Annotated in this window: 51 protein-coding genes (1 of these 51 cut by a window edge); 25 read left to right on the forward strand and 26 right to left on the reverse strand. The window is 57.3% G+C overall.

Translation table 11 applies throughout. The features are described from left to right. The 7 genes from pabC to AB5Y67_RS10290 all read left to right on the forward strand — a co-directional run. A protein-coding gene (pabC, locus tag AB5Y67_RS10260; RefSeq protein ID WP_150389124.1) for an aminodeoxychorismate lyase crosses the window boundary here: on the forward strand, positions 1 to 784 show its 3' portion. Its footprint begins 23 nt before the window's first position; 784 of the gene's 807 nt are visible here — the last part of the coding sequence; the start codon falls outside the window, past its left edge; it ends in the stop codon at positions 782 to 784. Continuing rightward, positions 774 to 1,775 carry an endolytic transglycosylase MltG gene (gene mltG / locus AB5Y67_RS10265; RefSeq protein ID WP_005333156.1) on the forward strand — a complete coding sequence of 334 codons (1,002 nt, stop codon included), beginning with the start codon at positions 774 to 776 and terminating at the stop codon, positions 1,773 to 1,775. Before pabC ends, mltG begins: the two co-directional genes overlap by 11 nt. Further along, complete coding sequence (gene tmk, locus AB5Y67_RS10270) at positions 1,775 to 2,416, forward strand: dTMP kinase (protein ID WP_150389123.1); 642 nt, start codon at positions 1,775 to 1,777, stop codon at positions 2,414 to 2,416. The genes mltG and tmk overlap by 1 nt, the downstream gene beginning before the upstream one ends. Further along, positions 2,401 to 3,348 (forward strand): DNA polymerase III subunit delta', encoded by a 948-nt coding sequence (gene holB, locus AB5Y67_RS10275; protein WP_150389122.1) that lies wholly within the window; start codon positions 2,401 to 2,403, stop codon positions 3,346 to 3,348. The genes tmk and holB overlap by 16 nt, the downstream gene beginning before the upstream one ends. A gap of 25 nt (positions 3,349 to 3,373) precedes the next feature. Continuing rightward, the gene (locus tag AB5Y67_RS10280; protein ID WP_199428501.1) at positions 3,374 to 4,153 is read left to right on the forward strand and encodes a TatD family hydrolase; all 780 of its coding nucleotides are present in this window, start codon (positions 3,374 to 3,376) and stop codon (positions 4,151 to 4,153) included. Between the two features lie 373 nt (positions 4,154 to 4,526). Then, complete coding sequence (locus AB5Y67_RS10285; protein WP_223849302.1) at positions 4,527 to 5,468, forward strand: tyrosine-type recombinase/integrase; 942 nt, start codon at positions 4,527 to 4,529, stop codon at positions 5,466 to 5,468. Between the two features lie 173 nt (positions 5,469 to 5,641). Then, positions 5,642 to 5,914, forward strand: coding sequence for a RepB family protein (locus AB5Y67_RS10290; protein WP_325793772.1), 273 nt, complete (start codon positions 5,642 to 5,644; stop codon positions 5,912 to 5,914). A 226-nt stretch (positions 5,915 to 6,140) separates the two neighbouring features. On the opposite strand, the gene rsmF is transcribed toward AB5Y67_RS10290, so the two are convergent. The 4 genes from rsmF to AB5Y67_RS10310 all read right to left on the reverse strand — a co-directional run bounded on the left by rsmF (position 6,141) and on the right by AB5Y67_RS10310 (position 11,536). Beyond that, positions 6,141 to 7,571 carry a 16S rRNA (cytosine(1407)-C(5))-methyltransferase RsmF gene (gene rsmF, locus AB5Y67_RS10295; protein WP_199428516.1) on the reverse strand — a complete coding sequence of 477 codons (1,431 nt, stop codon included), beginning with the start codon at positions 7,569 to 7,571 and terminating at the stop codon, positions 6,141 to 6,143. A 144-nt stretch (positions 7,572 to 7,715) separates the two neighbouring features. Continuing rightward, positions 7,716 to 10,268 carry an MlaD family protein gene (locus AB5Y67_RS10300; protein ID WP_150389118.1) on the reverse strand — a complete coding sequence of 851 codons (2,553 nt, stop codon included), beginning with the start codon at positions 10,266 to 10,268 and terminating at the stop codon, positions 7,716 to 7,718. Positions 10,269 to 10,323: 55 nt separating this feature from the next. Further along, the gene (locus AB5Y67_RS10305) at positions 10,324 to 10,926 is read right to left on the reverse strand and encodes a paraquat-inducible protein A (protein ID WP_199428517.1); all 603 of its coding nucleotides are present in this window, start codon (positions 10,924 to 10,926) and stop codon (positions 10,324 to 10,326) included. Next, positions 10,910 to 11,536, reverse strand: coding sequence for a paraquat-inducible protein A (locus AB5Y67_RS10310; protein ID WP_199428518.1), 627 nt, complete (start codon positions 11,534 to 11,536; stop codon positions 10,910 to 10,912). Before AB5Y67_RS10310 ends, AB5Y67_RS10305 begins: the two co-directional genes overlap by 17 nt. A 147-nt stretch (positions 11,537 to 11,683) precedes the next feature. On the opposite strand from AB5Y67_RS10310, the gene prpB reads away from it, so the two are divergent. The 3 genes from prpB to AB5Y67_RS10325 are packed head-to-tail and all read left to right on the forward strand — an operon-like array spanning position 11,684 to position 15,165. Then, positions 11,684 to 12,571 carry a methylisocitrate lyase gene (gene prpB, locus AB5Y67_RS10315; protein WP_199428524.1) on the forward strand — a complete coding sequence of 296 codons (888 nt, stop codon included), beginning with the start codon at positions 11,684 to 11,686 and terminating at the stop codon, positions 12,569 to 12,571. A gap of 10 nt (positions 12,572 to 12,581) precedes the next feature. Next, entirely contained in the window at positions 12,582 to 13,709 is a 1,128-nt protein-coding gene (gene prpC / locus AB5Y67_RS10320) for a 2-methylcitrate synthase (protein ID WP_199428519.1), read from the forward strand. Positions 13,710 to 13,719: 10 nt separating this feature from the next. Continuing rightward, entirely contained in the window at positions 13,720 to 15,165 is a 1,446-nt protein-coding gene (locus AB5Y67_RS10325) for a bifunctional 2-methylcitrate dehydratase/aconitate hydratase (RefSeq protein ID WP_201943864.1), read from the forward strand. 99 nt (positions 15,166 to 15,264) lie between these two features. Here AB5Y67_RS10325 and AB5Y67_RS10330 read toward each other — a convergent pair whose 3' ends face one another. Then, entirely contained in the window at positions 15,265 to 15,993 is a 729-nt protein-coding gene (locus AB5Y67_RS10330) for a hypothetical protein (protein WP_368207698.1), read from the reverse strand. Between the two features lie 259 nt (positions 15,994 to 16,252). On the opposite strand from AB5Y67_RS10330, the gene AB5Y67_RS10335 reads away from it, so the two are divergent. Beyond that, positions 16,253 to 16,585 carry a polyhydroxyalkanoic acid system family protein gene (locus AB5Y67_RS10335; RefSeq protein WP_199428522.1) on the forward strand — a complete coding sequence of 111 codons (333 nt, stop codon included), beginning with the start codon at positions 16,253 to 16,255 and terminating at the stop codon, positions 16,583 to 16,585. Between the two features lie 255 nt (positions 16,586 to 16,840). Next, entirely contained in the window at positions 16,841 to 18,271 is a 1,431-nt protein-coding gene (locus tag AB5Y67_RS10340; protein WP_199428523.1) for a wax ester/triacylglycerol synthase family O-acyltransferase, read from the forward strand. Positions 18,272 to 18,386: 115 nt separating this feature from the next. Here the strand turns inward: AB5Y67_RS10340 and AB5Y67_RS10345 are convergent, their stop codons facing one another. The 4 genes from AB5Y67_RS10345 to AB5Y67_RS10360 all read right to left on the reverse strand — a co-directional run bounded on the left by AB5Y67_RS10345 (position 18,387) and on the right by AB5Y67_RS10360 (position 21,698). Continuing rightward, a complete protein-coding gene (locus AB5Y67_RS10345) occupies positions 18,387 to 19,175 on the reverse strand; it encodes a hypothetical protein (RefSeq protein ID WP_040065534.1) in 789 nt (262 codons plus the stop codon). Between the two features lie 25 nt (positions 19,176 to 19,200). Then, positions 19,201 to 19,842 carry a TetR/AcrR family transcriptional regulator gene (locus AB5Y67_RS10350; protein WP_040065536.1) on the reverse strand — a complete coding sequence of 214 codons (642 nt, stop codon included), beginning with the start codon at positions 19,840 to 19,842 and terminating at the stop codon, positions 19,201 to 19,203. A 1-nt stretch (position 19,843) separates the two neighbouring features. Continuing rightward, complete coding sequence (locus AB5Y67_RS10355) at positions 19,844 to 21,031, reverse strand: patatin-like phospholipase family protein (RefSeq protein ID WP_040065538.1); 1,188 nt, start codon at positions 21,029 to 21,031, stop codon at positions 19,844 to 19,846. 94 nt (positions 21,032 to 21,125) lie between these two features. Next, positions 21,126 to 21,698 (reverse strand): phasin family protein, encoded by a 573-nt coding sequence (locus tag AB5Y67_RS10360; RefSeq protein ID WP_005333118.1) that lies wholly within the window; start codon positions 21,696 to 21,698, stop codon positions 21,126 to 21,128. Positions 21,699 to 21,946: 248 nt separating this feature from the next. On the opposite strand from AB5Y67_RS10360, the gene AB5Y67_RS10365 reads away from it, so the two are divergent. Then, positions 21,947 to 23,920, forward strand: coding sequence for an SDR family oxidoreductase (locus tag AB5Y67_RS10365; protein WP_368207699.1), 1,974 nt, complete (start codon positions 21,947 to 21,949; stop codon positions 23,918 to 23,920). A gap of 90 nt (positions 23,921 to 24,010) precedes the next feature. Here AB5Y67_RS10365 and AB5Y67_RS10370 read toward each other — a convergent pair whose 3' ends face one another. Beyond that, complete coding sequence (locus AB5Y67_RS10370; RefSeq protein ID WP_199428699.1) at positions 24,011 to 24,886, reverse strand: triacylglycerol lipase; 876 nt, start codon at positions 24,884 to 24,886, stop codon at positions 24,011 to 24,013. Between the two features lie 170 nt (positions 24,887 to 25,056). Between AB5Y67_RS10370 and AB5Y67_RS10375 the strand changes: the two genes are divergently transcribed. From AB5Y67_RS10375 to AB5Y67_RS10385, 3 genes are all read left to right on the forward strand, one after another. Next, positions 25,057 to 25,359, forward strand: a complete 303-nt coding sequence (locus AB5Y67_RS10375) for a YebG family protein (RefSeq protein ID WP_005333111.1) — start codon at positions 25,057 to 25,059, stop codon at positions 25,357 to 25,359. A gap of 378 nt (positions 25,360 to 25,737) precedes the next feature. Further along, the gene (locus AB5Y67_RS10380) at positions 25,738 to 27,015 is read left to right on the forward strand and encodes a tyrosine-type recombinase/integrase (protein ID WP_199428708.1); all 1,278 of its coding nucleotides are present in this window, start codon (positions 25,738 to 25,740) and stop codon (positions 27,013 to 27,015) included. 372 nt (positions 27,016 to 27,387) lie between these two features. Continuing rightward, positions 27,388 to 27,726, forward strand: a complete 339-nt coding sequence (locus AB5Y67_RS10385; RefSeq protein ID WP_021230116.1) for a hypothetical protein — start codon at positions 27,388 to 27,390, stop codon at positions 27,724 to 27,726. A gap of 549 nt (positions 27,727 to 28,275) precedes the next feature. Here the strand turns inward: AB5Y67_RS10385 and AB5Y67_RS10390 are convergent. Further along, positions 28,276 to 28,398: a multidrug transporter gene (locus tag AB5Y67_RS10390; protein ID WP_108540654.1), complete on the reverse strand. Its 123-nt coding sequence runs from the start codon at positions 28,396 to 28,398 to the stop codon at positions 28,276 to 28,278. 497 nt (positions 28,399 to 28,895) lie between these two features. On the opposite strand from AB5Y67_RS10390, the gene AB5Y67_RS10395 reads away from it, so the two are divergent. Then, positions 28,896 to 30,872, forward strand: coding sequence for a Lon protease family protein (locus AB5Y67_RS10395; RefSeq protein WP_199428557.1), 1,977 nt, complete (start codon positions 28,896 to 28,898; stop codon positions 30,870 to 30,872). A gap of 98 nt (positions 30,873 to 30,970) precedes the next feature. Then, complete coding sequence (fabA, locus tag AB5Y67_RS10400) at positions 30,971 to 31,510, forward strand: 3-hydroxyacyl-[acyl-carrier-protein] dehydratase FabA (protein ID WP_196783564.1); 540 nt, start codon at positions 30,971 to 30,973, stop codon at positions 31,508 to 31,510. Between the two features lie 84 nt (positions 31,511 to 31,594). Here the strand turns inward: fabA and rmf are convergent, their stop codons facing one another. The 6 genes from rmf to AB5Y67_RS10430 all read right to left on the reverse strand — a co-directional run bounded on the left by rmf (position 31,595) and on the right by AB5Y67_RS10430 (position 36,874). Next, positions 31,595 to 31,771, reverse strand: a complete 177-nt coding sequence (gene rmf / locus AB5Y67_RS10405) for a ribosome modulation factor (RefSeq protein ID WP_010674759.1) — start codon at positions 31,769 to 31,771, stop codon at positions 31,595 to 31,597. Between the two features lie 161 nt (positions 31,772 to 31,932). Continuing rightward, positions 31,933 to 33,846: an ABC transporter ATP-binding protein gene (locus tag AB5Y67_RS10410; protein WP_199428556.1), complete on the reverse strand. Its 1,914-nt coding sequence runs from the start codon at positions 33,844 to 33,846 to the stop codon at positions 31,933 to 31,935. 73 nt (positions 33,847 to 33,919) lie between these two features. Next, positions 33,920 to 34,150 carry a glutaredoxin family protein gene (locus AB5Y67_RS10415; protein ID WP_199428555.1) on the reverse strand — a complete coding sequence of 77 codons (231 nt, stop codon included), beginning with the start codon at positions 34,148 to 34,150 and terminating at the stop codon, positions 33,920 to 33,922. Then, positions 34,150 to 36,345 (reverse strand): bifunctional 23S rRNA (guanine(2069)-N(7))-methyltransferase RlmK/23S rRNA (guanine(2445)-N(2))-methyltransferase RlmL, encoded by a 2,196-nt coding sequence (rlmKL, locus tag AB5Y67_RS10420; RefSeq protein WP_199428554.1) that lies wholly within the window; start codon positions 36,343 to 36,345, stop codon positions 34,150 to 34,152. Before rlmKL ends, AB5Y67_RS10415 begins: the two co-directional genes overlap by 1 nt. 139 nt (positions 36,346 to 36,484) lie before the next feature. Next, a complete protein-coding gene (ykgO, locus tag AB5Y67_RS10425; RefSeq protein ID WP_005336596.1) occupies positions 36,485 to 36,610 on the reverse strand; it encodes a type B 50S ribosomal protein L36 in 126 nt (41 codons plus the stop codon). Next, on the reverse strand, positions 36,611 to 36,874 hold the full coding sequence (locus tag AB5Y67_RS10430) for a type B 50S ribosomal protein L31 (protein WP_005336598.1): 264 nt from the start codon (positions 36,872 to 36,874) through the stop codon (positions 36,611 to 36,613). A gap of 156 nt (positions 36,875 to 37,030) precedes the next feature. Between AB5Y67_RS10430 and AB5Y67_RS10435 the strand changes: the two genes are divergently transcribed. Next, positions 37,031 to 37,267, forward strand: a complete 237-nt coding sequence (locus tag AB5Y67_RS10435) for a hypothetical protein (RefSeq protein WP_064337946.1) — start codon at positions 37,031 to 37,033, stop codon at positions 37,265 to 37,267. Here AB5Y67_RS10435 and AB5Y67_RS10440 read toward each other — a convergent pair. The 9 genes from AB5Y67_RS10440 to AB5Y67_RS10480 all read right to left on the reverse strand — a co-directional run bounded on the left by AB5Y67_RS10440 (position 37,255) and on the right by AB5Y67_RS10480 (position 50,925). Continuing rightward, positions 37,255 to 37,791: a cell division protein ZapC gene (locus tag AB5Y67_RS10440; RefSeq protein ID WP_199428552.1), complete on the reverse strand. Its 537-nt coding sequence runs from the start codon at positions 37,789 to 37,791 to the stop codon at positions 37,255 to 37,257. The two genes, AB5Y67_RS10435 and AB5Y67_RS10440, sit on opposite strands and share 13 nt — an antisense overlap. Positions 37,792 to 37,881: 90 nt before the next feature. Further along, positions 37,882 to 38,892, reverse strand: a complete 1,011-nt coding sequence (pyrD, locus tag AB5Y67_RS10445) for a quinone-dependent dihydroorotate dehydrogenase (protein ID WP_005336601.1) — start codon at positions 38,890 to 38,892, stop codon at positions 37,882 to 37,884. A 77-nt stretch (positions 38,893 to 38,969) separates the two neighbouring features. Further along, positions 38,970 to 43,808 (reverse strand): NAD-glutamate dehydrogenase, encoded by a 4,839-nt coding sequence (locus tag AB5Y67_RS10450; RefSeq protein WP_199416452.1) that lies wholly within the window; start codon positions 43,806 to 43,808, stop codon positions 38,970 to 38,972. A gap of 278 nt (positions 43,809 to 44,086) precedes the next feature. Continuing rightward, on the reverse strand, positions 44,087 to 44,308 hold the full coding sequence (locus tag AB5Y67_RS10455; protein WP_005351919.1) for a DUF2835 family protein: 222 nt from the start codon (positions 44,306 to 44,308) through the stop codon (positions 44,087 to 44,089). Between the two features lie 70 nt (positions 44,309 to 44,378). Then, positions 44,379 to 47,003 (reverse strand): aminopeptidase N, encoded by a 2,625-nt coding sequence (pepN, locus tag AB5Y67_RS10460; RefSeq protein WP_150389103.1) that lies wholly within the window; start codon positions 47,001 to 47,003, stop codon positions 44,379 to 44,381. Between the two features lie 143 nt (positions 47,004 to 47,146). Continuing rightward, positions 47,147 to 49,162 (reverse strand): carboxy terminal-processing peptidase, encoded by a 2,016-nt coding sequence (gene prc, locus AB5Y67_RS10465; protein ID WP_005351922.1) that lies wholly within the window; start codon positions 49,160 to 49,162, stop codon positions 47,147 to 47,149. 8 nt (positions 49,163 to 49,170) lie between these two features. Further along, the gene (gene proQ / locus AB5Y67_RS10470; protein WP_005351923.1) at positions 49,171 to 49,809 is read right to left on the reverse strand and encodes an RNA chaperone ProQ; all 639 of its coding nucleotides are present in this window, start codon (positions 49,807 to 49,809) and stop codon (positions 49,171 to 49,173) included. Between the two features lie 102 nt (positions 49,810 to 49,911). Further along, positions 49,912 to 50,370 (reverse strand): GAF domain-containing protein, encoded by a 459-nt coding sequence (locus tag AB5Y67_RS10475; protein ID WP_064337950.1) that lies wholly within the window; start codon positions 50,368 to 50,370, stop codon positions 49,912 to 49,914. A gap of 93 nt (positions 50,371 to 50,463) precedes the next feature. Further along, entirely contained in the window at positions 50,464 to 50,925 is a 462-nt protein-coding gene (locus tag AB5Y67_RS10480; protein WP_005351925.1) for a hypothetical protein, read from the reverse strand. A 281-nt stretch (positions 50,926 to 51,206) separates the two neighbouring features. Between AB5Y67_RS10480 and ccoN the strand changes: the two genes are divergently transcribed. The 6 genes from ccoN to AB5Y67_RS10510 all read left to right on the forward strand — a co-directional run bounded on the left by ccoN (position 51,207) and on the right by AB5Y67_RS10510 (position 57,547). Then, the gene (gene ccoN / locus AB5Y67_RS10485) at positions 51,207 to 52,631 is read left to right on the forward strand and encodes a cytochrome-c oxidase, cbb3-type subunit I (RefSeq protein WP_005336616.1); all 1,425 of its coding nucleotides are present in this window, start codon (positions 51,207 to 51,209) and stop codon (positions 52,629 to 52,631) included. Positions 52,632 to 52,647: 16 nt separating this feature from the next. Beyond that, on the forward strand, positions 52,648 to 53,262 hold the full coding sequence (gene ccoO, locus AB5Y67_RS10490) for a cytochrome-c oxidase, cbb3-type subunit II (RefSeq protein WP_021230095.1): 615 nt from the start codon (positions 52,648 to 52,650) through the stop codon (positions 53,260 to 53,262). Between the two features lie 10 nt (positions 53,263 to 53,272). Beyond that, positions 53,273 to 53,452 (forward strand): CcoQ/FixQ family Cbb3-type cytochrome c oxidase assembly chaperone, encoded by a 180-nt coding sequence (locus tag AB5Y67_RS10495; protein WP_005336620.1) that lies wholly within the window; start codon positions 53,273 to 53,275, stop codon positions 53,450 to 53,452. Beyond that, positions 53,452 to 54,435 (forward strand): cytochrome-c oxidase, cbb3-type subunit III, encoded by a 984-nt coding sequence (gene ccoP, locus AB5Y67_RS10500; RefSeq protein ID WP_005351929.1) that lies wholly within the window; start codon positions 53,452 to 53,454, stop codon positions 54,433 to 54,435. The genes AB5Y67_RS10495 and ccoP overlap by 1 nt, the downstream gene beginning before the upstream one ends. A gap of 140 nt (positions 54,436 to 54,575) precedes the next feature. Continuing rightward, positions 54,576 to 55,076, forward strand: coding sequence for a FixH family protein (locus tag AB5Y67_RS10505; RefSeq protein WP_005345427.1), 501 nt, complete (start codon positions 54,576 to 54,578; stop codon positions 55,074 to 55,076). 86 nt (positions 55,077 to 55,162) lie between these two features. Continuing rightward, complete coding sequence (locus AB5Y67_RS10510; protein ID WP_199416454.1) at positions 55,163 to 57,547, forward strand: heavy metal translocating P-type ATPase; 2,385 nt, start codon at positions 55,163 to 55,165, stop codon at positions 57,545 to 57,547. The last annotated feature ends 124 nt before the right edge of the window (positions 57,548 to 57,671 follow it).

Consider the following 57,671-nt stretch of genomic DNA (forward strand, 5'->3'; position numbering starts at 1 on the left):
TGATACCATCTCGGCCCATGATCGGGGGTTGGCTTATGGTGACGGTCATTTCACCACCATGGCGGTCAGGGAGGGGCGCGTGTTGCAGTGGCCTGCCCATCTGGCACGGTTGCAGCAGGCGAACAACCGGTTGGGATTGGTTGAACCGGACTGGGATCTCTTGACCCGGGAGGTTGAAGAGATGGTGGCCGAGCAGCCACAATGCGTGGCCAAGGTGATCCTGACCCGCGGCGAAGGGGGGCGGGGCTATGATGGCAGCGGATGTCAGCACACAACCCGGATTGTCACTCTGGCGCCATTTCCCACTCACTATGGCCAGTGGCAACAGGAGGGGATCGATATAGTGGTGTGCCGCCAGCGGATCGGCGATGCGCCCATGCTGGCCGGGCTTAAAACTTTGAATCGTCTGGAGCAGGTATTGCTGAAAAGCGAACTTGTCAGTCGAAATGCAGTCGAAGGGATAGTGCTTAACAGTCGCGGTTTTCTCATTGAAGGGGTCAGTGCCAATCTGTTTTGGCGTCGGGGCAAGACGGTGTTTACGCCCGATCTCGCCCGCGGTGGTGTCGATGGCATCATGCGCCGCCAGGTGATGGCGATGCTGAAACAGATGAGTATTGAGTTGCGTGTGGTAGAGGCTCCGCTGGAGTCACTATGGCAGGCTGAAGAGGTGTGGCTCACCAATACCCTGATGGGGATCGTGCCGGTCAATGGCATAGAGGATATTCACTATCCCCCAGCGGTATTGAGTCGCCGTTTACAGGAGCGTTTGGTCATTGAAGTTTAATCGGCTTTACACCCTGCTCGCGGGGGCGGCACTGACGGTAGCCGCTGCCGGGGGCTATGTACATTACAAATGGCAACAGGTAGAGACGCTCACCAACAAGGGGCCGACCCGGCTCTTTACGGTGGAGAAGGGCGCCCATGCGGCGCGCCTCATCGCCGAACTGGGTGAGGGGGAAACCAGCCCTTGGGCGGTGCGGCTTTGGCTGCGCAGCCACCCCGAACTGGTGGCCATCAAATCGGGCACCTACGAAATCAAGGAAGGGGCCCCTCTCAAGGAGACCCTTTCTCTGTTCGCATCGGGTAAGGAGTTTCACTTCAGCCTCACCTTCGTCGAAGGTTCCCGTTTCGAGGATTGGCAGAAGCAGCTCTCCAGCGCCCCATACCTTGAGCGATTGACCGTCGAGCAATCCGAAGCCGACCTGGCGCAGGAGCTCGGCATCGAGAATGGCAAGCTGGAGGGGTGGTTCCTGCCGGAAACCTACGCCTATACCACCCATGCCAGCGATCTCTCGATCCTGCGTCGTGCCCATCAGGATATGGAGACTTTCCTGCAGCAGAGCTGGGAGAAACGTCAGGCCAACCTGCCTTACAAGACCCCCTACGAGGCGTTGATCATGGCCTCCATCATCGAGAAAGAGACCGGCCAGCCGGACGAGCGGGCGCAGATCGCCTCCGTATTCGTCAACCGTCTGCGTCTGGGCATGAAGTTGCAGACTGATCCCACCGTCATTTACGGGGTGAAGGATCGCTACGACGGCAACATTCGCCGCAGTGATCTGACCGACAAGAATCCCTACAACACTTATGTGATCGACGGTCTGCCGCCCACGCCCATCGCCATGCCGGGCAAGGCCTCCATCGAAGCAGCGCTCAACCCCAAATCGACCGACTATCTCTACTTTGTCGCCAAGGGGGGCGGTGCCCACTATTTCTCCAAGACCCTCGATGAACACAATCGGGCGGTTCGCGAATACATATTGAAGAAACCCTAATGTCTAAATTTATTGTGATCGAAGGATTGGAAGGGGCAGGGAAGAGCTCGGCCGTGCGTTATGTGACCGACTATCTGCAGCGCCACGGCATCAACCGGATCGAGTGCACCCGCGAGCCAGGTGGTACGCCGCTGGCCGAGCGGATGCGGGCCATCGTCAAAGAGGTGCACGACGAGCGCCTCACCATCGAGGCGGAATTGCTGCTGATGTATGCCTCCCGGGTACAACTGGTGGAGACCCGCATCAAACCCGCACTGGCCGACGGTGTCTGGGTGGTGGGGGATCGCCACGATCTCTCCTCCCAGGCCTATCAGGGTGGCGGCCGTGGTATCGATGCACCGCTTATCGGAGCCATCAAGCAGGCAGTGCTCGGCAACTTCAAGCCGGATCTCACCCTCTATCTCGATATCGATCCTGCCCTTGGCTTGCAGCGCGCGCGCCATCGTGGCGAGCTGGATCGCATCGAACTGGAGCAACTGAGCTTCTTCGAGCGTACCCGAACTCGTTATCTCGAACTGGCCGCCAAGGATGATTCCATTGTGGTGATCGATGCGGCGCAAACGCCGGAACAGGTCAAAGCTGCCATCGAGCGTGCATTGGATCACTATCTGTCGAACGAGCACCTATGTATCCCTGGCTGATCCCCGACTGGCATGCCCTGAGCCAGACGGCCCAGTCCGGTCGTCTCGGCCACGCCTGGTTGTTGCTGGGCGATCCCGGTCTTGGCAAGGATCAACTGGCTGAGCGGCTGGCGCGTTTGCACCTTTGCCAACAACCGGATCGTGGAGAGCCGTGTGGTCAGTGCCACTCCTGCCAGCTGTTTGACAAGGGCAACCACCCGGATCTCGGCACCATAACGCGCGACAGCAAGACCATCGGGGTCGAGGCCATTCGAGAGATCTGCACCCGGCTGCAGGGCTCTGCCCAGCTCGGCCGTGGCAAGGTGGTGATCATTCCTGATGCGGAGCGGATGACCGAATCGGCAGCCAATGCCCTGTTGAAAACCCTGGAAGAGCCGGCCGGCGACAGCTTGCTGTTGCTGATTGCCTCCCAGGTTTCCCGGTTGCTTCCGACCATTCTCAGTCGCTGTCACAAACATGTCTGTCAGTTGCCTGCGGAAGGGGAAACAGTACGCTGGTTGGCCGAGCAGGGTCATCAGGCCACTCTGGCTCAGGTGCGGATCTGTCAGGGGGCCCCGCTGCGGGTACTCGACTATATCGAGCAGCAACAGGACGGTACTCGCCGCGAACTGCTGGAGCAGTTTGTCGCCCTGAGTCAAAGTCCGGTCAAGGCGACGGCATTGTGCAGCCAGCTTGGTCAGGAGACGCAGGTCAGGTTGCACTGGTTGCAGCTCTTCTTGTGCGATGCCCTGAAAACCCAGGCCGGATGTGGTCACCATCAGCTGGCAATGCCTGATCTGGCCATCTTGAGTCAACGGTTGGCGGAGCAGCACTCCAGCGAAAAACTGCTGGAGGCAGAACAAGATCTGGTTGCCCTGAAAGCGGCATGTCAGCCGGGTCAGCTCTCCAATCCCACCATCCATCTGATGAACTGGCTCAGTCGCTGGTTATAAGTACCGACAAGCAGAAAGGTTTTATATGTTACTCGTTGATTCCCACTGTCATCTCGATCGCCTCAGCTATGGCAGCAAGCAGACCAGCTTGGCTGATGTACTGGCAAAGGCCGCGAAACTGGACGTGGGATATTTTCTCTGTGTCAGTGTGACTCAGGCACAGTTCCCGACCATGCTCGAGGCGATCTCTCCCTATCCCCAGGTATTTGCCTCTTGCGGGGTACATCCGCTCAATCAGGAACCCGGGGTGGATGCAGCCTTGTTGCTGACACAGGCTGCTGACGCAAGAGTGATCGCCATCGGCGAAACTGGGCTCGACTACTTCTACTCCCCCGAGAACAAAGAGGTGCAGCAAGCCTCCTTTCGTGAACATATTCGGATCGCTCGTGCACTGAACAAGCCACTGATCATCCATACCCGCGATGCCCAGCAAGATACCTTGCAGATCATGCGTGAAGAGGGAGCTGATCAGGTTGGCGGTGTGCTGCACTGCTTCACCGAATCCCTCGAAATGGCAGAAGCAGCAATGGCGATGGGGTTCTATATATCCATCTCCGGGATCGCCACCTTCAAAAATGCGTCTGCATTGCAAGAGGTGGTCAAGGCACTTCCCCTTGACAGATTGCTGGTCGAAACCGACTCGCCCTATCTAGCACCCGTGCCGCATCGGGGGAGGGAGAACGAACCCGCCTTTGTGCGAGACGTTGCCCAGTTTATTGCCGATCTGCGTCAGATTCCGCTTAATGAATTGGCGGACGCCACCAGCCGGAATTTCTTTGAACTATTCAAACTGGCGAAAAAATAACACAGAAGCCCCGTTGCTCGGGGCTTTTTATATTTCAAATGCCAAGCTGATTACCCACCTGAATATCAACACCGAACCGTGTTATCTCTCACGTCTTCCCAGTCTATGTAACCTGTTCATCCATATAAACTGAGTCGAATCATATTCCGATGTTTCGTTTATCTAATGTGGCCAAAGGGTATAAAAACATCAGTCTTTAAGTATCGATAATATTCATTATCGATACTTGATGTATGGAGAGGATCCTGTAAGATCCTCCCAAACTTCATATGAATCATAGAGTTCCGTGGCATATCCATCCTCGTCCAATCCAGCTCATCAGTCACTGCAGACTGTTTTCGATGCACAGCTTAATAGTCGGGCACGCCGCTTTTTGCGCAGTGCAAAAGCGGTTTCCACACTCAATGCCTATCAGGCGGATACCCGTATTTTTGTCTTCTGGTGCCAATTGCACGGGCTGGATCCGCTGCAAGCGACCCATCACGTCATTATGAATTTTCTCGCTGATCAGGCCGACGGCGTATTGGCCGACTGGGTATGGCTGGATAAAGAGGAGGGGAAGGGGGAGCTGCGTAACGGTGAACCTCGTAAACCGGCAACCCTGGTAAGGCGTCTGGCGGGGATCCGTTATGCCTTCAAGCAGAAAGGCATCCATCCCATGCCCACCGAGCATCCTGAAATCAAGGAGATGATGCGCGGTATTGTCAGGTTGGGTGATAACCGTAAGCGCAAAACGGGGGCGTTGACTCTGCAACCCCTGACCCAGGTGCTGGATGGCATCGACACCCATGATCTGGCGGGCTTGCGTGATCACACCCTGCTACTGCTGATGTTCAGTGGCGCCTTGCGCCGTTCGGAAGCTGCCAGAATTGAGGTGAGCGATCTCGATTTTGTGGGGCAGGGGATCCGCCTTCGCCTCAAACCGAGCAAGCATCAGCTGCATGAAACCGAGATAGCCTTGATCCCGGGCAAGCACTATTGTCCTGTGTCGGCTCTGCAAAACTGGCTACACAAAAGCCGCATCAGCGAGGGGCCGCTATTTCGGCGTATGAACCGCTGGGGGCAACTGATGGCTGAACCACTCGGCCCCCAGGGCATCAATCTGATGATCAAGCGGCGAACAGGTCAAACCATCGACGATCTCTACGTCAGTGGCCATAGCCTGCGGCGCGGATTTATCACCTCGGCGGTGACTGCCGGCAAACCGATGAACAAGATCATTGAAGTCACTCGCCACAAGGATATGCGAACCCTGCAGGAGTATTTCGATGACGCCCACAAATTCTCCGATCATGCCCTTGATGGCTTGCTCTGATATAACTGCGTCACTTCGTTTTTTATGTTAAATGATATCTTGTTGATCTGATGATATATTTGCCGTGCAGCCAGCAGCCCAAAGGGGAAGGGCCATCTTCCTATGGATAATGGCATGTGATGAGAGATAACAAATCCGGAAATGGAACATCGCAAGGACATATGAGCCAAGAAATGACAGTGCGTGAAGAGCAAGAGGCGGTGCCCCAAAACAATGCCGAGCGGCAGCGCCAACATGTAAAACGCAAGCAGGAGACCCATACCCGGCTGCAATGCTGGATCAGCAATCGCCACGCCGAACGATTGACCGCACTGGGTCTTCATCTCGAAGACAGTCAGGCATCACTCATCGAGCAGGCGATCGATCTGCTCTACCAACATGAGCTGGGTAGAGAACCTCCGTTTGAAAACAGAGTCGCCACACAGGTCGAAGAGACCGTTGAATAGACACAAGAGTGAAGTAACAGCGATACGTGAAGAGATAAAAAAAGCCAGGTACGAATTCCTTGTACCTGGCATAGGGGAATTGGCTCCTTGCAGAGCCGTGCGCTAACTGGTGTTCGGATTGCCTTAAGCTTAGACAAGGCTCAAGGCTTTTCAAGATCCGAAGAAAAGTTCAACCAGAGTGTGGGTATTTCAGACTCGTTCAAGTGCTTATGCACCGAACGGCCCACTACGCATTGAACAGATTGTTGTCACGCACCAGCTCGCGGGGGAGGGCATTTTTGACCCGACTACCCACCCATTTCCCCATCCCCAGGGTATGTCCCTGATAGCGGACGATCACCTCGCCAGTGCCAGCATCCTGTTCTGGCCAGACATCCCGCCCCATCATGAATTCCCGCGCATTGGCGCTATCCAGCTCGACCACGCCCTTGCTCGCTTTATCGCCATAGGCCAGTGCCCACTCATGAGTGAGGCGATAACCTTTCTTGAAGGTTTCGGCCAACTTGATGCCGATGCGATCGAAACGCAACTTGCCCTGCACCTGATCAAACCGCTGGGGGAAGAGCCAGATCTCGTCATTGCGGCCAAACAGCTGACCCTGCGGTGCCACCCCAAAGTTGGCTTCGATCTCGCGCAATATGGGTTCCGCCTCTTTGGCAGGAAGCGGCGCAAAGGGGAATTTACCCAGCTTGCCCGGCTTGAACATGGTGTTGGGCACCGAGTGATGCTTGCGCAATCTGGCGACGAAAAAGCCCTCACTGTCGAAGATCTGGGGCCAAACGTGCAGGTATCCTTCGGATGTACAGGCCTGCTCTGCATAGGGGAACAGGTCAGCCAGCGAGTCAAAACTCAAGGCATCGCCAAACTTGTCCAGCAAGGATTGGCAAACCGCTTGGTTCTCCTGCTCACTCAAGGTGCAGGTGGAGTAGACCAGTACGCCACCCGGTTTCAAGGCATGGAAGGCGCTCTCCAGCAACCCTTGTTGCACCGCCGCAATCTCGTCGATGCTCTCGATACTCCAGTTGCGAAGCGCATCTTCATCCTTGCGCACCGTACCTTCACCGGAGCAGGGGGCATCGAGCAGGATGGCATCGAAGGTCTCCGGCAACCACTGGCCAAATACCTTGGCATCAAAATGGGTCATACCTACATTGGTCACGCCGCAGCGCTGGATATTGGCGCTAAGCACTTTCAACCGGCTGCTGGAAAACTCGTTGGCAACCAACATCCCCTGATTGTTCATCAGGGCGGCTATCTGGGTGGTCTTGGAGCCGGGGGCCGCCGCTGCATCCAGCAACATACCATCCGCTTTGATCTTGTCGCTGGCAAAGAGCGCCGTCACCGGCAGCATGGAGCTCGCTTCCTGAATGTAGAAGAGCCCGCTCAAGTGCTCGGCGGTGTTGCCAAGTGGGACGGTTTCATCGCTGCGGGTCAGCCAGAAGCCGGTATCACACCAGGGCACAGGGTCAAGCTGCCAACCCAGTGGCTTCATCAGGGCGACGAAATCCGAGACGGCGACCTTCAAGGTATTGACCCGAATGCTGCGGCGCAGCGGACGTCGACAACTGGCCACAAACTCATCCATCGAGAGATGGGCCGGCATGATGGCCGCAATGTGACGTAAAAAGTAATCGGGAAGGAAGGTGTTGTCGTGCACTGTGCCGTCTCGTTGACCGAAAAAGAGGGGCGATATCCTACCACAAGGCTAAGAATATTCTGAATCTGAACCCTATCAACAGGCACCGGAATATAAAAAAGCCCGGCACTGTGCCGGGCTTGGATGAGATACAAAGGGAAGAGATCAGGGCTGGATACGCGGACTCCACTCCAGCCACTCTTTCTCGGCCTTGCCATAGAGCGGATAGCTGTGGCCAGCCTTGACTGTTGGACCCATCTCTCTCTCCGGCGTATTGAAAGCAATGCCGCCGGCCAGCAGGCTCTGCACCGTCTCAACTTCGATAGTGCCGCCGGTCAGCCCGATATCCGCCTTGACCCCGGAGACATTCCAGAAACGGGAGTTGGCCCGCACCAGATGGGCATACTCCTGATCTACGTTAACGTCGATCACCACCTCGCTGCCATCCCGAGCCAGCGCCACCTTGGTGACACTGCCCACCACCATCTTGCGAAACAGTAGCGGACTGCCAATGCTCAGGCCATTGACTGAGGGGCTCTTGAGGGTCAGGGCCAGACCCACCGGGCCGACCTGACTCAAGGGGAAGCGATCTTTGCCTGCGCCTTTACCGGGTTGTGCTTCTACAAACGCCCCCTTGATCAGGGTATCGAGGTGAGCGACACCGCCCAGCCCCAGCTTGGCCTGCACCAGAGTAAAGCGGGCGCCGGACTGCAGGAAACGCTCGGCATAGTGGCCATCGAGTTCCGCCTTAAAGATCACCTGACCCAGAGACGGCTCCAGCTCGATCTCTTCAATTTTGCCGATATCGACCCCACGATAGCGGATCGGGCTGCCAATCCCGAGCCCCGGATTGCTCTCTGCTACCAGTGACAGTTGGCGCACCTTGGCCTTGGCTTGCTCCCTGGAATCGAACAGTTGATGGCTGCTGCGGCCATTGGCCAACCGATCAAACTCGATGGCACCCCGTAGCAGGGTACCGAGGTTGCCCACCTTGACCTGCACCCCATCGACCCGCACCTTGGTGTCGATGGCCGGTTTTTTCCAGAACTGGGGTTGCTGGGCGAGGAGGGGAGCATAGACCCCATCAATCTCGAGTTCGATCTCGACCCCCTCTTTGGCGGCGCGCAGCTGTTTGACCCTGCCCGCTTCCAGCCCCAGATAGAGCACAGGCGAGCCAATGCCAATGCCATCGGCCTGATCTGCCTTGAGCAACCAGCGCTGCGGCTTGGCATCACGGGTACCGAGCAGTGCCAGCTCCTGACTCGGGTAGAGACGGTTAATCCGCTCGCCACTTCTGGCTTGTATCAGCTTGATCCCGCCTCCCAACCAGGCACTGGCCGGACTGGTTTCTACCTTGATGCCGCTCAGATCGGCATCGATCTGCAGCGGGGAAGCGCGATAGAAGCGGGCACGGTTGAGCAGATGACCATAGTTCGGCGCCATCACCAGCTCGACGCTGGCATTGCCGCGTGCATCCAGGGTGAGCTGGCTGATACGGCCCACCTGCAATCCCTTGTACCAGACAGGAGCATCCTGATTGAGCCCCGCCAGATCGTCAGCCTGCAGCGTCACCTTGGTGCCGCTCTGGGGGGCGCGATCGGTCAGGGTCATCTTCTCTACCGGTTTGCCCGCCACATAGTCGAGGCGAATGGCCGGGCCGGAGAGCAGGCGATCTGCATGCTGCACGCCGGTCGCGGAGAGAGAGACGCTCTCCCACACCAGTTGACTCTTGTCGGTAATGCGATAAGCCTGCTCCGGGTTGATCAGCGCTGTGACCATCCGGCCTTTGTCGGTGAGGCGAATGGGGTCGATACGACCGATCTCGATCCCCTCATAGAGGATGGGCATCCCCTCCTTGACCGGAAGATCGCCAGCCGCAATGTCGATACGCGCACCGCGCGCTGCTTCCGCCAGCCCTTTGTAGAGGACGAAAGTCTGTCCCTTCTCCGGTGCCGGTGAATCTTTGGGCGAGTCAAAGGCAATGCCGCCGCTCAGAATGGAGGTGAGGCTGCCGGCCTCCACGCTGACGCCAGCCAGACTGAAGGAGCCCTTGATGCCACTGATGTTCCAGAAGCGGGTATCAGCTTTGACCAGATGTTCGAAACGCGGCTCGATCACCAGATCCAGAATGACGTTCTGGTTGTCTTGACCCAGGCGCGTATTGATGACGCTGCCAACCTCGATACCGCGGAAATAGAGCTTGGCGCCAATCCCCACCGAACCCAGCGAATCGGCGGTCAGGTGCAGCATGCGCCCCTGAGCCTGATAGCCGGGGGGAGGGCCCTCCAGTGCATCAAAGGTCTCCTCCAGCGGATTGCTTTCACGCCCCGGTTGCAGGTTGATGTAGTTGCCGGAGACCAGGGTATCGAGGCCGGAGATCTCGGTGAGCGACGCCTTGGGGCTCACCAGCCAGAAGTCGGATCCCTTGCGGATCAGCGGTCTGGCACGGCTGTCAATCTTGGCCATCACCGCAATCTTGCGGCCATCTTCAGCTAGCTCCAGCTCTTGCACCACGCCGATGGCCACCCCCTGATAACGAACCTGGGTTTTACCCGGCAAGATGCCGTTGCCCTGGGCGAAGTTGATCTGGATAAGCTGGCCACGGCTCAATACCTGCTGATAGAGAAAGCCACCTGCCAGCAGCAGGGCTATCAGGGGTAACAGCCAGACCGGCGATAACCAGCGACGCTTTTCGATGACGGGTTCAGCCCCGATCATAGTGACTCCTTATTGGCTGGATTAAACAGCACATCAGACAAAAACAGAGAAATCATCAACGGGCCGCCTTGTCCCATAGTAAACGGGTATCAAGCATGCGAGCCGACATCATGGTCAGCACCACCACACCGGCAAAGGCGGTGGCCCCCGGGCCTGCGCGGACACTCAGCAGCACACCCCGATCGACCAGTGCCACCATCAGCGAAATCACGAACAAGTCCAGCATTGACCAGCGACCAATAAAATCGATCACCCGATACATCACCAGCTGGCGCTTGCGCCGCACCGGTTTGGTCCGCTGCAACTGCCAGCAGATCCAGCCCAGACCCAATATTTTGCCCACCGGCACCAGTATGCTGGCGGTGAGGACTATGGTGGCAATCCCGCTCATTTTGCTGCGATAGAGCATCATGATACCGCTGAAGATGGTATCTGACTGCAGTAACCCCTTGTTGTAGAAATGGGTAATGGGCAACAGATTGGCAGGCAGCAACATGAAGGTGGCGAGCGCCAGCAAGCCCCACGACCAGGCGAGGGAGCGGGGAATGCGCACCTGCAATTTGCTGCTGCAACGGGGGCAGACTGCCCCGGCTTGATAACGCACCAGCAAACCACAGGTATGGCAGCGGCAGAGCCCCATCTCACGGGCGCTGGTCATGTTCCACCTCCTTTAACGGGATCCGCGCCCAGTAGGGGGCGGGGTCAAACAGGATCAGCAGGGTCATGTTGAGCAGCATCAGAATACCGAGGCTGAGCAAGCCGCCACCGAGGCGCACATCGGCGATGTCGATCAGTTTGAACAGGGCAACCAGCAGGCTGACGATATAGACCTCCAGCATGGCCCAGTGGCGAAACACCTCGACCAGCTTCAAGGTGACGGGAAGAATGTGCCAACGTTTGGCCAGACCCGAAGCCAGCACAAAGATCCCCGCCAATAATCCCACCGGCGCCAACACGGCGCACCAGAGCACCAGGCTGGCCACCCACCATTCGCCCTCGCCAAACAGCACCAGAATACCGCGCAGCAGGTCGGCGTCGGTGTTGACCCCAGCCAGCCGCAGATAGATCAGCGGCTCAAAAAATGCGGAGGGCAGCAGCAGAAATCCGGTGATGGTCAGGGCCATCAACTGGGAGGGACGAAAGGCATAACGGCCATAGAGATGTTGGTGACAACGCGGGCAGTGGGCATGGCGACGCAGCGGCAGTGCTTTGCGCTGGATCAGCAAGTCGCACGCCGGACAGACAATCACGGAACTGGGCTCCATCATACAATTCAACCTGTTGAAGGAATTGGTGAAATTTACCCTAAAACCGGTTTCCTGTCTTGCCTGCGGCCGGAATGTTACGAAAGTATAATTGACGTTAACGTAAACGTGATATTAGATAGCCAGACTAGACAGGTGAAAGGAGTCATGATGTCCAGTTTGTCCCCCTCGGCAGGCCTGCGCTTTCGCACCGCCCTTGCCAATGAACATCCCCTGCAGATCGTCGGCACCATCAATGCCTATATGGCGCTGATGGCCGAACGCAGCGGCTTTCAAGCTCTTTATCTCTCCGGCGCCGGAGTGGCCAATGCCTCCTATGGCTTGCCGGATCTCGGCATGACCTCCCTCAACGACGTGCTGATCGATGCCGAGCGGATCACCGCCGCAACCCGTGTGCCGCTTCTGGTCGATATCGATACCGGCTGGGGCGGGGCATTCAATATCGCCCGCACCATCCGCGCGTTCGAGCGGGCCGGAGTTGCCGCCGTCCATATGGAAGATCAGGTGGCCCAAAAGCGCTGCGGCCACCGTCCCAACAAGGCGGTGGTGTCGCTGGAGGAGATGTGCGATCGCATCAAGGCGGCAGTAGATGCTCGCGAGAATAGCGAGTTCGTCATCATGGCCCGCACCGATGCGTTGGCGGTGGAGGGGATGGAGTCGGCTCTTGAACGCACCGCTGCCTATGTGGCCGCCGGTGCCGACATGATCTTCGCCGAGGCGGTGACCGAGCTTGCCCAGTACGACCAGTTCAAGCAGGCGGCCAAAGTGCCGATCCTCGCCAACATGACCGAGTTCGGCAAAACCGAGCTGTTTGACAAAGAGCAACTGGCCGCCCACGGGGTCGACATGGTGCTCTATCCCTTGAGTGCCAACCGCGCCGCCAATCAGGCCGCCCTCAACGTCTATCACCATATTCGCCAGGATGGCCATCAAAGGGCTGTCGTGGAGACCATGCAGACCCGGGAGTCACTCTACGACTTCCTCGGATATCACCACTACGAGCAGACACTGGATCGTCTGTTTACAGCCAAGGAATAGGAGGCAGCTTATGGGACAGCAAAAACCGTTGGGCGGGGCAGGTCTGCGCGGCCAAAGCGCAGGGGAGACCAGCATCTGCACCGTGGGCAAGAGTGGCACCGGTCTTACCTATCGCGGCTATGACATCAAGGAGCTGGCCGATAGCGCCCAGTTCGAGGAGGTCGCCTATCTGCTGCTCAAGGGGGAATTGCCAGATGAGCAGCAGCTTGACGCCTACAAGCGCGAACTGCGTCGCCTGCGCACCTTGCCCCAGCCGCTGTTGGAGGTGCTGGAGCGCATTCCCGCCGATGCCCATCCCATGGATGTGTTGCGCACCGGCTGCTCCATGCTCGGCGATCTGGAGCCGGAAGATGGTTTCGAGCATGAACACGAAGTGGCTGATCGTCTGCTGGCCGCCTTCCCGGGCATTCTGATCTACTGGTACAAGTTCAGCCACGAGGGCACACGCATCGCCCTCGATACCGACGAGGAGTGTATCGGTGGCCACTTTCTGGCGCTGCTGCACCAGAAAGCGCCGAGCGAGCTGGAGCGCCGGGTGATGCATGTCTCCCTCATCCTCTACGCCGAGCATGAGTTCAACGCCTCTACCTTTGCGGCGCGAGTTTGCGCCTCAACCCTTTCCGATATGTTCTCCTGTATCACTGCCGCCATCGGTACCCTGCGCGGCCCACTCCACGGCGGAGCCAACGAGGCAGCCATGGCGATGATCGAACACTGGCAGGATGAAACGCAGGCAAGGCGCGAACTGCTGGCTAAGCTGGCGGCCAAGGAGAAGATCATGGGCTTTGGCCACGCCATCTACCGCACCTCGGATCCGCGCAACGTCATCATCAAGGAGTGGTCGGCCAAGCTCGCCGAGGCGGTGGGGGATGATCGCCTCTATCGCGTCTCCTGCGAGGCGGAGAAGGTGATGTGGGAAGAGAAAGAGCTCTTTCCCAACGCCGACTTCTTCCATGCCAGCGCCTATCACTACATGGGGATCCCGACCAAGCTGTTCACGCCTATCTTCGTCTGCTCGCGGGTCACCGGCTGGTGCGCCCACGTGATGGAGCAGCGCGAGCACAACCGGATCATCCGCCCGAGCGCCGATTATGTCGGCCCGGCCCCCCGTCACTTTGTCTCTCTACAACAACGATAAGGAAATCACGATGTCCGCCAACGTCGACGTCAACCACAGACCCGAGCCCGATCAGGTACTGGTCGATATTGCCGATTATGTCTGCAACCACCCCGTAACCAGCGAGGCGGCTCTCGACACCGCCCGTTACTGCCTGATGGATACGCTCGGCTGTGGCCTCTTAGCCCTGCGCTTCCCCGAGTGTACCAAGCACCTTGGCCCCATCGTACCCGGTACTGTCGTGCCCCACGGTGCCCGGGTGCCCGGTACTCAGCTCTGCCTCGACCCCGTCAAGGCAGCCTGGGATATCGGTGCCATCATCCGCTGGCTTGATTACAACGACACCTGGCTGGCCGCCGAGTGGGGTCACCCCTCCGACAATCTGGGGGGGATCCTGGCCACTGCCGACTGGCTCTCCCGTACTCGCGTGGCCGAGGGCAAGGCACCGCTCACCATGAGCGATGTGCTGGTGGCCATGGTCAAAGCCCACGAAATTCAGGGGGTGCTGGCGCTGGAGAACTCCTTCAACCGGGTCGGTCTCGATCACGTGGTGCTGGTCAAGGTCGCCAGCACCGCCGTGGTGACTCATATGCTGGGTGGCACCCGCGATCAGGTAATCGATGCGGTATCCCAGGCCTGGGTCGATGGCCAGAGCCTGCGTACCTACCGCCATGCCCCCAATGCGGGGTCGCGCAAAAGCTGGGCGGCGGGGGATGCCACCTCCCGCGCAGTGCGCCTAGCCCTTATCACCATGAGCGGCGAGATGGGCTATCCCGGCGTACTAAGCGCGCCCAAGTGGGGTTTCTACGACGTGCTGTTCAAGGGCAATCAGTTCGCCCTGCATCAGGGGTACGGCAGCTATGTGATGGAGAACGTGCTTTTCAAGATCTCCTATCCCGCCGAGTTCCACGCCCAGACCGCGGTGGAGTGCGCCATGAAGCTGCACGCTCAGGTGAAGGGGCGGCTCGACGAGATCGATCGCATCGAACTCACCACCCATGAGTCGGCCATTCGCATCATCAGCAAGGTCGGCGCCCTCAATAACCCGGCCGATCGGGATCACTGCCTGCAGTACATGGTGGCGGTGCCGCTCATCTTCGGTCGCCTGATCGCCGAAGATTACGAGGACGATGTCGCCGCCGATCCCCGCATCGACGGGCTGCGCAGCAAGATGGTGGTGCAGGAGGATAAACGCTACAGCCGCGAATATCTGGAGGCGGACAAGCGCTCCATTGCCAACGCCATCCAGATCTTCTTCAAAGACGGCACTCACACCGCCAAGGTGGAGGTGGAGTATCCAGTCGGCCATCGCCGTCGCCGGGAGGAGGGGATCCCGCTGCTGGTGGAGAAATTCCAGCACAATCTGGCCACCCGCTTCCCGGCCAAACGGGTCAACGACATTTTGGCCCTCTGTCAGGACGGGCCGCGCCTTGCCGCCACCCCGGTGCACGCCTTTATGGATCTGCTGGTGATCTGACCGGTCTTGCATTGGCCAACATATCGGCAAACAGTGATAAACGAAAAGCGGGCTCATCGGCCCGCTTTGTTATTCTGGCGGCTTATCCCTCGATACGCCTTACCCCAGCGCACTGCTGTCGCCGTTAAAGAGCGCCGTCATGATGGCCGTCTCGCGACTGGCGATGGTCTCGAGAAACTCGTTGGCACGCCCCATCTTATGACACACCTGATAACCACGCTCGACAAAGGAGAAGAGCTCGCCAAGCCCCGCCAGATGGGCGGGCCCTGACACCAGCTTGAGGGTTGCCCCCAGCAGCGGTTTTCTCGCTAGCCTGTCCAGCGTCATGCCAAGCTCGCTCACCAGCGCAATCTGATGTTCCCGGCGCGCCTGTTCACCTACGGCACGATAGGCGATGGTGTAATGGTCCGGCGTGATGGGATCAATGCCATCAATGCGCCGCAGCGCCACCACCATCAGGTAATCCAGCTCTTCGGAGAGGGCATCAAGCTCGATCGCCTGCGCCAGCACCTTGAGACCGGACTCCGGCAACAGCCGCTCGGCGGTCGGCATCACCCGCATCACATCTGCATCGCGGCGGGCGCAATCCCCGGAGCCATAGAGATCGGTCAGGAAAAACTCGGCGGCGGGGCCGTAGCGGTCACTCTCCAGCAGATCACGATGGGATCGCCCCAACCGGTCGGCCTGCCACTGGCGTAGCCGATCCCGATCCTGCTGATCTTCCGGGTGGGCACGCATCTGCTCGCGCAAGGCTGCAACCCGCTTGAGCTGGCGGTAGAGCCGACCCAGGGTGCTATCGTCGTCGTGGGCATGTTCTTGATGCGTCATCTACAGCTCTCTGGCCTTGGGCCCATTGATGGGGATTCGGTGATACGAAGATACAAGTGAATGAAAAACAAGCAGCTTTTGCTGACCGTTCCGTGACAAGTGTAGCGCGCACGGGGGAGGGAATAAATGCCATGTCCCGCTGATGGCCTGCATCCCTCTCGACTCTGTTAAGTGAGTCCCATTTATGTGAACCATCCTTTCATTTGTTGTGAACATGTGTTTAATATCAATAACTAACTTATGACCCAGAGTAACGACCATGTTCTTCAACTCGCTCGCTGGCAGCAGCGCACTCTCTACCATCCAGATCAGCCGTCAGCATCCGCTGGGATTAGCCGCCGCCCGGATCGCGGCCGAAGCCATCGCTGCGGACATGGGCGAGAGCTATCAACTCGATTGCGAATGGGCAGATGAAGAGGAGACCGAGCTTCGTTTTCGCGGCTCAGGGGTACATGGCACTCTCACCCTGGACGAAGATACCCTGGAACTGGAAGTGCATCTTGGTTTGATGCTGTTGCCGGTACGCAGCGTACTGGAGCAAGAGATCCTCGATTATGTCGACAATCGCTTACCTTACCCCAAACGTGTTTGAAACTTTTCGTCGGACTGGCTTTAAATAAACCAGCTGTAAACGATGGCTGTTTTAAATAAGTTGGCAAGCCATATGGTTTGTCAGATTTATTATTCGGCGAGGTCTAGATTCTATTTTGTAAGTAATCTTTCATCTTTATTTCATATTTCGAGTCGGCACTCTTTAATGTCATTCTGATTGCATCAAGTCTTCATCCGGATATGAGGGCAGGAGCAATTTGCCGTCTCGGTAAATTCATTTTGTAGGGAAACAACCATGCCACTGAGTGAATTTATCTCCTGCGTCGATACCGCCTGGTTACGCATGGACAGACCCAACAACCTGATGCAGATCATCGGTGTCCTGATGTTTGAAGGAGAGCTTGATGAAGCGCGTCTGCGGGCCGGATTAAGCCATACCATTTCGGTGCAACCCCGCTTCCACCAGCGGGCCGTGCTGGAGGGGGGCTCCTACTACTGGCGTCATGATCCCGATTTCGATCTCGATCAGCACCTCAAGCGAGTGATCCTGCCGGGTGAAGCGGGCAAGCTGGAGCTGGAGAAGCTGGTGGCCGATCTCGCCTCGACGCCGCTCAACCACCAGCGCCCCCTGTGGGATATGCACCTCACCGACACTTCGCTGGGTGGGCAAGCGCTGGTGGTGCGCATTCACCACGCCATGGGCGACGGCTTCTCGCTGGTGCGGGCCATGCTGACCATGATGGATAACACCCCGGAAGGGGCGCCGCGACCACCGTCACCGGAGCCACTGGATGACAGCGATGACGAGGATGAGGAGGATTGCCACCAGGGCAGCCGTCTGGTGCGGGCCGGTCTCAAGCTGACCGGTAGCCTCTGGTCCAAATATGTCGAAGTGGTCACCCATCCCACCAAGGCGGTGGATTACCTCAAGACTGGGCGCGATCTGGCGAGCGAGCTGTGCAATATCGCCACCCTCGGTGATGATTCACCCTGCCGCCTGCGGGGCAAGACCACCAGCACCAAGCGGGTGGCCTGGTCGGAGCAAATTGATCTGCCGGATATCAAGGCAGTGGGCAAGGTTCTGGGCTGCTCGGTCAACGATCTGCTGATCGCCGCCACCGCAGGGGCGTTTCGCCACTACCTGCAGGAGAAGGGGGATGATGCCAACAAGGTCAAGATCCGCGCCCTGGTGCCAGTCAATATGCGAGCACCGGATGATGAGGGGGCACTTGGCAACCGCTTCGGGCTGGTGGCCCTGGACTTGCCACTGGATGTTGAACACCCGTTGCAGCGGCTCTATACCGTGCGTGACCGGATGCAGGCGCTGCGCACCTCGCTGCAACCCGTGGTGGTGCTCAACCTGTTACATGCCCTTGGCATGGCCCCCAATGCGGTGCAGCAGCAGGCCGTCGAGCTGCTCACGGCCAAGGCCAGTGCGGTGATCACCAATGTGCCCGGCCCGCAGCAGACCCTCTATCTGGCCGGTGCAAAATTGCGTCAGCCGCTGTTCTGGGTGCCGCAATCGGGGGATATCGGCGTCGGCGTCTCCATCCTCTCTTACGATCACAAGGTGCAACTGGGCCTAATCACCGACAAGAAGCTGGTACCGGATCCGGATCGGGTGGTCGAGCGGTTTGCGGTGGAGTTCGAACAACTGCTGTTGCTGGTGCTGATGGAGCCGGAGCTGCTGTTTGACCCCAACGGGCTGGATGCGCTGCTCGGTTGAGCGAGCATTTGAGCGACCGGTGACGGCGTAGCCAACCGGACTGCACCCATCATAAAAGAGGCCAACCCGTGGGTTGGCCTCTTGTTTTGTTATCTATCCGTGGCAAGAGTGGCGGTTAATCCTCCAGCTCTTCCCGCGCAGCCTCCACATCGAGGCGCTCCATGGCATCCATGGGTTCGCACTCGGCCGCTTCGGCATAGAGGGCTTCGGCGGCTTTCAGGCGGCTCTTGCCGTGCAGCATCACCTGAGCGTTGGCGTACTCCATGCGGGCGATAGCCGAGTCGGGGATCAGCGCCAGCGCCTCCTTGAAGTGACGCTCGGACTCCTCCTTCTTGGCGCCATAGGTGAGGCCGCCGATCATGGCCCCCAACTTGTCGACGATCTCCGCATGCCAGGCGCCAAAGGCGATATGGGCCTCGGCGTGATCTGGCGCCAGCTCCAGCGCCTTCTCAAGGCTTGCCTTGATCTTGTCGCCAATTCCTTGCGAGAGGGCCTTGGAGATGGAGATGACCTGACTGTAGCGACCGAGGGCCAGTGCGTGGAAATACCAGGCGTTGGCGTTCTTGGGCTGACGCTTTTGCAGCTTCTCGGCATGGCTGGCCGCCCGCTCGAAGGCGGCGCGCTTGGCATACTTGTCCTCCAGCAGGTAGCTGGCGTGGATCACCAGTGCCTTGTTTGCCACATTGAGGCCCGCCTCACCGGCCGCTTCGCCAAGGGCGACGGCCCGGGCAAAATCCCCGGCATGATAGGCCCGCCAGGCATCCTGTACCTGTTCATCTTCGGGCCAGGGTTCGGCATCCCCCTGATGGAGACGATCCCAGTTGTCCGCCAGCTTCTGGCCAGCATAGTCATAGGCCGCATCCGCGTAGGGGAAGGGGACAAATTCGAGTTGTGAAGTGGTCATGCTTGTTCTCCCTGTAGCATGTGAATCAAACCTTGTCGGTGTAGTGGTGGGCGAGGGCGCCCAGATGAGCGCGGGCATCGGCCCGCAAATAGGGTGCGACCAGCTGCATCACCTGAAAGACGCCGAGGGCGATATCGGCGTCCGCCTTGGGATGCAGTGCCCGCTGATAAGAGATCCAGAATGTGCCCACCAGCGCTACATTGGCCGCCAGCGTGCGCATCTGTTGCGCCGTGCCCTCCATCAGCCCAGCCGTTTGCAGATGGTTGCAAATGGCGATGGCGGTCTGCTCCTTGCGGCGCAGCAGGGCGGAAAAGCGCTGCTCCACCTGATGATAACCACTCATCAGGGTCGCGATATCGTAGTAGAGGAAACGGTACTGCCAGATGGCTTCAAACATCAGGTGGAGAAAGAGCCAGATATCTTCTGGCTCATCGGACGGGGTGCTTACCGCCTCCAGCAGGCGATCCATCTGCTGTTCAAATTCGCAGAACAGGGCGTTGACGATCTCCTCCTTGTTGTGGAAGTGGTAGTAGAGATTGCCCTGGCTGATCTCCATCTCGGCCGCAATGGCCGAGGTGGTGACGCTGGGTTCCCCTTGTCGATTGAAGCAGGCGAGGGCAGTGGTCAGGATCCGCTCCCGGGTACGACGTTTGGGTTTGCGATCCATGCTACTCCTTTGGTGATGAACGGCGCACGCCGTGGCGATAGCGTTTGGCAAGCCAGTGCTGCAACTGCTCCAGCGACTTGTCGAGGGCGGCGACCGAGCCAATGCCGGGGGCCAGCAGGGTGCGATCTTCATCGGCCAGCGCGGCCAGATTGAGCTCAAGGCCATGCTTGGCCAGCACCGGCGCCAGCTCGTCACGACGCTGCCAGAGATCGCGGCGGGTATGCTGGTAAGCGTGCTCGCAGAGACGGCGGCGATCCCGGTAACTGAACACATTGGTGAAGAACATCTCGCCATCGGCAGAAGAGGGCTCAAACAGCAGGGCGTCGGCGTCGGGATATTGGTGTTTGTAGCGATCCATCCCCACATGCATACGGGAGTGGATGATGGCGCGAAAAGTCTGGGCCAGTACCACCGGCAGACCGCTGTCCACCAGATTGGTCGGCGCGCCAGCGGCCATGTCCGCATCATAGGGCACCAGCGGATTGATGCAGAACACCAGATCCGCCCCCTCTTCCAGCGCTACCGAAGCGTGCAGAGTCTTGATCAGCGCCCCGTCCACATAGTAACGACCGTTGATCAAGGAGGGCGGAAAGAGACCGGGCAGGGCGGCTGACGCCTGTACCGCCGCAGAGATGGGCACGTCATCGAGCCCCGGGCTGCCGAAGGCGACCGGATGACCGGTGTCGAGTTCGGTGGCTACCACAAACAGTCGACTGCGCAACTGGCGGAAATCGTTGCTGCGGCCGGGACGAGAGAAAAACTGGGTCAGGGTGCGATCCACCCCGCGGTTGTCGAACAGTCCGGTCGGAATGGCCTTGGAGAGCCCCTGCAGCGATTCAAACAGGCTGCGCTTCCAGGGCGCCGCGAGATAGTAGGTCAGGCTCTGCCACGCCAGCGGCGGGATCGAGGTCAGGCGGTCGGCATATTCACGAAAGGCGGGTCGCAGCAAGGTAGCCGGGTCAAACATCTCCCCCGAATCATCGCTGAGCAGGATCCGCACCAGCTTCGCCGGCGAGATGCCGTTGGCCAGCGCCGACGCCACCACGGCCCCCGAGCTGACGCCAACATAGATATCGGCATGGTCAAGGCGCAAGCCGTTGATGCTGTCAGAGAGGGCTGCGCAGGCACCGATCTCGTAGATGCCGCCGAGCGGCCCGCCGCCAGCAAGGGCAATTGCGATGGTACTCATAGCGTTGCCTCCCTATCCATGACATTCATCATGACAAGACCGGCCCAGCGCAGGGCATGGGCCGGTATCAATCACCTTCCGTCACCGCGAGGGATCAGGGCAGGACGCTCTCTGCTTTTGCTTTCACCTCTTTCACCGCATCTTCAGCGGCGGAGAGGAGATCGGCGGCCTGCTCAACCACTGCCTCTTTAGCCTTGGCTACCGGCGCCTTCTTTACCGGAGGCTTGCGGGCAGCGGGCTTTTTGGCGGCAGCCGGTTTGGCTTCTGCGGCCGGGGCTTCTTCTTCCTGTGCATCCAGCAGTTGCTGGACCACATCGGTCAGCTCGGCCATGCGCTTGGAGAGCTTGTCGATATCCTTGCGGGTCGGAATGCCGAGGCTGGCCACAGCGCGGGCCACGCGATCTTCAAACACCTGCTCCAGACGACCCCAGGTATTGGCGGTCTTGTCGGTCACAGCGGCAATCTTCTCATCTGCGCTCTGACGGGTTTTTGCCTGCAGCGCTTCACCTTCCTGCACCAGGGCTTCAAAGATCTTGCCACCCTCTTCCTGCGCCTTGGCATAGGCACCCAGACCCGCCAACCAGATCTGCTGGGTGGACTCCTTGATGGTGGAGGTGAGTTGGTTGTCGGTCACTGACCCTGCCAGCGCTTTCAATTTCTTAGCCATGATCTTCTCCTTGAATAACGACAGTTAAATGTAATGGCGACAACGAAACTGCAATCGGGTTGTGGCATTACTGATCTTTCAACTTCAGTCTAGGGAGAAAAAATAGAGGGTTCTACCTAATAACGGAACAGGCACACCACCGAAATTAGGGTTTGCTCACGAACCGACAATCAAATTGCGGATTCCCATATGAATCGTGATATATCTAACAACCTAGTAACACCCTAATCAGTAGCAGGATTCTCTTTATGAACTATTTCATTACTGGCGGTAGTGGTTTTATCGGGCGTCGATTGATCAAAAAGTTATTCCAACAGCATCCCGACTGTACCGTCTATTTTCTGATGCGCTCTTCTCATCAGGAAAAATTGCCAGAGCTGTTCTCATTCTGGCATGTGGATGAATCGCGCGCGGTCCCGGTTTTTGGCGACATGACGCAACCGCTGCTGGGGGTATCGGTCGAGATGCAGGAGCAGTTGATCGGCAAGGTCGACCACTTCTTCCATCTGGCTGCCATCTATGATCTCAACGCCAAGGCGGGGATCCAGCAGCAGGTCAACACCGAAGGAACCCGTCAGTCCGTGCAGCTGGCCGAACGACTCGCGGCCCGCCAGTTCCACCATTGCAGCTCTATTGCTGCCGCCGGTCTCTTTGATGGTCTGTTTCGCGAGGATATGTTCGATGAAGCCGAACACCTCGACATGCCTTATTTCCAGACCAAGCACGAAGCGGAAGGGATTGTGCGCAATGAGTGCACAGTACCGTGGCGAGTCTATCGACCGGGGATCGTTGTCGGTGACTCCAATACCGGCGAGATGGACAAGATCGACGGCCCTTACTACTTCTTCAAGACCATCCAGAAGCTGCGCCGTCTGCTGCCGCCCTGGATGCCCGCCATCGGAGTTGAGGGCGGGCGCATCAACATAGTGCCGGTCAACTTTGTGGTCGATGCCATGGTGCATATCGCCCATCAAGAGGGCGAGGAGAACAAGACCTTCCACCTGACCGACCCCAACCCGATGCGGGTCGGCGACATGCTGAGCACCTTCTCCCGCGCCGCCCATGCGCCGGAGCCTGCGATCCGCATCAACGCCTTTCTCTTTAATTTCATTCCCCGCCACCTGACCGCCATGCTGATGACCATGGCGCCGGTGCGCCGCATCCGCGATGCCGCCATCGCCGATCTGGGTCTACCCAAGGATGTGTTCCGCCTTATCAGCTATCCCACCCGTTTCGACAGTCGCGAAACCCAGCGGGTACTGAAAGGGACCGGTATCGAAGTGCCGCCGCTGCACAGCTACGCCTGGCGGCTGTGGGATTACTGGGAGCGTCACCTCGACCCGGAGCTCTTCATCGATCGCTCCCTGCGTGGTCGGGTAGAGGGCAAGGTGGTGTTGGTGACCGGGGCCACCTCAGGCATTGGCCGTGCAACCGCGCGCAAGCTGGCGGGGGCGGGGGCCAACGTCGTTACCATCGCCCGCGACGAGCAGAAGATTGCCGAGACTAAAGCCGAGTTTGCCGAGCTGGGGCTGACCATCGAGATCTATCAGGGGGATCTCTCCAATCTGGCGCAGGCCGAGGAGATCACCGCTCGCATCGTGGCCGATCACGGCGGCGTCGATATTCTGGTCAACAATGCCGGCCGCTCCATCCGCCGCTCCATCGAGGACTCCTTCGATCGCTTCCACGATCTGGAGCGTACCATGCAACTCAACTACTTTGGTGCGCTCAAGGTGATCATGGGGGTACTGCCCACCATGATCGAGAAGAAAAAAGGCCACATCATCAACATCTCCTCCATCGGGGTGTTGACCAATGCACCGCGCTTCTCCGCCTATGTTGCCTCCAAGTCGGCCCTTGATGCTTGGGTGCGTACCGCCGCCTCCGAGTTTGCCGATAAAGGGGTGAGTTTCTCCATCATCAATATGCCGCTGGTGAAAACGCCAATGGTCGCACCGACCAAGGTCTATGAGCAGATACCTATGATGACGCCGGAAGAGGCGGCCGATCTGGTGTGCGATACCATCATCAACAAGCATGTGCGACTGGCCACTCGCCTCGGGGTGTTTGGTCAGGTGGTGCATGCCCTGGCACCACGTGTCGCCCAGGTGATCATGAATACCAGCTTCCGCACCTTTGCCGATCCCAAGGATGGCGACAAATCCAAAGCCACCGCCGATCAGGTTGCCGTCTCGACCCTGATCAAGGGGATCCACTTCTAACCGGATGATGGGATAAAGAGATCAACAGGGGCCTGAGCAATCAGGCCCCTGTTTTATTTGGAATAACAGTTGAAGGACGAATAAGGAGGATCAGACTCGGGACAGCAGATCAAGCACCAGATCAGTCGTGCGACGGGAGTAGAGCAAAGAGAGATGGCCAATGGCAGGCAACTCAATATCTTCCATTCCCGCCAATCGTTGCCGCTCCTGCGGCATCACCACATTGTCGTGACTGGTGCGCACCGAGATGCCGGGCACGCAAAGCGGCACAGAGGCAAAACGCTGCAACCAGCCGGAACCGGGCTCCATCTCACGGGCATTGGCCCCAAGCCCAAGGGCGGCAAGCTGACTGCCCTGATGGGGGGTGGCCAGGGTGATCAGGCACTCTACCTTGTCACCACCATGGATAGCCAGATAGTCGCGGCAGACCAGCCCGCCCATACTGTGACCGACCAGCACCAGCTTGTCAGCCCCGGTTTGCGCCAGCACATCGTCAATTCGCTTGGCCAATAGCGGCACCATCTCATCGATATGACCAAATGGTGGCATCAAGGTAATGGTGGCGACCACATGGCCTGCGGTCTCCAGTCGGGTGCGCTGGGTACGCCAGATCCCGCGACTGCAACCGTAACCATGCACCAACAATACAGGGCGCTGGCATGAACGCAGCCGATCGGGTGCCATCAGCAAAGGCTCGAACGGTAGCAACAAGGTGAAGGTATAGAGGTAGGCCAGCATCTCCTGCGCCATCATCTTCACCCTGCGCCAAGGGCCGATAGCCGGGGAGGGGTAGAAGCGGGTAAACAGCCAGCTGCCGAGCACCACCAGACAACGCAACCCAAGCAGGGCAAACACGACAAACAGCAGGGTCAGCAACCAGGGGAGTCCCACGACCAAATGGGCGATACTCCCGAGGAGCAGCACCTCTACCATCAGCAGAATAAACAGGTGTCGTACGATCGTCATAAGGCCATGATCCGACCAGTCAGGCGTGGAAGTCAAATGGCACTTTGAGACAGCTTGATCCAGCGCGGCTTTTGTCGCTACACCCCAGCGAACTCTTTTCCGGTGAGGTTATTTGCAATGCTGTATATCCATACATATACTCTATCCGTCATCACCAAGAGGAGGCCATCATGGCTGTCGAGATCAAATATGTGGTTGTTCGTGGGGGAGTGGAAAAAATGACCTTTGCCAGCAAAAAAGAGGCCGATGCCTATGACAAGCTGCTGGATACGGCCGATGAGTTGATGACCCTGTTGGCTGGCGCCCCGATCGAGCTGGCACCAGAGCAGCAAGAGAGTCTGGCATTCTACCTGGCAGAGCAGCGTGATGTGCTGCAAACCCTGCTGCGCGGCGGCAAGGTTCAGGCAGGCACGAAAGAGGAAGAGGCTCCAGCAGCCAAGCGCAAGGAGAAGCCACTCAAACAGGTGGCCTGATGGCACAGACCTTATTTCTCGGGATAAATGGTTCAACGCATTCACTTTATTTGCATTTAAAACCATTTTCACGGCTATTTACCCCGAGAATTTTTTAACCATGCTGCATATCCTATGCATAACTGAATAGCGTGCACCACTGAGCGACATCAGCCAGATCTATGAGGAAATAATGAGCAAACAGTGGAGAGAACGTTATCCAGATCGCTCCCGGTTACCTTAATCAGCAACAACAAGAGGCAGTACCAATCCCAATAGAAGCCGCATTCATCTATCACGAGCCCTTTTCTATCGTCTCGGCTCACAGGCTCATATCGATTCATCTCATCATCAACAAGCAACACCATGACTCAACAACCATTATCCTTGCCGCCAGCCATGCCGCTGTTTGACAGCCTTATCTATCTGGAGGCCGGTAACCCACAGGTCAATCAGTACCTTGCCAACCTCAGCCTCAACGATGTACCCGATGCCGGTCTGGTTTACGAACTGGCGGTCGATTGGCTGCTGGAGCAGCGCAACAGCGAAAACAACTACAAAACCTATCGCAGCGAACTGACCACTTTTTTGCACTGGTGCTTTCGCGAGGCGGCCATCAGCCCGAAAGATCTCACTCGCCGCATCATGATCCGCTATCTCGACTACTGTCAGTCCCCCCCTGACGAGTTGATCGCCTATCGCAACGTGGCGCAGTTTGTCCTCGACAAGGAGTGGGGAGAGCGGTTGCCCAATCCGCAATGGCGACCGTTTCTCGGCAAGCGGGAGCTGGGCCGCACCTTGCCCTATCGCCTGAGCGAGCAGGCGATGAAGACCAAACTCGCCATCTTGTCGGCCTTCTTCCAGTTTCTGATCCAGGAGGAGTACATGGACAGGAATCCCGCTCTGCTACTGCAGCGGGTCAAACGGCCGCAACAGCTGGAGGCCGATGATCAGGTGCAGGCCTTCAGCGAGTTGCAGTGGTCATACGTGATGCAGGCTGCCGATACCCTTGCCAGCGACCATCCGGAGCAACACGAGCGCAGCCGTTTTCTCACCATTCTGATGTACGCCTGCTATCTGCGGATCTCTGAGGTTGCAGCCCGGCCGGGCTTTACCCCAGTGATGGGGCAGTTCAGGCGGGATCGCAAAACCGGCGTCTGGGGCTACTTTATTCCGCAAAGCAAAGGGGGTAAACGGCGTACCGTAGCGGTATCCCAAGCGCTGCTGGCGGCACTCGAACGCTACCGCCGCTTCCTCGGTCTCTCTCCCTTGCCGACACCGGATGAACAGACACCACTGTTCGTTCGCCATAAAGCGGCAGCACATGGTCGCGATCAGGGGGAACTCAACGCCAACCTTGGAATTCGCCAGCTACGGGATTTGATCATGGTGATCATCGGTAAAGGGGCAGAATTGGCAGAGCAGGATGGATTTGTCCAGGATGCGGCCGAAATGCTGCAACTCTCTCCCCATGCGATCCGCCACACCGGGATCACCCATGACATCAACCTGCATGGGCGGCCGCTCTCCCACGTACAGGCCGATGCAGGACATGACAGCATCGACACCACTTCGAAATACCTGCACACCAGCAACAGTGAACGACATGAGAGCGCCCAGCAAAAGCCGCTGGACCGACTGAATCAACAGGTGAGAGATAACGTTCACAAAAGCTAACGAACAATGTGACGTGACCCTGATTTGTATTGACTGCTCTTAGAACACATAATGGCTTGTTTGGGGTGTCATAGAAGTTGGCGCGGCAATGTTGTACGTCTCTGGATGGCAATCGGTTCAGGGAATATTTTTGGCTCACATGGATGATTCCGAACAGGCTCCTTGCCATCTGCGGCATACATATTTATCCCGTAGCAGAGAAGCAAAAAACAGAATTGCTTGCTGAAACAACGAGAACACCCGATGCCGAAAGCTAAGTAACATGCCGGAAGCAGTCATATTCGGTTGAACAGCGCCTTGTTATCACACTTGCATATCCAGTCATCATTGGTGATATTGATATCAATATTAACGAAATACCAAGGAGCGGGTATGCAAGTGGCAGTGGTGGAAAAGACCTTCAGGATCGTTGGCAAAGGGTCTCTCATAGCCCAGTTCACCTTTATATCTTCTGGCACGCTGCATATCTGGTTTCCGGATGTGGGCCTGCAGATGGAGGCCCACTGCAAAGAGTTGCGTATCGAAGATTGCACCATTATCTATACCAATGGCCTCCATCACGGCCAGCCCAGAGCACTCTGGTCCTTAACCCTCCATCCCGATGATATGAACGAGCTCAAACGTATATTGCAGCAGTTCAACAGCAACCTCTACTTGACCTGCCAGCCACCCACATTGGCCATCGCCAAACGTGCCTTGAATATGAATTGACCCGACTTCCAAAAAGTCGCAATCATGCCAGCCACAACAATAAGCCGTGAGGATTAAGGGGAGGGGAATCTATCGCGATAGTCGACATTTTTTTATGGCTGTTTTACAAGAAGGAGTATCAATATTTCCAGAGAGGGACCTCTCAAGTAGGGGACAGAGATTTCCAAGAATATTCACGGTAATGACGATAGTTATAACGGTGAAAATCAAACATAACGCTCAATAAGTGAGGGGGATTCCGCACAACGTATTGATTTAATAGTGAACTCTTGTCTCAAAATGGGACATTTGTGATTTCAGAATATCGACTAAGGGGAGGGGGTATATCTGATCATTAGGATGACTACTTCAACCAGGAAAAGGCACCGCCTGACTTCCTGGTTGAGCGAGTAGATGTTGTGGGCGAGGGGGCTTTGGCGGATCAGTTGGCCAAGTTGGCCGACCTCTACATTGCAAAACAGCAGGGGAACCGGCTGAATAAAGACTTATTATCTCTCACGATGATGCCGATAAATGGGATTATCGGCATTAATTACAAGTAGCTCTCATTTACTTTTTCTTCGGTTTATCAGTTTCTTTCACCGTTGTACTGGGGTGCTTATCTGCATATTTCTTTGGAACATACTGTCCTGTTTCTGCGTCACGGTACTTAGGTGCAGGCTTCTTTGCCATTCAAGGATCCTCTATAGTTGATTAGCGCAGCCTCATGAGAGGCCTCATTTTTATCGCACAATACATTCCCATGGACAAGTTGAACGGCATACGAGAATAAAAGATCAAATCTCTGACCCTGAATTCAACATCCTATCAAGCTCATCAAATGTACCAGCATTGGGATCACACTGAGCCAACAGTTCTTCCAGCGTGTAGCGCGGCTGGCCACGCAGATTGGCGCGAGCGCGCTCCACATCATCAAACGCCGCAGTCAGCAGCGCCGGATCGCCATCTTCAAGAGCTGCTTACAGATAGGCAACCATATCGGCCTTGGTGGCCAAGCAGTCAACCGCATCAAAGCGGCTCCATTGTTCAGTTCTCTTCATTCCGTCCTCCTGCACCCGTCATTGCGCATAATGTATATTATGTTAAATTAAGTATCTTGTTTCCTGTCACCACTTATTGAACTGTGTATAATGGCAACAATTGATCCTATCTTCGACCGGATGTCTTAAGTGGCTGAATTAACATCAGAACAATTAAAACCCGCTTTTGCGATTGAACAGTTCCCCAAGCTCAGCGAGCTTGAACCTATCCCCTTTGCTGCGCTGCAACCCAGAGCCATTTCCGGCATCAAACGTCTTGCCAGTTTTGATGGTGACTGTCCGGTCATGCTGCTCAACGGGTTCCCCGGCGCAGATTACGAAGGCGTTTGCCAGACGCTGATTGCCGACTCCAATGGCAAGGATGGTGACCTGTTTGATCTCTGCTACACCGAGAATCTGAACAACCCCTACAAGCCTATCTGGCTGCGCCTGCAACCGGGCACCGGCGTCGAGTTTTGCGAAATGGTTGGCGAGCTGCTCAAGCTGTTGAGCCACCATCTCGATGCCGAACGCATCGTGACCCGCATCATGCGCAAGCAGAACAATGATCCGAAAATCGATGATTTCCTCTCCGATCTGGCGGCTCACGTGGCATTAGGTCTGGAGTTCCAGCACCCCATTCTGATCAACCTGCTGATCCACCACGAAGCGCAGGAAGCGCCGGTGATTTATGGCCGTGATCTCAACTGGGATACCCTGTTTGGCTCCATCAATTACCAGACAGAGCAAGGCTCTGTCTATGCCAACCAGCACCTGTTGGAGCCTGGCTTGCTGCGCGAAGCCAACGGCGGTTACCTCATTTTGCAACTGGATGAGCTGCTGGATCAGCCGCACCTCTGGTTCAAACTGAAAAATGCAATACAAAAAGGCGAGCTGGACTGGAACGCCTATCAGGAAGGGAAAACTCTGACTCCCTTCTTCGCGCCTGAAGCAACTCCTATCAAGCTCAAGCTGATCCTGGTCGGTGACCGACTGGACGTGGCCGAGTTCCAGATGCTGGATCGGGATATGTCCGAACGCATCTTCCTGCGCGCGGATCTGGTGTCAGAGGTGAATATTGAAGAGGATCTGCAGGAATTTCTGCAGTACCTGGCCTGGCTGCGCCAGCGCTGGAGCCTGCTGGACTTCACGCCAGCCGCCCTCGCCGCCCTTTGTCGTCATGCCAGCCGCCTCTGTGACCATCAGGAGTGGCTGTCGCTCTCCGAAGTGCAACTCTCCGCCATCATGCGGATGGCTGACAGTCTGGCCCGGGAGCTGGAATCTGATGTGGTCACCGACGAGCATATCCGTGGCGCACTGGAGGAGCAGGATTACCGCCTCAACTATCTGGTTGAGCAGTCCGATCAGGGGGTTATCGACGGCCAGATCCTGCTGCAAACCGATGGCGAAGAGATTGGCCAGATCAACGGCCTGTCTGTCATTCAGGTCTCCGGTCACCCTTATGACTTCGGCGAGCCGGTGCGCCTCACCGCTACCGTACACCTTGGTGATGGCGATGTGGCGGATATCGAGCGCAAAGCGGAGCTGGCCGGTCATATCCACGCCAAGGCGATGATGATTATCCACGGCTATCTCTCCAACAAATTTGGTGCAGAGAACCCCTCCCCCCTGTCGGCCAATCTGGTGTTCGAGCAGTCTTACCACGAAATTGATGGCGACAGCGCCTCCCTGACCGGCTTGTGTGCCCTGCTCTCTGCCCTCGCCCGCCAGCCTATCTATCAGCACTTCGCTGTGACCGGTGCGGTCGATCAGTTTGGCAATGTGCAGGCCGTTGGTGGCGTGAACGAGAAGATTGAAGGCTTCTTCCGGGTGTGCAAAATCCACGGCATCACCGGCAAGCAAGGTATCATTTTGCCGGGCACCAACATCCAGCAGCTGAACCTCTCTGACGAGGTGATTGCAGCGGTTGAAGCAGGCCAGTTCCACATCCACCCGGTGGATCATGTGGAAGAGGCCATCGAGTTGCTGACTGGCTGTGTCGCCGGTGAGCCTGATATGCCCGATACCCTGTTTGGCCGTATTCAGGAGCGGTTGGACGAGTTGAACGGCTCCACTGCCAAAGTCGGACTGCTGCAATCCCTGCTGGGGCGCCTGTTTGGCCGCTGATGAAGTGATCGGAGTTGTTTAGCGAACAACTGTAAGCTAAATTGGCCCGGCTTTGACCCATTTGAAGGAAATACCGCGTGACCGTAGACAATACCACCATGGAAGCCCGCCTTTCCCTGTGCGAACAGGGCAAGAACTCTTTTACCCGTGAAGAGCTGCTGGCTTGCAGCCGTGGCGAACTGTTTGGTGAGGGTAACAGTCAGCTGCCTGCCCCCAACATGTTGATGATGGATCGCATCGTCAAGATCAATGACAACGGCGGCGAACACGGCAAGGGCGAGATCCTGGCTGAGCTCGACATTACTCCGGATCTCTGGTTCTTCGATTGCCACTTCCCGGGTGATCCTGTGATGCCTGGCTGTCTCGGTCTGGACGCCATGTGGCAGCTGGTTGGCTTCTTCCTTGGCTGGAAAGGCGGTCCTGGCAAGGGTCGTGCTCTGGGCGTAGGTGAAGTAAAATTCACCGGCCAGATCCTGCCGACTGCCAAGAAAGTGACCTACAAGATCACCTTCAAGCGCGTTATCAACCGCAAGCTGGTGATGGGGATTGCTGATGGTGTGGTCGAAGTTGACGGCCGTCCGATCTACAGCGCCACCGACCTGAAAGTGGGCCTGTTCAAAGATACCACCGCATTCTGATCTCTCTGATTGGTGGTAAAACAGCATTAACGCAAAGGGGCCACAACGGCCCCTTTCCTTTTGTAATGAGTGATGAAGTAGCTGCTACTTCATGAAGAGGCCTGAGCCCCGCCCTTCCATGGCGTCACGCCAACCACCAAGCCAATGCCCTCGGGCATCCAGGCATTGATACGGACACGCTTCTTTCTGTTTGCCGACCACGCCAGCCTGATAACCACGAGCACGAGCTCTTTCCAGACGGTCCCGCTTCTGTCTCTTCATCATCTACGACCCTCTTCGTGGAACAAAAAAAGCGACCAATTCTGCATCGGTCGCTTTCATCTTTACTCCTGCGAGCGCACTCGGTCAAACAAAAACTTCCACCCTAACCGGGCTATGTGACACAAGGCACTGAACTGGATTAAGTTTTAATTACAGGGAACTTACTCCTGATTTTTGAGTCCTTCCAGCTCTTCCCAGCGAGCAAATGCCTGCTCCAGCGCGGCTTCAGCGGCATTGAGCGCATCGAGTTTCGGCTGGGTTTTATCTGCCGGTAGCGAGAAGAACCCAGGCTGGTTGATCTCGCTTTGCAGCGCATCCAGCTCGGTTTCCAGCTGCTCAAGACGAGCGGGCAACCCTTCCAGTTCAAGCTGCAGCTTGTAGGAGAGCTTCTTGCTCTTCTTCGGCGCTTCTGGTGCGGCGGCAACGACCGGCTCGGGCGCCTTGACCGGTGCACTCCTGGCCTGTTGCTGGGCATTCTGCTGTTCGCGGGTCGCCATCATGTCGGCGTAACCGCCCACGTAATCGCTGATGCGGCCATCCCCTTCAAACAGCCAGCAGCCGGTCACTGTGTTGTCGATGAAGCGACGATCGTGACTGACCAGCAGCAGGGTGCCGGGGTAGTCGGAAAGCAGCTCTTCGAGCAGCTCCAGGGTTTCCACATCCAGATCGTTGGTCGGTTCATCGAGGATCAGCAGGTTGCTGGGTTTAAGGAACAGCTTGGCCAGCAGCAGACGGTTTTTCTCACCGCCAGAGAGCGCCTTGACCGGCGTACGAGCCCGCTTGGGCTCGAACAGGAAGTCCTGCAGGTAACCGAGGATATGACGGGAGCGGCCACGCACCATCACCTCTTGTTTGCCATCCCCCACGTTGTCCACCACCGTCTGCTCGGGATCGAGCTGCTCGCGGTACTGATCGAAGTAGGCCACCTCCAGATTGGTGCCCCCCTTGACGGTGCCACGGGTCGGCTCAAGCTGCCCCAGCAACAGCTTGATCAGGGTCGATTTGCCGCAGCCATTGGGGCCGACCAGCGCAATCTTGTCGCCACGCAGCACTTGCAGATCGAGCCCCTTGAACAGGGTGCGATCGCCAAAGTCCAGCCCCAGCCCTTCTGTCTCAAACACCAGCTTGCCGGAGCGATTGACCTCGTCCAGTTGCAACTTGGCCTTGCCCTGCAGCTCGCGGCGCTGGCTGCGCTCCATGCGCATTGCCTCAAGGGCGCGCACCCGACCTTCGTTACGGGTACGGCGAGCCTTGATACCCTGACGCACCCACACCTCTTCCTGCGCCAACTTGCGGTCGAACTCGGCATTTTTCAGCTCTTCGACCCGCAGCCACTCCTCTTTCCCCTGCAGATACTCGTCGTAGTTACCCGGCCAGGAGGTGATGGCGCCGCGATCGAGATCGATGATCCGGGTTGCCAGCTTGTGGATGAACTCCCGATCGTGAGAGATAAAGACGATGGCGCCGCGAAAATCCTTGAGGAAATCTTCCAGCCAATTGATGGCTTCGATATCCAGGTGGTTGGTCGGCTCATCGAGCAGCAACAAGTCGGGATCGCAGGCCAGCGCACGGGCCAGCGCCACTTTGCGCAGCCAGCCACCAGAGAGGCTATCGAGGGTCACATCGGGATCCAGCCCCAGCAGGGTCAACACCTGACTGATGCGGGTCTCGAATTGCCAGCCGTTCTGATAGTCGAGCTGTTCTTGCAACTCGCTCATCCTGCGAATGTTGGCGTCTGACGGATCGCTAGCCAGCTCCATGGAGATGTGGTGGTACTGCTTGAGCAGTTCCCCCACCCCCGCCAGCCCTTCGGCGGCATAGTCAAACACCGTCAGCTCGCTGGAGGCCGGAGGATCCTGCTCAAGGCGGGTCACTTTCAAATCTTGTTGCAGCACCAGACGCCCGTCGTCCAGCGGCAATTCGCTGGCAATGACCTTCATCAGGGTGGACTTGCCCGCCCCGTTGCGGCCAACCAGACAGAGGCGCTCGCCCCGCTCGATGGTCAATTCGGCATTGTCGAGCAGCGGGAAATCACTGAACGACAGACATGCGCCGTGCAATGTTAAAAGAGCCATGTGTGTTCCTTATTTCATATGAAAAAAACGGGCAGCAGACTGGGTCTGCCCCCGTTTTATCGTCAAATCACTCTCACCCCTGACGGGCGGCCCAGCTTTTGAGCTCGGCCAGCGTGAAGGGCCAGCCGAGCTCGCGGCCTGCTTCGTCACGCAGCACCGGAATGCGCACCCGATAGGCTGCCAACCACTGCTCATCGTCCATGATGTCGCACTGGCGGGTGGCGGCGGCAAGGCCTGCCTCCTCCACCAGCGCCCAGGCCTGCTCGCACAGGTGGCAACCGTCGGTATGAAACAGGGTCAGCATCACGCCTCGCCTTGCTCCGGCGCATGGGTGATGATCCAGCAGTTGTGGATGTGCTGGTTACGTTCGAAATCCTTCGGTCGCGTCTTCTGGGTGATGTTCTGGGCCTTGAGACCAGTGGCCTCTAGACCGGCCAAATCCATCTTGAAGTGACGCTTGTTGTTGGAGAAGACCAGAGTGCCGTCCGCCGCCAGCAGGCGCTTCAGGTGCTGCATCAGCAGCAGGTGATCGCGCTGTACGTCGAAGCTCTCGTCCATCCGCTTGGAGTTGGAGAAGGTGGGCGGATCGATGAAGATGAGGTCGTACTTATCATCGGCTTCAGACAACCACTTCAGGCAATCTGCCTGGACAAACTTGTGCTGACGGCCCACCAGCGAGTTGAGACGCATGTTGTCCTGCGCCCAGTTCAGGTAGGTGTGGGACATGTCCACTGTGGTGGTCTCGCTGGCACCGCCAAGACCTGCGTGCACGGTGGCACTGCCGGTATAGGCAAACAGGTTCAGGAAGCGCTTGCCCTTGGCCATCTGGCCCAGCATGCGGCGAGTCTGACGGTGGTCGAGGAACAGGCCGGTATCCAGATAGTCGTAGAGGTTGACCCACAGCCTGGCACCGTACTCCTGCACTTCCATCCGGTGCTGCTCTTCGGAGAGCTTCTGATACTGCTGTTTGCCTTCCTGACGCTCACGCACCTTCAGGATCACCTTCTCGCCGTCCATGCCGGTCACCTTGATGGCGGCCTGAACCATGTCGAGCAGACGCTGACGGGTCTTCTGGGCGGGGATGTCCTTGGGCGCGGCATACTCTTGCACCACCAGATAGTCCTGATAGCGGTCGATGGCGGCGTTATATTCCGGCAAGTCGGCATCGTAGATGCGATAGCAATCGATGCCCTCTTTATTGGCCCATTTCTCGAGGGTTTTCAGATTCTTGCGCAGACGGTTTGCAAAGTCCTGTGCGACCTCTTTTTGGGAAGCCACGGAGTCCAGCGCGATTTGATAATTGCGCAGCTGGCACTCGAGGGCGCCGTTGAACAGGCGATATTGCTTGTCGGCGCGCAGGCGCAGACAGCTGAGCAGCTCGGGGGATGCGGACAGAATGGAGACTTTCCAACCCTGGAAGCTGCGACGCAGGGCATCGCCGAGGGCCTGATGCACTTCCAGCAGCGCCGGGAATTCGCCAAGACGCTCGCCGTAAGGCGGGTTGGAAATGAGCATACCGACCTGGCGGGCCTCCCCTTGACCTGCTTCCCCTTCAGCAGGGGCAGGCATCGGCAGCGGGTTTTCCAGCTTGGTGACGTCGGCCTGCTTGAAGGTGATGAGGTGGGCCACACCGGCTGCTTTGGCGTTATCACGGGCTTTGAGCAGCACACGCTGGTCGGCATCACAACCAAATAGTTTTACTTCACAGCGCTGCATGCCGCGTTTGGCGCGCACTTGCGCTTCCATCATCAGGCTCTGCCACAGCTCGCTATCGTGCTGCAGCCAGCGATCGAAACCGAAGCGCTCGCGGCGCAGCGCCGGCGCCATGTCGGCGGCGATAAAAGCCGCTTCAATCAGCAAGGTACCGGAACCGCACATCGGGTCCATCATGGGCTCACCGGCCCAGCCGCTACGGGCAATCATGGCGCAGGCCAGGTTCTCTTTGAGCGGAGCTTCACCGGTGCCCTGACGATAGAAACGCTGATGCAACGCCGGGCCTGACAAGTCCAGCGTGATATTGGCCTTGCCTTTGCCCAGGTGCGCCATGATGCGAATATCCGGCGACTTCTTGTCCACGTCCGGACGCACGTGACCGCGCTTGGTGAAGCGGTCGACGATGGCATCCTTGATTTTCAGCGCGCCATATTGGGTATTGCGAATGGCAGGGTTGGTACCGGTAAAGTCCACCGCGATGGTAGAGGTACCGGAGAAGTGCTCTTCCCAGGGAATGGTGTGGGCGCCCAGATAGAGATCCAGATCGTCGTTCATCTGGAATTCGGAGAGCACCAGCACGATGCGGGAGGCAAAACGGCTCCACAGGCACGCCTTATAGCCAATCGCCAGTTCGCCTTTGAAGTGGACGCCAGCCACGGTCTCACGGACCTGCTCTGCGCCCAGGGTGGTCAGCTCATCAGCCAACAGGTTTTCCAGCCCCTTGGGGCAGGTTGCAAAAAATTCTTTCATCACGCTCACGGGGAACCCATAAAAATAGTGCCGCATTATACCTCATCAGGCGGGCTGGAGCATGCAAAAGTCTGCTCAAACAGCAGGATGGAAACAGATTGATAGGTGGTGAAAAGATAAAAGGCCACATGACTACCCGATGGCGAGATCATGGGGCCAGACATCATTTAGCGGATCACTTCATGCGAGCCTTGAAACGGGGATTGCTTTTGCAAATCACGAACAATTTGCCCCGACGGCGCACCAACTGACAATCGGGATGACGCGCCCGTGCGGATTTGAGTGAACAGACGACCTGCATTCAGGACTCCTTCTTGCTTGAAAATGCGCCAAAGCGCTTGTTGAAACGGGCCACACTCCCCTCACTCGATACCTGCTTCTGCTTGCCGGTATAGAACGAGTGCGACTGGCTGGAAACATCGAGCGACACATAGGGATACTCCTTCCCATCTTGCCACGTATAGCGGCGATCGCTCTTGATGGTTGACCCGACCAGGAAAAAGGCATCTGCTGCTGTGTCATGGAACAGCACCAAACGATAATCCGGATGAATATGAGGCTTCATGGCAACTCCATTTTGTTATGTTATAACAAAATGTAAGTGAGAATAGCTCTCGTTTCAAGCATAAAATGTCGTATGTAGAAAATCGCTTCAGTGAGTGATGTGTTGATGCTGAGGTGAAGGCACTACACAAGCAGAACGAAACAAGAATGAGACACCATGCTTGCAGAACGGAAGACCAAGATACTGCGTGGGTTAGAACACAAGGTGCAAGTGACTGTAACAAGCCTCAAGAGAGGCTGGGTCACAACCATGAAGATCAATCAGAATGGGCAAGATGTTCGCGGATCAATGAAGTATCAGAAACGAGGCACTATGGAGGTGACCACAGTAAAAACAGGCAGCGGTGTAATCACAGAGATAAAACGATTGATGAAAATATATCAACTGACCTGACGATATTGCTCGGTCACGGTAATACGCGGTTTCATCCGGTTATTCATCACCTTGATCACCCCGAAACGTGGCAGAGTTTTACTGGTGGTCAATACCAGATCGGCTGTGAGGTTCAAACAGACGCTGGCCTGCTCCCCTGCCTCAATGACCATAAATTCGCCGTTACCATGGGGTGTATTCATCAGGACCAGATCACCGTTTTGCGGGATCACTTGCGGATGTTGTTCACTAAAAAACCAGCTTTGCGGCATCAGGGGTTTATAAAAACGACTGACCGCGATGGCATTAAGCACCAACTGAACCTGATGCGGAACACTCCACTCAAGTTCGGCTGCTTTATCCATCAACTGATAATAGAGGGCGGCATCATCGACACAAAAAGGCTGGGTTGCAAACGAGATGGGCACCAATTGTCGCCCTTTATACTCGGTCGCAAATAACATGTTATCAGACAGGTCCAACATCAGACGGTCACTCTGGGCATCATAGTGCCATTGCCAGCTATCGGTCGGTTGGATAAACATGTTGGAGCCCTTACTTGATAATTACCAGTTGACTTTATTCCATATGCAGAAAATCAGCAACGTCAAATAAAGGGCTCCGCCATCTATTTCTTAAATATTGGTCACAATCTCTTTGACCAGCCCCGGCCCTTTATAAATAAAGCCGCTATAAATTTGTACCAGACTGGCACCGGCGGCCAATTTTTCACGGGCGGCCATGGCACTATCAATACCACCCACCCCGATAATTGGCAGAGCACCATTGAGCGCCTTTGCCAGATGACGGATCACCTCGGTACTCTTGTGTTGCAGCGGACGACCACTCAGGCCACCCGCTTCACCGGCATGGGGCATGTCATAAATCATCTCGCGCTCGAGGGTGGTATTGGTGGCGATAACCCCATCAATACCATTCCGTACCAGCGAAGCGGCCACCTGATCTATTTCTTCAAGGCTTAAATCCGGGGCAATTTTAACCGCCAGCGGCACATACTTTTTATATTGAGCGGCCAGCTCTTGCTGACGCACCTTGAGGGCGGCCAGCAATTCATCCAGCGCCTCGCCATATTGCAGTGAACGCAAACCCGGGGTGTTGGGGGAAGAGATATTGACGGCAATATAACCGGCGTGATCATAAACCTTGTCCATGCAGATCAGGTAATCATCCTTACCCTGTTCGATGGGAGTATCTTTGTTCTTGCCGATATTAATGCCGATGACCCCCTGATATTTGGCCTCTTTTACCTTGGCCACCAGATGATCAACCCCCTTGTTGTTGAATCCCATCCGGTTGATGATCCCCTCTGCCGGAATAACCCGGAACAGGCGGGGCTTGTCATTGCCGCTTTGGGGTCTGGGGGTGACGGTACCGACTTCGATAAAACCAAATCCCATGGCGCCCAGCGCGTCAATGCACTCACCATCTTTATCCAGACCGGCCGCCAATCCCACCGGATTGGCAAAAGAAAGCCCCATGACAGTGACGGGGCGTTTCGGCAAATTCTGGCGGAAGAAACAATCGAGTGGCGTACCGAGAAGGCGGGGCAAATACTTCATGGAGAGATCGTGAGCCTGTTCCGGATTGAGTTTGAACAGGAAATGCCTGGCGATGGGGTACAACATCTTTGCTCCTTAAAGAAAGCCCCGGCAACTGGCCGGGGCTTTGGGTGTAATGTCGGTGTCATGCCTTAATCTGGCAATTAAAGCGCCCGACAATTCAACTGGAGCAGGTTCAACTCTCGCAAGGCCACCGAGAACTTGGCGAACTCGTGGGTGCTGGTGGTCTTGAAGTCGGCCAACATGTGGGTCCAACGGGACAAGAGTTGCTCATGCTCCGAAATCCAGTCGGCCAGTATGGTAGCGCATTCTCCCTGATCTTTGCACCCTTCCAGTACCACAGAAGTGAGACTGCGCTGCTGCCAGTCCAGATCTTCGCGGAAGGAGGCTCGCGCCATCGCCTGCCAGTGGTTGCCGACTGGCTGATGGTTGATCTGGTCGAGGAACCAGTGCAGATCCAGTTTGGCTCCGAGGCGATAGTAGACATTGGCGGCACGCAGGATATCGGTCTTGTGCTCCGCGGCAATCTGCGCCAGATCCAGGCTGGAGAAGAGGCTGCTCATATGGGCGACCTGACGGGCAATGGCCTCCGGCACCTGTTTCTCCATCCACTTGGCTACAACCTGACGATGCTCGGCCACTTCGCTCTCATCCATCACCTCGTAGAGGTGCTTCCCTAAGGTCTCGAACGCCGGACGGAAGAAGGCGATGTTCTCGCTGATGCTCCAGCTGCGATTGCGGGCGCGCAGGAACCAGCGGGTGGCACGGCGCACGATCCGGCGGCTGTAGAACATCAGCTCGAGCTGAGTCTGGGCATCCACCAGGTTGTCGCACCCTTCGATATCGCGCCACAGCTGGTTCATGCCAAACACTTCGCGGGCCATAGCAAAGCAGCAGGCCACTTCGGCGACCGAGGCACCGGTTTCGTCCTTCATCCGGCTGGCGAAGTTGAGCCCCATGTCATTGACCAGCATGTTGGCCACCCGGGTAGCGATGATCTCGCCGCGTAGCGGGTGATCGGCCAGCTGGGTACCAAACTGCTGCTGCACCTTGGCTGGGAAGCTGGTGACCAGCATGTTGGCGAGGAAGGGCTCGTCGGTCACTTCCGGGCAGTTGAGCTGCTCTTTCAGCACCATCTTGCCGTAAGCCACCAGCACCGCCAGTTCGGGGCGGGTCAGTCCCTGCCCTGCCGCCATCCGCTCGGAAAGCTCCTCATCGGATGGCAGGAACTCGAGCGCACGGTCCAGTTTGCCTTCCCGCTCCAGCCCCTGAATAAAGCGCTGTTGCTCTTTCAGTTGTTCAGAGCCGCGGAAGCTGGTGACCGAGATGGACTGGGACTGGCGATAGGCGTTGGTGATCACGATCTGCGCCACGTCGTCGGTCATCTCATAGAGCATCTGGTTACGCTGCTTGAGGGTCAGATCCCCTGCCGCCACCAACTGGTTCAGCAGGATCTTGATGTTCACCTCGTTGTCGGAGCAATCCACCCCGCCCACGTTGTCGGTAAAATCGGTATTGATGCGACCGCCCTGACTGGCGTACTCCACCCGACCGAGCTGGGTGAAGCCGAGGTTCCCCCCCTCGCCCACGATGCGGGCCCGCAGATCGCGACCATTGACCCGCAATGCGTCATTGCTGCGATCGCCCACTTCCCCATCGCTCTCGCGAGCGCTCTTCACGTAGGTGCCGATGCCGCCGTTCCACAGCAGATCAACATTGAGGCAAAGCAGCGCCTTGATCAGCTCGTTCGGGGCCATGCTAGCCTTGTCGGTGCCGAGTAGTGTCTGCATCTCGGGGCTCAGCTTGATGGATTTGGCAGAGCGCAGGAAGATGCCGCCCCCTTGTGATATCAGCTCGCGGTTGTAGTCATCCCAGCTGGAGCCCGGCAGATCGAACAGGCGCTGGCGCTCGACAAAACTCTTGGCCGCATCCGGAGTGGGGTCAACGAAGATATGCATGTGGTTGAACGCGCCCACCAGCCGGGTGTGCTCGGAGAGCAGCATGCCGTTGCCGAACACGTCGCCGGCCATGTCGCCGATCCCGACGCAGGTAAAATCGGTGGTCTGGCAGTTGACGCCAATTTCACGAAAATGCCGCTTGACCGACTCCCAGGCACCACGGGCGGTGATGCCCATCTTCTTGTGGTCGTAACCGACCGAGCCGCCGGAGGCGAACGCATCGCCGAGCCAGTGACCGTATTCGAGGCTGATCTCGTTGGCAATATCCGAGAAGGTCGCCGTGCCCTTGTCGGCAGCAACCACCAGGTAGTAGTCATCCTCGTCGTGACGCACCACGGATTTTGGCGGGATCACCTCGCTGCCGATGATGTTGTCAGTCACATCGAGCAGGCCGCGGATAAACAGGCGATAACAGGCCTTGCCCTCCTCCTGGATGACGGCTCGGGCTGCCCCCACCGGCATCTGTTTGCAGTAGAAGCCGCCCTTGGCCCCCACCGGTACGATGACGGTGTTCTTCACCTGCTGGGCTTTCACCAGACCCAGCACTTCGGTGCGGAAATCCTCTTTTCGATCGGACCAGCGCAGGCCGCCACGGGCAACCTTGCCCCAGCGCAGATGCACCCCTTCCACCCGTGGCGAATAGACGAAGATCTCGAATTTCGGCAGCGGCAGCGGCATGTCGGTAATGCTGGAGGGGGCCAGTTTGAAGGAGATGTATGGCTTGATGTTGCCCGCCTTGTCCAGCTGGTAGTAGTTGGTGCGCAGGGTAGCGTCGATCATCTCCACATAGCGGCGAATGATGCGATCGTCATCCAGGTTGGCCACCTGATCCAGCTTGACGGCAAGCTCTTCGTGCAGCTTGGCTTCTGCCTTGGCGTCCTGCTTGCCGGCAGGATCCAGGCGCTGTTCGAACAGAGCAAACAGCAACTGGGCGATGTCGGGGTAACGGGTCAGGGTCTCTTCGATATAGGACTGGCTGAAGGAGACGCCGGTCTGGCGCATGTATTTGGCATAGGCGCGCAGCACCGACACCTGACGGCCGGTGAGACCCGCCCCCAATACCAGCCGGTTGAAGCCGTCATCTTCCAGCTGCTTGTTCCAGATGGCGGCAAAGGCTTGCTGGAAGCGTTGCTGACTCTGGGCCAGATCAAAGGGCTGCTCGCCGTGCAGCAACATGGAGAAGTCGAGGATCCAGAACAGATCGCCACCCGGAGTGCGAACCTGATACGGAGTCTCGCCGATCACCCGCAGTCCCATGTTCTCCAACATAGGCAGCACATCGGAGAGGTGAATGGGCTCGGTGCGATGGAACAGCTTGAGCCGTACCCGACGATCATTCTCCTCCTCCTGCGCGCGGTAGAACAGCATGCCCAGCGGCTCGGCTTCGCTCAGGTTATCAAGCGCCATGATGTCGGCCACGGCCGAGCCAGGCAGCACATCTTCTTTGTAAGCGCGGGGGAATGCAGTGCTGAAACGGCGGCGCAGCTCGTTGCCACGGGCCTCGCCATAGTGGGAAAGCAGCACGGAGTCGAGTCTGTCGTCCCAGCTGCGGGCCGCTTCAATCAGGTTGTTCTGTACTTCGTTCACATCCACATCCACGTTGTTGTTGTTGACCCGCACTATGTAGTGGGTCCGCGCCAGCACGCCTTCGGTGAAGTAGACGTTGAATTCCACCTCTTCGTTGCTGCCAAAATATTTCTGCAAAATTTGCTGGGTTTTGATCCGCAGCGCCGTGTTGTAGCGCTCCTTGGTGACATAGACCATGCAGGAGAAGAAACGACCGTACACGTCGCGGCGCACGAACAGCCGCAGCATGTCCCGCTCCTGCATCTCCAGCACCCCAAGACCGGTGGCCAACAGCTCCTCTTCGCGGGCCTGGATCAGCTCATCGCGCGGGTAGGTTTCCAATACGTTCAGCAGCGCCTTGTAGGCGTGGGAGCCCTTCTCATGACCGGAGGCCGCCATGATGCGTTCGAGACGATGGCTGATGAGCGGGATCTGGGTCGCGCTGGTGTTGTAGATGGAAGAGGCGTAGAGGCCGATGAAGCGATCTTCCCCGATCACCTTGCCATGCTCGTCAAAGCGCTTGATGCCGATGTAATCCACATAAGCCGGACGGTGCACCCGAGACTTGCTGTTGGATTTGGTGAGGATCAGCATGTCAGAACTCAGGGCGGCGTGACGGGCACTGGCCGGCATGTTGCCAAGACGCTGGCCTACCTCCTTGATGGAGTTCTTCATCAGACCCAGACTGGAGCTAGCCTGCGGCAGGATCTCGTGATCCCCCTCCACCGCCTTGACGTCGTAACGGCGATAGCCCATCAGGGTGAAGTTGTGGGCAGCCACCCATTTGAGGAAGGCAACGCAGGAGGCCACCTCCTCCTTGCTGACCGGGTGCTTGCGCTTGGGCAGTTCGTCGATGATCTCATTGAGCTTGGCCAGCATCGGCTGCCAGTCGCCGACTGCCAGCGCCACTTCACCGGCCACCGAGTTGAGCTCGGTAGCCAGCGCGGCCATCTGCTCCTCGCTGGTGAGGTGATCGATCTCGATAAGGAATGCCGTTTCAACCGAGGTCTGCCCGTCGGTGTTGTCGAGCTCCAGAATGGCATCAATCTTTCCATCCTCACCACGAATGAGGTGCAGCGGTTGGTGCAGCATCATGTGGGCGGTGATATTGAGCCGTTTAAGCGCCATCCGGATGGAGTCCACCAGGAAGGGGGAGTCCTGCAGGATCACCTCGACGATGGTATGGGGCGATTGCCAGCCGTGACGTGTCAGCTCGGGATTGTAGACCCGGATGTAGGGATCGGTACCGCTGCGCTGATTGAGGGCATTCCACAGGCTCAGGGCCGCGCCATAGAGATCGCTGTCATTGCGATCGTGCAGGTCGGAGCTCGCCATGTTGCCGTAGAACTTGGCAACGAAGCGCTCGACCAGAGAGGCACTGTTTTTGGGCAACTTCTGATGGATCAGACTGAGAACGTTTTCGAGCAGAACTGAGGTAGGGGCGTCTTTCAATGCCATTTTTATATTCCTTATCGGACGACATTAACCACCGACGCAGAGGCAACCACCCTGGTTACCCGCTGGTGCAGAGTTGTTGCGAAGTGTAATGGCTTGGATAAGGGAAGGCGAGGAAAGGTGCTAACGAGATGTTAAAAACAAGGTGCAGATCACGGCTTAAACTGTGAGAAATTTTGCAAATTACCAAAAATACAGAAATTCCCACTACCTTTGTGCCAGTTTACCGGATAGATAGTGACGCAAAGCAGATAAACAGTCGGTAATCTGTTCGATTTTTGTTAATTTATGCGTTCGAGGCTGATAAAGCGGTAATCGTCCTGGGTTTTGAGCCGAAAATAGCCATGCACACCATTGATGGCGACAAAGGGGCGTATTTTTTCTATGCCAAGTTCCAGGGTCAATCCCTGTTCGCTGCGCACCACCAGCCGTCTGGCATGGCCCTGATACATCAGCATCACCTCATCGCTATTCAATGAGAGCCGAAAAGTAAACTGCTTCACGCTTGCTCCTGATCACACAACAAATCACACAATAGGGGCAGGAGCGTTAACGCCCCTGCCCCGTCGACACTTACTGCTGCAGCGCCTTGCTGACCTTCTCGAACAGATCCCGTGCCAGCCCCTCAAGGTTGGCAAGACGGGTCAGCTCGGCGCGGATCAGGGCCTTGCGCGCCTCATCCAATCGCTTGAACTGGATAAGCGGCGTGATGAGGCGGGAGGCCACCTGCGGATTGACCTCGTTGAGCTCGATCAGCAGATCGGTCAGGAAGCGGTAACCGCTGCCATCCACCGCATGGAACTGCACCTGATTGCTCATGGCGAAACTGCCGATCAGCGCCCGCAGCCGGTTCGGATTGCGAATGCTGAAAGTAGGGTGATTCATCGCCTGTTTCACTTCGCTAAGCACATCGGCAGCCGGTTTGCTGCCTATCAGCCGCAGCCAGTTGTCCAGCACCAGTCCATCCTTGGCCCACTTGCCTTCAAAATCGGCCAGCAGTTCAGCGCGACAAGGTAGCAGATACATGTTGGCCACCTGCAGTGCCGCCAGGGTGTCGGTCATATTGTCGGCAGCCCCATACTGCTGACGTACCAGCATATCGGCGCTACCAACATCGAGGGCGGCCAGATAGCCGAGTACCACCCCCTTGAGCGCACGCTTGGCCATATCCTCATGCGCCACCTGATAGTGTTGCAGCAGCAGGCTGTCATACAGGGGGAGCAGTCGCTCGCCAAAGGTTTGTGCCAGCGAGGTGGTGATCTCGTTGCGCACCTGATGAATAGCATCGATATCAGCCACCTCGAACAACTCGGCCAGGGTTGCTTCACCTGGCAGCGCCAGGATCTCCGCTTTGAGGGCCAAATCGAGATCGCTGTCGTCCAGAATGGCGACGAAGGCTGCAAGCAGGGTTTGGGAGAGCTCAACCCCCTGCCCGTGCTGGACCCGTGTCACCCCGTCGATGACCGCCTTGTTGATCAGCATCTGGGCCGCATCCCAGCGGGCAAACTCGTTGCGGGCAAAGCGCATCAGGAAGGCAAGTGCTTCGTCGCTGTAGTCATAGTGCAGCTTGACCGGCGCGGAGAAATCCCGCAGCAGGGAGGGAACCGGCTTGACCGGCACCCGATCGAATTCGAAGGTCTGCTCCGCTTCCAGCACATCGAGTACGTTGCCGATGGCCTTGCCCTGATACTGCAGAGGGATGACGGCACCTTGTTCGTCGTAGAGCTCGATATCGAGGGGGATATGCAGCGGCAGCTTTTGCGGTTGATCCTGAGTCGGCGGGGTGTGCTGGCTCACATGGAGGCGATAGATACCGCTGGCGGCATCGTACTCGTCGGTAACGGTCAGCTCGGGGGTGCCGGACTGGCTGTACCAGCGACGGAAACGACCGAGATCGACACCGGACGCATCCTCCATCGCCTGCACGAAATCATCGCAGGTGGCGGCCGAGCCGTCGTGACGCTCGAAGTAGAGACGCATACCGGCCTGGAAGGCATCTTCCCCCAGCAGGGTGTGCATCATGCGGATCACTTCCGAGCCCTTCTCGTAGACGGTCAGGGTGTAGAAGTTGTTCATCTCGATCACCACATCCGGGCGGATCGGGTGCGCCATGGGGCCGGCATCTTCGGCAAACTGCGGGCCGCGGACGGTACGCACGTTGTTGATGCGGTTGACGCCACGGGAGCCCAGGTCGGAGGAGAACTCCTGATCCCGAAATACCGTCAGCCCCTCTTTCAGGCTGAGCTGGAACCAGTCACGACAGGTGACGCGGTTGCCGGTCCAGTTGTGGAAATATTCGTGGCCGATCACCCGTTCGATACCGTGGTAGTCGCTGTCAGTGGCGGTGTCCGGATTGGCCAGCACGAACTTGGAGTTGAAGATGTTGAGCCCCTTGTTCTCCATGGCGCCCATGTTGAAGAAGTCCACCGCAACGATCATGTAGATGTCAAGATCATACTCAAGGCCGAAACGCTGTTCGTCCCAGCGCATGGAGTTGATGAGGCTCTCCATGGCAAAACCGGCGCGATCGAGGTTGCCCTTGTCGACGAAGATCTCAAGGGCAACCTTGCGGCCGCTCTTGGTGGTGTAGTGGTTGCGCTCCACATCGAAATCGCCGGCCACCAGCGCAAACAGGTAGCTCGGTTTGGGGAAAGGATCCTGCCACTGCACGAAATGCCGGCCTCCATCCAGATCACCGCTATCGACCTTGTTGCCGTTGGAGAGCAGGAAGGGGAACTGAGCTTTGTCGGCGGTAATGCGGGTGCTGTAACGCGCCAGAATGTCGGGGCGGTCCAGATAATAGGTGATGCGGCGAAAGCCCTCCGCTTCACACTGGGTACAGTAGGCATCACCCGATTTGTAGAGCCCTTCCAGCGCGGTGTTGGCGGCCGGATCCAGCAGGGTGACAATGGTGAGCACACATTCGGCCGGCAGGTTGAACAGGGTCAGACTGCTCTCGCCTTGCTCGTAGTGGTCACAGGGAATGCCATCAATGGCAACGCTCTTGAGGGTCAGCTGCTCACCATCGAGGACGAGCGGCGCATTGTGCTCGCCGTTGCGACGAATGCGGGTGATGGCGGTGACCTGGGTCAGCGGCTCCTGCAGTTGGAAATCGAGGTCGATGGTGTCGATCCAGTAGAGCGGCGCCTGATAATCCTGGCGATATTTGGCCGTCATGGCCTGGGAGTGATCGGTCATTATTGTCTGCTTCCACGCTTGTTAAAGGCGAGAAAGAGGCTGTCACAACCAACTGGCGGGGTCAAACAATTTGCATTACGCCAGATACGCCAGACAAAAAGAAAGGGCGACCGCAGTCGCCCTTGTGCATTGGAGGTGCCTTGTCAGCTGCGTTTGCTGACCTTGGCCAGATCTGCCGTGATATTGGCCGCTTCGATGAGATACTCATCGGGCGCTTCAAAATCAGCGGGCAGTTCATCCAGACTCTTCACCGCAGGCTTGCCAAGACGTGCCAGACGCTCGTTGGTACGTTTGAGCGCTTTCTCATCCTGTTTCGCCTGCTCTGCAACACGCTCCGCCTCGTTGAGGGAGACCGACTTCTTGTCTTTCTCCTCCTTGTAGTCGGCGATGTCCTGCATCACATAGGCAAACTCGGGATCCTTGGCGATCCGGGCATCGTGCGCCGCCTGCAACTTGGGCAGTACACTGGCGAAGTTGCCGAGTTTCTCGTAGTTGGCGGAGGCAATCTTGTCCCACGGCAACGCATTGAACTCACGGCTTTCGCCCGTCTCTTCCGGAGCAACCGGTGTCGGGAAGCTGATATCCGGCGCAACGCCCTTGTTCTGGGTGCTGCCACCGTCGATCCGGTAGAACTTGGCGATGGTGTACTGCACGTGACCGAGCGGCTGCTCGTAGAAGTCATAGACCTTGGCGAGACTGCGATGCTGCTGCACCGTCCCCTTGCCGAACGAGTTTTCACCCAGAATCAACGCGCGGCCATAATCCTGCATGGCGGCAGCGAAGATCTCGGAGGCCGAGGCACTGTAGCGGTCTATCATCACCGACATCGGGCCGCCGTAGTAGACGTTGCCATCGTCATCGCCATTGACCGTGATACGGCCCATGTGATCACGAATTTGCACCACGGGACCGCTGGCAAAGAAGAGACCGCTGAGGGCGGAAGCTTCAGTCAGGGCGCCGCCGCCGTTACCGCGCAGATCAATGATCAAGCCATCGATCTTCTTCTTGTTCAGGCTGGAGAGCTCCTTGATCACGTCATCGTGCAGATTGACGTAGAAACTCGGGATCTCGATGACGCCAATCTTCTTGCCTTCGGCGTTAATCACCTTGGACTTGGCAGCCCGGTCTTCAAGGCGCACCTTGTCGCGGGTCAGCTCGATCTGCTCGGTCTTGGCGGTTGCGCCCTTGCCGCGCTGGATCTCCAGCTTGACCTTGCTCCCTTTGGGCCCCTTGATGAGCTCGACCACGTCATCAAGACGCCAGCCGATCACATCGACAATCTTGCCATCTTCCTGCCCCACCCCGGTGATCTTGTCATCGGGTTTGAGGTGGTTGGATTTGGCAGCAGGGCCACCAGGCACCAGAGAACGGATGACGGTAAAGTCATCTTCCGCCTGCAACACGGCACCAATCCCCTCGAGCGAGAGGTTCATCTCGGTGTTGAAACGATCTGCACTTCGCGGTGAGAGGTAACTGGTGTGCGGTTCGATGGCGCGAGCGAAGGAGTTCATGAAGAGCTGGAAGACATCTTCGCTCTCGGTCTGGGACATCCGCTTGATGGCGTTGTTGTAACGCTTGCCAAGCAGCTCCTTGATCTCGGGCCACTCCTTGCCGCTGAGCTTGAGGCTCAGGGCATCGAACTTGACCCGCTGACGCCACAGCTCGTTGAGCTCTGCTTCATCTTTGGGCCAAGCCGCCCCTTCCCGATCAAACACATAGTTGTCGGTCTGGGTAAAATCGAAAGGAGTATCAAGCAGTTTGAGGGCGTATTCGAACCGCTCATAACGCCGCTGCTGACTCAGGTTGAACATCTCGTAGGCGGGAGCCAGACGGCCTCTTTCGAGGTCGGTGTCAAAACCGTTACGGTACTTTTCAAAACGGCTGATATCAGAGGCCAAAAACAGGTTGCGGCTGTAGTCCAGATTCTCCAGATATTTATCGAAAATCACGGAGGAAAAGGCATCGTCCAGCTTGAACTGTTTGTAGTGCGAGCGGGTAAACAGATTGGTAATTCGCTTGCTGGCCGTAGCATGTTGGCTCTCTTGAGCCAACACAGGCAAATCACTCTCCTTGAGCACCGGCTCGATGGCCTGTGCAAGCCCGGCAAGCGCCAGGCTACAGGCAACGAGGGAAAAACGAATTACGCCATGCTTCAACATTTGTCTCCTTAGAGAACCAAGTGCTCTGATTTGACCCGCACCATCATGCCGGTCTGCAGTTGGACCTGTACATCGTCCTTGGTTACTTCCTTGATGGTTGCCGGAACCGGGAATTTACCCATAACGACGCGCACATCCTGGCCCACTTTCAGCGTAGCGGCGTCCACTTTAACCAGCGGAGCGTCAGCGACCGGTGCCTTGGCGGCAGCTTTTGGCTTGGCAGCTACATCAGCCTTCTCGGTTTTGCGCACAGCAGGACGACGGGGCTTCTTGGCCTTCTCATCCTTCTCTTTGGTATTGGTACGACGGCTGGCGAATACGCGCTCTTTGCTCTCTTTCAGAGCTTGCTTGGCGTGCTCGATGTGCTCTTCGGTCAGCAGCTCGCCCGGGTTGCCATCCAGATCAACGCGAGCCTGGCCAGCTTTGAGACCGTGCAGGTAGCGCCAGCTGGAGGTGTATTGACGCAGTGCGGAACGCAGCATGGTCTTGGAGACTCTGGCATCGTCAGCAAGACGCTCGGCCAAATCCTGGAAGATGCCAATCTTGAGCGGCTTGGCCTCTCCTTCAGCAACGAAGCAGGCCGGGAATTTCTCGACCAGGTAGGCAACGATCTCTTTACTGTTCTTCAGCTTCTCAGTGTTTTCCATGTATAACCTTGGCTTTCATATAAACGCACGGGCACGTCCCGAGCACAACAAAGGCCCCATTATAGAGAGCTTGGGGCCTTTTGCGAACCATCTAGCAATGACTTAGAGCATGCTTTCCAAAATTTGCACCGTTTCTTCGAGGCCAATCCGGTCTTGCTGGTCGAAACGGTTAAAAATCGGACTGTCGATATCGAGCACCCCGATGATCTCGCCACCACGGCGCACCGGGATCACGATTTCCGAGTTGCTCGCGCCATCACAAGCGATGTGACCGTCGAACTGGTGGACATCGTCAATGAGCTGGGTTTTCCCCTCTGCCACTGCCGTACCACACACCCCGCGGCCGACCGGGATCCGTACGCAAGCCGGTTTGCCCTGAAATGGCCCCAATACCAGGGTCTCGCCCTGCAACAGATAAAAACCGACCCAGTTGATCTCCGTCAGCTCCTGATTAAGCAGTGCGGAGAGGTTGGCCAGATTGGCAATCAGATCGGTTTCCCCCTCCAGCAGCGCCTTGGCCTGCTGGTTGAGGGTGCGATAAAACGGTTGTTTTTCAATCATGATTAAATGAACTTCACTCCCTGATGGTTTGGGCAAGGTAACGCCTGGCCGGGAAATTTCAAATATTTTTTCCACTCCCCACCTCTTGCGCCGTTATTCCCGGGCAACGGAAAGCGCCAATTGCTGGCGTTGACCATTACTCCACTCGATATTTAACAACCAGATCATGACGGGTGATGTACAGCTCCCCACCTGTGTCACCCCCTGCCACTGTCCGTCTATTTCTTCAAAGCTCACCGGAATGGTGCCCATAAACATATCTTTGCCTTCGAGTGTCGCTTTCACCGGTTTGATGGCCGGATCGCCGCCGGTAATAGCGATGGCAAAGTCATGTTCAGCGCGCAGCGGTAATTCCTTGATGGCGACCGTCAGTGGCTTGTCACCAATCAGCGCGCTGCAAGGGGTGTGGGAAAGATCACAAATCTGATCTTTTTTCTGGTCAGCAGAGACGCTGTTATCGGCCGAAAACCAGGTGCGATAGGCCATCAGCGCCAATAACAGCGCCAATACCAGTACGAGGTGCAAAACTTTACGTGCGGTAAGTCTCTCTTTCATCAAAAACAGCCCGATTAAGATGCAATTAAAATAGTTTTTTGTGATCTCGAACAAGGTAAAAAACTGCCATATCGAGACCGGACGGAGCCAAATATATCACTGTTTATACTGTTATTTTACCTGTCACTTCAGTATCATTCCCATGCAGTTTTCATTTAGCCATCTTTTGCTTTTCCTTTCGTTAACAGATGTTAACAACTGGTCGGCGGTGGCTGATGAAGCCAGTCCGGTCCTCCGGATACAAAACCAAACAACAGCAGCATCGGAAGCGGAATATAACGATGAGCCATACAACTAACCATCCTGAGTACAACTACACCGTTGTTCGCCAGTTTACCGTCATGACGATTGTCTGGGGAATTGTCGGCATGTCGGTTGGCGTACTGATCGCAGCCCAGTTGATCTGGCCTGCCCTCAACTTCGAGACCCCGTGGCTGACTTACAGTCGTCTGCGGCCCCTCCATACCAACGCAGTGATCTTCGCCTTCGGCGTCAGTGCACTGATGGCCACCTCGTTTTACGTGGTGCAGCGCACCTGTCAAACCAGACTGTTTGGTGGCCCGCTGGCAACCTTCGTCTTCTGGGGCTGGCAAGCAATCATCCTCTCTGCCGCCATCTCTCTGCCGCTGGGTTACACCTCCGCCAAAGAGTATGCCGAGCTGGAGTGGCCGATTGATATCGCCATCACTGTGGTATGGGTCGCCTATGCCATCGTCTTCTTCGGCACCCTGATGAAGCGCACCACCTCCCACATCTATGTGGCCAACTGGTTCTTCGGCGCCTTCATCATCACCGTTGCGGTGCTGCACATTGTCAACAACATGGAAGTGCCGCTCTCCGGCATGAAGTCCTACTCCATGTACTCCGGCGCCATGGACGCCATGGTGCAGTGGTGGTATGGCCACAACGCGGTAGGCTTCCTGCTGACCGCTGGCTTCCTGGGGATGATGTACTACTTCGTGCCCAAGCAGGCCGGTCGCCCGGTTTACTCCTATCGCCTCTCCATCGTCCACTTCTGGGCGCTGATCTCCCTCTATATCTGGGCCGGTCCGCACCACCTGCACTACACCGCACTGCCTGACTGGGCTCAGTCACTGGGCATGGTGATGTCCCTGATCCTGTTCGTCCCCTCATGGGGCGGTATGATCAACGGCATCATGACCCTCTCCGGTGCCTGGCACAAACTGCGTTATGACCCCATCCTGCGCTTCCTGATCGTCTCCCTCTCTTTCTACGGCATGTCGACCTTCGAAGGCCCGATGATGGCGATCAAAACCGTCAACGCCCTCTCCCACTACACCGACTGGACCGTCGGTCACGTGCACTCCGGTGCGCTGGGCTGGGTTGCCATGGTCTCCATCGGTGCTGTCTATCACCTGATCCCGAACCTGTTCGGCCAGGGCCGGATGTACAGCGTCAAGCTGATCAACGTTCACTTCTGGCTGGCGACTGTGGGCACCGTGCTCTACATCGTTGCCATGTGGATTTCCGGCGTGATGCAGGGCCTGATGTGGCGTGCAGTCAACGAAGATGGCACCCTGACCTACAGCTTCGTTGAAGCGCTGCAGGCATCCTATCCCTTCTATTTCGTGCGCTTCCTGGGAGGCTGCTTCTTCGTCACCGGCATGTTGCTGATGGCTTACAACGCCTATCGCACCATCACTGCGCCCAAAGGTTCTCTGGAACCTGTCGCCCAGCCAGCATGATTGAAGAGGTCAACCCATGAGCAACAATAACCGTCACGAAATATTTGAAAAAAGCGTTCCCATGCTGGTGGTCGGCATCATCTTCGCCATCAGTCTGGGGGGCCTGGTTGAAATCACTCCGCTGTTCTTCCAAAAGCAAACCACCGAGCCGGTGGAGGGCCTCAAGCCCTACACCGCTCTGCAGATGGAAGGACGCGACATCTTCATTCGCGAAGGCTGCACCAACTGCCACAGCCAGATGATCCGTCCGTTCCGTGCCGAAACCGAGCGTTACGGTCACTACTCGGTCGCCGGTGAGAGCGTCTGGGAGCACCCCTTCCTGTGGGGCTCCAAGCGTACTGGTCCGGATCTGGCCCGTGTCGGTGGCCGCTACTCCGACGAGTGGCACAAGGTTCACCTGATCAACCCGCGTGATGTGGTACCGGAATCCAACATGCCCGCCTACCCCTGGCTTGATACCAATGTGCTGACTGGCGAGATGACCGGCAAAAAACTGGCGCTGTTCCGCGATCACTTCGGTGTGCCCTATACCGACGCCGATATTCAGGGTGCTGGCGAAGCCGTCAAGGGCAAAACCGAGCTGGATGCGCTGGTGGCCTATCTGCAATCACTGGGTCATGCCCTGAAATAAGGAGGCGAAAATGGACTACGGCACATTTCGCGGTCTGTATACCCTGCTGTTGATGGCCATCATGATTGGCATCATCGTCTGGGCCTACAGCAAACGCCGCAAGACCTCTTTCGACGAGGCTGCCAATCTGGTTTTTGCCGATGATGAGCAACCCGGTGCTGATAAAAAGAACGCAGGAGCGAAACAATAATGAGCACTCTGTTTAGCATTTTTGTGACTGTCATCAGTCTGGGAACCATCCTCGGCTGCTTCTTGCTGCTGATGTGGTGCCGCAAGGACAAGATGGGTGTTGAAGAAGGCAAATCGATGGGTCACTCCTTCGATGGTATCGAGGAGATCAACAACCCGCTGCCGAAGTGGTGGACTTACATGTTCCTCTTCTTCATCGTCACCGGTCTGGTCTATCTGATCGCCTTCCCGGGGCTTGGCAACTTCAAAGGACTGCTGGGCTGGCAAAGTTCCAACCAGGACGTGCGCTCGCTGGCCGAGTCCAAGGCTGCAACCGAATCGGCCAAGGCCGAAGGTCGCGCAGTGGAGTATGACCGCGAGGTCGCCAAGGCTGACGAGATCTACGGCGCCAAGTTCCGTGAACTGACCTACGAAGCGGATGGCAAAACCTATCGTGCCATCACCGAGATCGCCAAGGATCCGGAAGCCCTGAAAGTGGGTCAGCGTCTGTTTCTGCAGAACTGCTCCCAGTGCCACGGCTCCGATGCCCGTGGTGGCCGCGGCTTCCCGAACTTGACCGACAGCGAATGGCAATGGGGCGGCCAGCCTGATCAAATCAAGACCACCATCATGGGCGGTCGTCAGGGGATCATGGCGGCCTGGGGTGAAATCCTCGGCAAAGATGGCGTTCAGGAAGTGGCCTCCTATGTGCTGAGCCTCTCCGGTCGCAAGGTCGACTTGGTGGAAGCGAAGAAAGGTGAAGCACGCTTTGCCATCTGCGCAGCCTGCCACGGGGCCGATGCCAAGGGCGGTATCGCCGTCGGTGCGCCAGATCTGACCAACAACACCTGGCTCTACGGTGGCTCCCGCGAAGTGGTGGTGCAAACCATCACCCACGGTCGTCACGGCGTGATGCCAGCCTGGAAAGATATTCTGGGTGAGGACAAGGTTCACCTGCTGGCCTCCTACGTTTACAGCCTGTCTCACCAACAGTCTGCCAAATAAGGTTCGCCCGTAACGTTGTAACATGTGATAAACACGTGATTACACAGCAAAAAGCCTCGACTCCTCGAGGCTTTTTGTTATCTTATGTTGCGTAAAAACCATCTTCCACGTTAATCATTCGTTTCATGGCAGTAGCAATCATGACCCAACCTCTATCCAAACCGTGGTATCGCCAATTCTGGCCCTGGTTTATCATCGCCCTTCCCACTGCCGCCGTTGTCGGCAGTATCGCCACCGCCATCATCGCCAGCAAGGATGGGGTCAATCTGGTGGCCGAGGACTATTACAAACAAGGGAAAGAGATCAATCAGGACTTGAGCAAGTTTGACCGCTCCGAAGCCCTCAATATCCGCTTTGGGCTGGAGGTTGACGGCAACGAGCTGACCCTCAAACCTATAAGCGGCGATATTCCTGCCGGGCAAGCTCTCTATCTCTCATTGTTCCACCCGACCTTGGCCGGTCAGGACAGCGAACACATGATCACCGCCGATGCGAGCGGCACCTATCGCCTCCATTTCGACAAGCCGCTGGTCGGCAAGTGGCACATTCGGGTCGATGCCTTCGATCACCAGTGGCGATTGCAAGAGACCGTCCAGCTGCCCACTCTGGCCCCTGTCGAACTCGACCCGAAAGGACGCTAAGCCATGACCGGCTGTTCTCACTGTGGCGAGCCGGTTCTCGCCACCGCTCCTGCTGCTTGCATTCTGCATTCAGGGGGACATAAAGCATGACCCCCTGTTTTCACTGTGGCGAGCCGGTACCCGCCAATAGTGGCTATTCCCTCGAGATAAAGGGGATTGTTCGCCCCATGTGCTGCCCCGGTTGTCAGGCTGTGGCAGAAACCATCATGGAGTGCGGCCTTGCCAGTTACTACGATCACCGCACCGCCCCCGGTACCAAGGGGGATCTGGTACCCGAGGAGCTGGCCGCCCTCACCCACTACGATCTGGCAGAAGTGCAACAGGATTTTGTCACCGACAACGGCACCCTTCGCGAAATCCAGCTGACAGTAGAAGGGCTAACCTGCGCCGCCTGTGCCTGGCTTATCGAACGCCACCTGATGACCCTTGGCGGCCTGCGCTACATCAACGTTAACACCACCACCCACCGGGCCCGTATCAAGTGGGATCCGGACCAGCTCTCCCTGAGTGACATCCTCAAGGGATTCGCCCAGATCGGCTATCGCGCCTATCCGTTCCAGACCCATCAACAGGAGGCGCTCTACGCCAAAGAGGTGCGCAGCTATATGTTCCGGCTGGCTCTGGCGGGGCTGGGCTCAATGCAGGTGATGATGTGCGCCGTGGCCCTCTATATGGATCTCTTCATCAGCGTTGAAGATGAGTTCATGGTCTACTTCAAGTGGATAAGCCTGCTGCTCTCCACCCCCATCATGATCTACTCGGCCCAGCCCTTTTACGTGGGGGCCTGGCGCAGCCTGAAACAGGGTCACCTGTCGATGGATGTGTCGGTGTCGCTGGCGCTGATCGGGGCTTTTATCGCCTCCATGTGGGCCACCGTGTTCAATACCGGTGAGGTCTATTACGACTCAATCACCATGTTCGTCTTCTTCCTGCTGCTGGGGCGCTTTCTCGAGTTGCGGGCCCGGCGTAAGGCGTCGGAATCGAGCTCCAACCTGGCACGACTGGTGCCCATCATGGCGACCCGCATCGATGATGAAGGGGAGCATGAGGTAGCGGCCAAGACCTTGCAGGTCGGCGATCGGATACGGGTGCTTGCTGGCGCCACCTTGCCGGCGGACGGCATCATTGTCGAAGGGCAAGCCAGCCTCAACGAATCCATGCTGACCGGTGAACAGCTGCCCCTGCTTAAACAGCCAGGCGATCAGGTCTATGCCGGCACCATCAACACGGATGCCCCGCTGCAGATCCGGGTCAGCCACCGTATTGAAGAGTCACGGATCGCCCAGATCATGCGGCTGCAGGATCATGCCCTCGATGACAAACCGGCCATCGCCCAGATGGCGGATCAGCTGTCGCGCCACTTTATTCTGGTGCTGCTGATCATTGCCGCCGCCGTCTGGACCTTCTGGCACTTCCATCAACCGGATCAGGCGTTCTGGGTCACCCTCGCCGTGCTGGTTGCCACTTGCCCCTGTGCCCTGTCGCTGGCCACCCCGACAGCGCTGACCTCGGCCACCGCCAATCTGACCCGCAACGGCATTCTGTTGCGCCGTGGTCATGTGCTTGACGTGCTGACCAAGGCAAACCGGATCGTGATGGACAAGACCGGCACCCTGACCACAGGTGAGATCAGTCTGACCGGCACCACCACCTTGGCAGAGATGGACGAGACGCAATGCCTCGCCATCGCCCGGGCCATGGAGGCGCAATCCGAACACCCGATTGCCCGCGCCTTCCGGCTGCCCGCCGACAGCATCACTGTGCTGCCATCCGCCCGCGAGATCACCCCGGTCATCGGTCACGGCATCACAGCGCTGGTGGATGGCGTACGCTACCGCATCGGCAGTGCCCGCTGGCTTGGGCTGGATCCGGCGCAAGAACGCGGCCGCGGTCTGGCTATCTATCTGGCCGACGAGCAGCAGGTATTGGCCCGCTTCAATCTGGAAGATACCCTGCGTCCCGATGCCAGGGCGCTGATCGCGGCATTCAAGTCAGCAGGTCTGCAAACTACCGTGCTGACTGGCGACAGCTCTTTGCAGGCAGACGAGATTGCCCGCGAGCTGGGCGTGGATGAGCTGGTCAAGGGGGTCTCGCCCGATGGCAAGCTGGCCTACCTCAAGGCCCGGGAAGCCCAAGGGGATATCAGCATCATGGTGGGCGATGGCATCAACGACGCTCCGGTACTGGCTGGCGCTCACGCCTCGTTTGCCATGGCTGGTGGCACCGATCTGGCGAAAAACAGCGCCGACGCCATCCTGCTGGCCGATGACCTGAGCCGACTGCTCGAGGCCAGAGTGCTGGCAATACGTACCCGCAAGATCATCATCGAGAACTTCGCCTGGTCCATCGGTTACAACCTGCTGGTGCTGCCGCTGGCGGCCTGCGGCTGGCTGCCCCCCTATCTGGCGGCGGCGGGCATGTCGCTCAGCTCACTCATCGTGGTAACCAACTCCATGCGCCTCAACCGATGAGGCTGGTGGCGGAAAATAGCTGAAAATGTGGCCTGCCTCCGATGCAGGCCACATTTCTAATTGATAGCGGCTGGCCCTCTGCCCGAACAGGGTTACCATAGGGGACGCTTGCCAAGGATGAACG

The organism is Aeromonas sp. s12 (genome assembly GCF_040907925.1).
GTDB lineage: Bacteria > Pseudomonadota > Gammaproteobacteria > Enterobacterales > Aeromonadaceae > Aeromonas > Aeromonas veronii.

Bases quoted from the DNA above. Each gene is read 5' to 3' on its own strand.
- tmk (WP_150389123.1), top strand. From the start codon at position 1,775: ATGTCTAAATTTATTGTGATCGAAGGATTGGAAGGGGCAGGGAAGAGC.
- holB (WP_150389122.1), top strand. From the start codon at position 2,401: ATGTATCCCTGGCTGATCCCCGACTGGCATGCCCTGAGCCAGACGGCC.
- AB5Y67_RS10280 (WP_199428501.1), top strand. From the start codon at position 3,374: ATGTTACTCGTTGATTCCCACTGTCATCTCGATCGCCTCAGCTATGGC.
- AB5Y67_RS10290 (WP_325793772.1), top strand. From the start codon at position 5,642: ATGACAGTGCGTGAAGAGCAAGAGGCGGTGCCCCAAAACAATGCCGAG.
- AB5Y67_RS10300 (WP_150389118.1), bottom strand. From the start codon at position 10,268: ATGATCGGGGCTGAACCCGTCATCGAAAAGCGTCGCTGGTTATCGCCG.
- AB5Y67_RS10305 (WP_199428517.1), bottom strand. From the start codon at position 10,926: ATGACCAGCGCCCGTGAGATGGGGCTCTGCCGCTGCCATACCTGTGGT.
- AB5Y67_RS10310 (WP_199428518.1), bottom strand. From the start codon at position 11,536: ATGATGGAGCCCAGTTCCGTGATTGTCTGTCCGGCGTGCGACTTGCTG.
- prpB (WP_199428524.1), top strand. From the start codon at position 11,684: ATGTCCAGTTTGTCCCCCTCGGCAGGCCTGCGCTTTCGCACCGCCCTT.
- prpC (WP_199428519.1), top strand. From the start codon at position 12,582: ATGGGACAGCAAAAACCGTTGGGCGGGGCAGGTCTGCGCGGCCAAAGC.
- AB5Y67_RS10325 (WP_201943864.1), top strand. From the start codon at position 13,720: ATGTCCGCCAACGTCGACGTCAACCACAGACCCGAGCCCGATCAGGTA.
- AB5Y67_RS10330 (WP_368207698.1), bottom strand. From the start codon at position 15,993: ATGACGCATCAAGAACATGCCCACGACGACGATAGCACCCTGGGTCGG.
- AB5Y67_RS10335 (WP_199428522.1), top strand. From the start codon at position 16,253: ATGTTCTTCAACTCGCTCGCTGGCAGCAGCGCACTCTCTACCATCCAG.
- AB5Y67_RS10340 (WP_199428523.1), top strand. From the start codon at position 16,841: ATGCCACTGAGTGAATTTATCTCCTGCGTCGATACCGCCTGGTTACGC.
- AB5Y67_RS10345 (WP_040065534.1), bottom strand. From the start codon at position 19,175: ATGACCACTTCACAACTCGAATTTGTCCCCTTCCCCTACGCGGATGCG.
- AB5Y67_RS10350 (WP_040065536.1), bottom strand. From the start codon at position 19,842: ATGGATCGCAAACCCAAACGTCGTACCCGGGAGCGGATCCTGACCACT.
- AB5Y67_RS10355 (WP_040065538.1), bottom strand. From the start codon at position 21,031: ATGAGTACCATCGCAATTGCCCTTGCTGGCGGCGGGCCGCTCGGCGGC.
- AB5Y67_RS10360 (WP_005333118.1), bottom strand. From the start codon at position 21,698: ATGGCTAAGAAATTGAAAGCGCTGGCAGGGTCAGTGACCGACAACCAA.
- AB5Y67_RS10365 (WP_368207699.1), top strand. From the start codon at position 21,947: ATGAACTATTTCATTACTGGCGGTAGTGGTTTTATCGGGCGTCGATTG.
- AB5Y67_RS10370 (WP_199428699.1), bottom strand. From the start codon at position 24,886: ATGACGATCGTACGACACCTGTTTATTCTGCTGATGGTAGAGGTGCTG.
- AB5Y67_RS10375 (WP_005333111.1), top strand. From the start codon at position 25,057: ATGGCTGTCGAGATCAAATATGTGGTTGTTCGTGGGGGAGTGGAAAAA.
- AB5Y67_RS10380 (WP_199428708.1), top strand. From the start codon at position 25,738: ATGCCGCTGTTTGACAGCCTTATCTATCTGGAGGCCGGTAACCCACAG.
- AB5Y67_RS10385 (WP_021230116.1), top strand. From the start codon at position 27,388: ATGCAAGTGGCAGTGGTGGAAAAGACCTTCAGGATCGTTGGCAAAGGG.
- AB5Y67_RS10390 (WP_108540654.1), bottom strand. From the start codon at position 28,398: ATGGCAAAGAAGCCTGCACCTAAGTACCGTGACGCAGAAACAGGACAG.
- fabA (WP_196783564.1), top strand. From the start codon at position 30,971: ATGGAAGCCCGCCTTTCCCTGTGCGAACAGGGCAAGAACTCTTTTACC.
- rmf (WP_010674759.1), bottom strand. From the start codon at position 31,771: ATGAAGAGACAGAAGCGGGACCGTCTGGAAAGAGCTCGTGCTCGTGGT.
- AB5Y67_RS10410 (WP_199428556.1), bottom strand. From the start codon at position 33,846: ATGGCTCTTTTAACATTGCACGGCGCATGTCTGTCGTTCAGTGATTTC.
- AB5Y67_RS10415 (WP_199428555.1), bottom strand. From the start codon at position 34,150: ATGCTGACCCTGTTTCATACCGACGGTTGCCACCTGTGCGAGCAGGCC.
- rlmKL (WP_199428554.1), bottom strand. From the start codon at position 36,345: ATGCGGCACTATTTTTATGGGTTCCCCGTGAGCGTGATGAAAGAATTT.
- ykgO (WP_005336596.1), bottom strand. From the start codon at position 36,610: ATGCAGGTCGTCTGTTCACTCAAATCCGCACGGGCGCGTCATCCCGAT.
- AB5Y67_RS10430 (WP_005336598.1), bottom strand. From the start codon at position 36,874: ATGAAGCCTCATATTCATCCGGATTATCGTTTGGTGCTGTTCCATGAC.
- AB5Y67_RS10435 (WP_064337946.1), top strand. From the start codon at position 37,031: ATGCTTGCAGAACGGAAGACCAAGATACTGCGTGGGTTAGAACACAAG.
- AB5Y67_RS10440 (WP_199428552.1), bottom strand. From the start codon at position 37,791: ATGTTTATCCAACCGACCGATAGCTGGCAATGGCACTATGATGCCCAG.
- pyrD (WP_005336601.1), bottom strand. From the start codon at position 38,892: ATGTTGTACCCCATCGCCAGGCATTTCCTGTTCAAACTCAATCCGGAA.
- AB5Y67_RS10450 (WP_199416452.1), bottom strand. From the start codon at position 43,808: ATGGCATTGAAAGACGCCCCTACCTCAGTTCTGCTCGAAAACGTTCTC.
- pepN (WP_150389103.1), bottom strand. From the start codon at position 47,003: ATGACCGATCACTCCCAGGCCATGACGGCCAAATATCGCCAGGATTAT.
- prc (WP_005351922.1), bottom strand. From the start codon at position 49,162: ATGTTGAAGCATGGCGTAATTCGTTTTTCCCTCGTTGCCTGTAGCCTG.
- proQ (WP_005351923.1), bottom strand. From the start codon at position 49,809: ATGGAAAACACTGAGAAGCTGAAGAACAGTAAAGAGATCGTTGCCTAC.
- AB5Y67_RS10475 (WP_064337950.1), bottom strand. From the start codon at position 50,370: ATGATTGAAAAACAACCGTTTTATCGCACCCTCAACCAGCAGGCCAAG.
- AB5Y67_RS10480 (WP_005351925.1), bottom strand. From the start codon at position 50,925: ATGAAAGAGAGACTTACCGCACGTAAAGTTTTGCACCTCGTACTGGTA.
- ccoN (WP_005336616.1), top strand. From the start codon at position 51,207: ATGAGCCATACAACTAACCATCCTGAGTACAACTACACCGTTGTTCGC.
- ccoO (WP_021230095.1), top strand. From the start codon at position 52,648: ATGAGCAACAATAACCGTCACGAAATATTTGAAAAAAGCGTTCCCATG.
- AB5Y67_RS10495 (WP_005336620.1), top strand. From the start codon at position 53,273: ATGGACTACGGCACATTTCGCGGTCTGTATACCCTGCTGTTGATGGCC.
- ccoP (WP_005351929.1), top strand. From the start codon at position 53,452: ATGAGCACTCTGTTTAGCATTTTTGTGACTGTCATCAGTCTGGGAACC.
- AB5Y67_RS10505 (WP_005345427.1), top strand. From the start codon at position 54,576: ATGACCCAACCTCTATCCAAACCGTGGTATCGCCAATTCTGGCCCTGG.
- AB5Y67_RS10510 (WP_199416454.1), top strand. From the start codon at position 55,163: ATGACCCCCTGTTTTCACTGTGGCGAGCCGGTACCCGCCAATAGTGGC.